Source organism: Microbacterium sp. DWRC1-3 (assembly GCF_049896645.1).
Lineage (GTDB): Bacteria > Actinomycetota > Actinomycetes > Actinomycetales > Microbacteriaceae > Microbacterium > Microbacterium maritypicum.
The window spans coordinates 1251110-1308040 of record NZ_JAFCUS010000001.1; the positions used below are offsets into that span (position 1 = coordinate 1251110).

The 56931-nt window shown below is 69.7% G+C and carries 49 protein-coding genes (1 of these 49 running past the window's edge); 27 read left to right on the forward strand and 22 right to left on the reverse strand.

Going from position 1 to position 56931, the window contains the following annotated elements:
• Together ACP699_RS05955 and ACP699_RS05960 are read right to left on the reverse strand one after the other, a co-directional pair.
• Positions 1 to 762 carry the 5' portion of a winged helix DNA-binding domain-containing protein gene (locus ACP699_RS05955; RefSeq protein WP_055873540.1) on the reverse strand. Its footprint begins 285 nt before the window's first position, so only the first 762 of its 1047 coding nucleotides appear in the window; it begins with the start codon at positions 760 to 762; its stop codon lies off the left edge, out of view.
• A 44-nt stretch (positions 763 to 806) separates the two neighbouring features.
• Positions 807 to 2255 (reverse strand): glyceraldehyde-3-phosphate dehydrogenase, encoded by a 1449-nt coding sequence (locus ACP699_RS05960; protein WP_055873543.1) that lies wholly within the window; start codon positions 2253 to 2255, stop codon positions 807 to 809.
• Positions 2256 to 2449: 194 nt separating this feature from the next.
• On the opposite strand from ACP699_RS05960, the gene ACP699_RS05965 reads away from it, so the two are divergent.
• The 3 genes from ACP699_RS05965 (at position 2450) to ACP699_RS05975 (ending at position 4557) form a co-directional block, all read left to right on the forward strand.
• Positions 2450 to 2818 (forward strand): DMT family transporter, encoded by a 369-nt coding sequence (locus ACP699_RS05965; protein WP_055864747.1) that lies wholly within the window; start codon positions 2450 to 2452, stop codon positions 2816 to 2818.
• On the forward strand, positions 2815 to 3138 hold the full coding sequence (locus ACP699_RS05970; RefSeq protein ID WP_017828782.1) for a DMT family transporter: 324 nt from the start codon (positions 2815 to 2817) through the stop codon (positions 3136 to 3138). Before ACP699_RS05965 ends, ACP699_RS05970 begins: the two co-directional genes overlap by 4 nt.
• A gap of 72 nt (positions 3139 to 3210) precedes the next feature.
• The gene (locus ACP699_RS05975) at positions 3211 to 4557 is read left to right on the forward strand and encodes an amidohydrolase (RefSeq protein ID WP_426169973.1); all 1347 of its coding nucleotides are present in this window, start codon (positions 3211 to 3213) and stop codon (positions 4555 to 4557) included.
• A gap of 186 nt (positions 4558 to 4743) precedes the next feature.
• On the opposite strand, the gene ACP699_RS05980 is transcribed toward ACP699_RS05975, so the two are convergent.
• The 8 genes from ACP699_RS05980 to ACP699_RS06015 all read right to left on the reverse strand — a co-directional run bounded on the left by ACP699_RS05980 (position 4744) and on the right by ACP699_RS06015 (position 13910).
• Entirely contained in the window at positions 4744 to 5733 is a 990-nt protein-coding gene (locus ACP699_RS05980) for a methyltransferase family protein (RefSeq protein WP_426169976.1), read from the reverse strand.
• A gap of 71 nt (positions 5734 to 5804) precedes the next feature.
• The gene (locus ACP699_RS05985; RefSeq protein ID WP_426169979.1) at positions 5805 to 6503 is read right to left on the reverse strand and encodes an alpha/beta fold hydrolase; all 699 of its coding nucleotides are present in this window, start codon (positions 6501 to 6503) and stop codon (positions 5805 to 5807) included.
• Positions 6504 to 6537: 34 nt separating this feature from the next.
• Entirely contained in the window at positions 6538 to 7125 is a 588-nt protein-coding gene (locus ACP699_RS05990) for a TetR/AcrR family transcriptional regulator (RefSeq protein WP_017828786.1), read from the reverse strand.
• A 47-nt stretch (positions 7126 to 7172) separates the two neighbouring features.
• Positions 7173 to 8006, reverse strand: coding sequence for an ATP-binding cassette domain-containing protein (locus ACP699_RS05995; protein ID WP_055873555.1), 834 nt, complete (start codon positions 8004 to 8006; stop codon positions 7173 to 7175).
• Entirely contained in the window at positions 8003 to 9787 is a 1785-nt protein-coding gene (locus tag ACP699_RS06000; RefSeq protein WP_426169984.1) for a dipeptide/oligopeptide/nickel ABC transporter permease/ATP-binding protein, read from the reverse strand. The genes ACP699_RS05995 and ACP699_RS06000 overlap by 4 nt, the downstream gene beginning before the upstream one ends.
• Positions 9784 to 10725 carry an ABC transporter permease gene (locus ACP699_RS06005; RefSeq protein WP_426169987.1) on the reverse strand — a complete coding sequence of 314 codons (942 nt, stop codon included), beginning with the start codon at positions 10723 to 10725 and terminating at the stop codon, positions 9784 to 9786. The genes ACP699_RS06000 and ACP699_RS06005 overlap by 4 nt, the downstream gene beginning before the upstream one ends.
• Before the next feature lie 76 nt (positions 10726 to 10801).
• Complete coding sequence (locus ACP699_RS06010) at positions 10802 to 12331, reverse strand: ABC transporter substrate-binding protein (RefSeq protein WP_426169990.1); 1530 nt, start codon at positions 12329 to 12331, stop codon at positions 10802 to 10804.
• Positions 12332 to 12569: 238 nt separating this feature from the next.
• On the reverse strand, positions 12570 to 13910 hold the full coding sequence (locus ACP699_RS06015) for a DUF222 domain-containing protein (RefSeq protein ID WP_426169993.1): 1341 nt from the start codon (positions 13908 to 13910) through the stop codon (positions 12570 to 12572).
• A gap of 142 nt (positions 13911 to 14052) precedes the next feature.
• On the opposite strand from ACP699_RS06015, the gene ACP699_RS06020 reads away from it, so the two are divergent.
• Positions 14053 to 14433, forward strand: coding sequence for a DUF4259 domain-containing protein (locus ACP699_RS06020; protein WP_055873567.1), 381 nt, complete (start codon positions 14053 to 14055; stop codon positions 14431 to 14433).
• Between the two features lie 6 nt (positions 14434 to 14439).
• Here the strand turns inward: ACP699_RS06020 and ACP699_RS06025 are convergent, their stop codons facing one another.
• Positions 14440 to 15402 (reverse strand): aldo/keto reductase, encoded by a 963-nt coding sequence (locus ACP699_RS06025; RefSeq protein WP_426169997.1) that lies wholly within the window; start codon positions 15400 to 15402, stop codon positions 14440 to 14442.
• A 98-nt stretch (positions 15403 to 15500) separates the two neighbouring features.
• Here ACP699_RS06025 and ACP699_RS06030 point away from each other — a divergent pair, with 98 nt between their 5' ends.
• From ACP699_RS06030 to ACP699_RS06055, 6 genes are read left to right on the forward strand one after another with little or no spacing between them, the layout of a single operon-like run.
• Positions 15501 to 16235 (forward strand): SDR family NAD(P)-dependent oxidoreductase, encoded by a 735-nt coding sequence (locus tag ACP699_RS06030; protein WP_055873573.1) that lies wholly within the window; start codon positions 15501 to 15503, stop codon positions 16233 to 16235.
• 21 nt (positions 16236 to 16256) lie between these two features.
• Positions 16257 to 17369: a zinc-binding dehydrogenase gene (locus ACP699_RS06035; RefSeq protein WP_055873576.1), complete on the forward strand. Its 1113-nt coding sequence runs from the start codon at positions 16257 to 16259 to the stop codon at positions 17367 to 17369.
• Positions 17370 to 17377: 8 nt separating this feature from the next.
• Positions 17378 to 18337, forward strand: coding sequence for an aldo/keto reductase (locus ACP699_RS06040; RefSeq protein WP_055873579.1), 960 nt, complete (start codon positions 17378 to 17380; stop codon positions 18335 to 18337).
• Between the two features lie 32 nt (positions 18338 to 18369).
• Entirely contained in the window at positions 18370 to 19368 is a 999-nt protein-coding gene (locus ACP699_RS06045; RefSeq protein WP_055873582.1) for an alpha/beta hydrolase, read from the forward strand.
• Complete coding sequence (locus ACP699_RS06050) at positions 19365 to 20348, forward strand: alpha/beta hydrolase (protein WP_426170004.1); 984 nt, start codon at positions 19365 to 19367, stop codon at positions 20346 to 20348. Before ACP699_RS06045 ends, ACP699_RS06050 begins: the two co-directional genes overlap by 4 nt.
• Positions 20345 to 21562 (forward strand): multidrug effflux MFS transporter, encoded by a 1218-nt coding sequence (locus tag ACP699_RS06055; protein WP_235563107.1) that lies wholly within the window; start codon positions 20345 to 20347, stop codon positions 21560 to 21562. Before ACP699_RS06050 ends, ACP699_RS06055 begins: the two co-directional genes overlap by 4 nt.
• A gap of 11 nt (positions 21563 to 21573) precedes the next feature.
• Here the strand turns inward: ACP699_RS06055 and ACP699_RS06060 are convergent, their stop codons facing one another.
• Positions 21574 to 22116: a hypothetical protein gene (locus tag ACP699_RS06060; RefSeq protein WP_055873591.1), complete on the reverse strand. Its 543-nt coding sequence runs from the start codon at positions 22114 to 22116 to the stop codon at positions 21574 to 21576.
• A 66-nt stretch (positions 22117 to 22182) separates the two neighbouring features.
• On the opposite strand from ACP699_RS06060, the gene ACP699_RS06065 reads away from it, so the two are divergent.
• Together ACP699_RS06065 and ACP699_RS06070 are read left to right on the forward strand one after the other, a co-directional pair.
• Positions 22183 to 22767, forward strand: coding sequence for a TetR/AcrR family transcriptional regulator (locus ACP699_RS06065; protein WP_055873594.1), 585 nt, complete (start codon positions 22183 to 22185; stop codon positions 22765 to 22767).
• 103 nt (positions 22768 to 22870) lie between these two features.
• On the forward strand, positions 22871 to 24859 hold the full coding sequence (locus ACP699_RS06070) for a primary-amine oxidase (RefSeq protein WP_055873597.1): 1989 nt from the start codon (positions 22871 to 22873) through the stop codon (positions 24857 to 24859).
• 81 nt (positions 24860 to 24940) lie between these two features.
• On the opposite strand, the gene ACP699_RS06075 is transcribed toward ACP699_RS06070, so the two are convergent.
• The 3 genes from ACP699_RS06075 to ACP699_RS06085 are packed head-to-tail and all read right to left on the reverse strand — an operon-like array spanning position 24941 to position 27465.
• Complete coding sequence (locus ACP699_RS06075; protein WP_055873600.1) at positions 24941 to 25606, reverse strand: SDR family oxidoreductase; 666 nt, start codon at positions 25604 to 25606, stop codon at positions 24941 to 24943.
• Positions 25607 to 25646: 40 nt separating this feature from the next.
• Positions 25647 to 26582, reverse strand: coding sequence for an N-acetylmuramic acid 6-phosphate etherase (gene murQ / locus ACP699_RS06080; protein ID WP_055873602.1), 936 nt, complete (start codon positions 26580 to 26582; stop codon positions 25647 to 25649).
• On the reverse strand, positions 26572 to 27465 hold the full coding sequence (locus ACP699_RS06085) for a BadF/BadG/BcrA/BcrD ATPase family protein (protein ID WP_426170012.1): 894 nt from the start codon (positions 27463 to 27465) through the stop codon (positions 26572 to 26574). The genes murQ and ACP699_RS06085 overlap by 11 nt, the downstream gene beginning before the upstream one ends.
• Before the next feature lie 98 nt (positions 27466 to 27563).
• Between ACP699_RS06085 and ACP699_RS06090 the strand changes: the two genes are divergently transcribed.
• A complete protein-coding gene (locus tag ACP699_RS06090) occupies positions 27564 to 28421 on the forward strand; it encodes a MurR/RpiR family transcriptional regulator (protein ID WP_055873608.1) in 858 nt (285 codons plus the stop codon).
• A 114-nt stretch (positions 28422 to 28535) separates the two neighbouring features.
• On the opposite strand, the gene ACP699_RS06095 is transcribed toward ACP699_RS06090, so the two are convergent.
• From ACP699_RS06095 to ACP699_RS06110, 4 genes are all read right to left on the reverse strand, one after another.
• Entirely contained in the window at positions 28536 to 29651 is a 1116-nt protein-coding gene (locus tag ACP699_RS06095; RefSeq protein WP_055864815.1) for a sugar-binding protein, read from the reverse strand.
• A 59-nt stretch (positions 29652 to 29710) separates the two neighbouring features.
• The gene (gene mmsB / locus ACP699_RS06100; RefSeq protein ID WP_055873611.1) at positions 29711 to 31081 is read right to left on the reverse strand and encodes a multiple monosaccharide ABC transporter permease; all 1371 of its coding nucleotides are present in this window, start codon (positions 31079 to 31081) and stop codon (positions 29711 to 29713) included.
• The gene (mmsA, locus tag ACP699_RS06105) at positions 31078 to 32673 is read right to left on the reverse strand and encodes a multiple monosaccharide ABC transporter ATP-binding protein (RefSeq protein ID WP_426170017.1); all 1596 of its coding nucleotides are present in this window, start codon (positions 32671 to 32673) and stop codon (positions 31078 to 31080) included. The genes mmsB and mmsA overlap by 4 nt, the downstream gene beginning before the upstream one ends.
• A 130-nt stretch (positions 32674 to 32803) precedes the next feature.
• Positions 32804 to 33817 (reverse strand): LacI family DNA-binding transcriptional regulator, encoded by a 1014-nt coding sequence (locus ACP699_RS06110; protein ID WP_017828810.1) that lies wholly within the window; start codon positions 33815 to 33817, stop codon positions 32804 to 32806.
• A 180-nt stretch (positions 33818 to 33997) separates the two neighbouring features.
• Here ACP699_RS06110 and ACP699_RS06115 point away from each other — a divergent pair, with 180 nt between their 5' ends.
• From ACP699_RS06115 to ACP699_RS06180, 14 genes are all read left to right on the forward strand, one after another.
• Positions 33998 to 35482, forward strand: coding sequence for an amidohydrolase family protein (locus ACP699_RS06115; protein ID WP_302792999.1), 1485 nt, complete (start codon positions 33998 to 34000; stop codon positions 35480 to 35482).
• Positions 35479 to 36810: a serine hydrolase domain-containing protein gene (locus tag ACP699_RS06120; protein ID WP_302793000.1), complete on the forward strand. Its 1332-nt coding sequence runs from the start codon at positions 35479 to 35481 to the stop codon at positions 36808 to 36810. Before ACP699_RS06115 ends, ACP699_RS06120 begins: the two co-directional genes overlap by 4 nt.
• 141 nt (positions 36811 to 36951) lie before the next feature.
• Complete coding sequence (locus ACP699_RS06125) at positions 36952 to 38340, forward strand: serine hydrolase domain-containing protein (RefSeq protein WP_288969394.1); 1389 nt, start codon at positions 36952 to 36954, stop codon at positions 38338 to 38340.
• Positions 38337 to 39260, forward strand: a complete 924-nt coding sequence (locus ACP699_RS06130) for a serine hydrolase (protein ID WP_302793001.1) — start codon at positions 38337 to 38339, stop codon at positions 39258 to 39260. Before ACP699_RS06125 ends, ACP699_RS06130 begins: the two co-directional genes overlap by 4 nt.
• A gap of 75 nt (positions 39261 to 39335) precedes the next feature.
• Positions 39336 to 40931, forward strand: a complete 1596-nt coding sequence (locus ACP699_RS06135; RefSeq protein WP_055864833.1) for an ABC transporter substrate-binding protein — start codon at positions 39336 to 39338, stop codon at positions 40929 to 40931.
• Between the two features lie 21 nt (positions 40932 to 40952).
• Positions 40953 to 41951: an ABC transporter permease gene (locus tag ACP699_RS06140; RefSeq protein WP_055864836.1), complete on the forward strand. Its 999-nt coding sequence runs from the start codon at positions 40953 to 40955 to the stop codon at positions 41949 to 41951.
• On the forward strand, positions 41948 to 43879 hold the full coding sequence (locus ACP699_RS06145) for a dipeptide/oligopeptide/nickel ABC transporter permease/ATP-binding protein (protein ID WP_426170026.1): 1932 nt from the start codon (positions 41948 to 41950) through the stop codon (positions 43877 to 43879). Before ACP699_RS06140 ends, ACP699_RS06145 begins: the two co-directional genes overlap by 4 nt.
• The gene (locus ACP699_RS06150) at positions 43876 to 44919 is read left to right on the forward strand and encodes an ABC transporter ATP-binding protein (RefSeq protein WP_082524247.1); all 1044 of its coding nucleotides are present in this window, start codon (positions 43876 to 43878) and stop codon (positions 44917 to 44919) included. Before ACP699_RS06145 ends, ACP699_RS06150 begins: the two co-directional genes overlap by 4 nt.
• 19 nt (positions 44920 to 44938) lie before the next feature.
• Positions 44939 to 48271 (forward strand): serine hydrolase, encoded by a 3333-nt coding sequence (locus ACP699_RS06155; RefSeq protein ID WP_055873640.1) that lies wholly within the window; start codon positions 44939 to 44941, stop codon positions 48269 to 48271.
• Positions 48271 to 49425, forward strand: a complete 1155-nt coding sequence (locus ACP699_RS06160) for a M20 family metallopeptidase (RefSeq protein WP_055873642.1) — start codon at positions 48271 to 48273, stop codon at positions 49423 to 49425. The genes ACP699_RS06155 and ACP699_RS06160 overlap by 1 nt, the downstream gene beginning before the upstream one ends.
• Entirely contained in the window at positions 49422 to 50297 is an 876-nt protein-coding gene (locus tag ACP699_RS06165) for a GNAT family N-acetyltransferase (protein WP_426170031.1), read from the forward strand. Before ACP699_RS06160 ends, ACP699_RS06165 begins: the two co-directional genes overlap by 4 nt.
• Complete coding sequence (menC, locus tag ACP699_RS06170) at positions 50294 to 51400, forward strand: o-succinylbenzoate synthase (protein ID WP_055873646.1); 1107 nt, start codon at positions 50294 to 50296, stop codon at positions 51398 to 51400. Before ACP699_RS06165 ends, menC begins: the two co-directional genes overlap by 4 nt.
• A 124-nt stretch (positions 51401 to 51524) precedes the next feature.
• On the forward strand, positions 51525 to 53198 hold the full coding sequence (locus ACP699_RS06175) for a helix-turn-helix domain-containing protein (protein ID WP_055873649.1): 1674 nt from the start codon (positions 51525 to 51527) through the stop codon (positions 53196 to 53198).
• 259 nt (positions 53199 to 53457) lie between these two features.
• A complete protein-coding gene (locus tag ACP699_RS06180; protein WP_055875950.1) occupies positions 53458 to 53919 on the forward strand; it encodes an Lrp/AsnC family transcriptional regulator in 462 nt (153 codons plus the stop codon).
• Between the two features lie 28 nt (positions 53920 to 53947).
• On the opposite strand, the gene ACP699_RS06185 is transcribed toward ACP699_RS06180, so the two are convergent.
• The 3 genes from ACP699_RS06185 to rsmA are packed head-to-tail and all read right to left on the reverse strand — an operon-like array spanning position 53948 to position 56846.
• The gene (locus tag ACP699_RS06185) at positions 53948 to 54880 is read right to left on the reverse strand and encodes a 4-(cytidine 5'-diphospho)-2-C-methyl-D-erythritol kinase (protein ID WP_082531362.1); all 933 of its coding nucleotides are present in this window, start codon (positions 54878 to 54880) and stop codon (positions 53948 to 53950) included.
• Positions 54881 to 54887: 7 nt separating this feature from the next.
• Entirely contained in the window at positions 54888 to 55955 is a 1068-nt protein-coding gene (gene mgrA, locus ACP699_RS06190; protein WP_127482696.1) for an L-glyceraldehyde 3-phosphate reductase, read from the reverse strand.
• Between the two features lie 9 nt (positions 55956 to 55964).
• Entirely contained in the window at positions 55965 to 56846 is an 882-nt protein-coding gene (gene rsmA / locus ACP699_RS06195; protein WP_055873656.1) for a 16S rRNA (adenine(1518)-N(6)/adenine(1519)-N(6))-dimethyltransferase RsmA, read from the reverse strand.
• Positions 56847 to 56931 lie beyond the last annotated feature (85 nt).

Below are 56931 nucleotides of genomic sequence, written 5' to 3' on the forward strand. Positions count from 1 at the left end.
TCGAGGGCGCCGGCGGGGCGCGAAGAGTCCGTCGCCGAGGTCCTCCACCCTCTCGGCCGCCCGCGCGGCCGCCTCGCGCGCCTGGCCGAGGGTGAGCCCCGACCACCAGGCGAAGTCGGCGATCGCGGCGGGGCCGTGTCCGTCGATGTAGCGGACGAACAACTCGGCGAGCGGATCGTCGGGGACGGCGTGCTCGCGGATGTGTTCCTCCACGAGCACGAAACGCTGCTCGCGGGTGACACCTTCCCGCGGGACGACGGGTCCCTGGCAGATCAGGCCGTCGATCGTGAGGGTGAACAGCAGATGGATGCCGCGCTGGCCCGCGGGATCGATGCCGATGCCCTCGAGGATCTCGAACACCTCGGCACGGGTGCACCCGCCGTCGCGCAGCGCCGGGGTCAGTGCCCTGACGGCCGCGACGACCATGTCGTCGTCGATGCCGAGGTCGCGGTGTCGGGAGGCCGCCTGCTGACGCTGCCGCCCGGCGGTGACCTGGAGCATCCAGCCGAGGTCGCGCGCGGGAACCGTGTGCAGTGTGCCGCGCATGGTCCAGCCGCGCACGATGTCACCGCGGTCGAAGGCGCGGTCGACGTCGCGCAGCCGCACCGGGTTCGCGGTGCGGACGGCGAGCGCCCATCGTCCGGCCGTGAAGTCCTGACTCTGCACGGCGAGCATGTGATGCGCGGCATCCGTCACGGTGCGTGCCGGCGCCGTGAGCCGGTGCGATCGGAGGCGCTCGGCGAGCAGGGTCGCGGTCTTCATGACCTCATCATGCCGGGCGCCACCGACCCGGCGCACGGATCGCGTCAGCCCTGCAGGGTGACCTCTGGACGTTCGGGGAGCACGATCGGGTGCGAGCCCGCCATGACCTCGAGCACGCGGATGACCTGGCAGGAGTACCCGAACTCGTTGTCGTACCAGACGTAGAGGATGAGGGTGTCCTCGTCGGCGATCGTGGCGAGGCCGTCGACGATGCCCGCCCGGTGGGAGCCGACGAAGTCGGTGGAGACCACGTCGGGGCTCTCGACGTAGTCGATCTGCTGACGAAGCTTCGAGTGCAGCGACACGCGGCGCAGGTAGTCGTTGACCTGGTCCTTCGTGGCGGGGCGCGCGATCGTCAGGTGCAGCACGGCGAGCGAGACGTCGGGGGTGGGAACGCGGATCGAGCTGCCGGTGAGCTTGCCCTCCAGCTGCGGGAGCGCCTTGGCGACCGCCTTCGCGGCCCCCGTCTCAGTGATGACCATGTTGAGCACCGCCGAGCGTCCGCGACGGTCGCCCTTGTGGAAGTTGTCGATCAGGTTCTGGTCGTTCGTGAACGAGTGCACGGTCTCGACGTGCCCCTTGACGACGCCGTACGCCTCGTCGATCGCCGCCAGCACGGGCGTGATGGCGTTGGTCGTGCAGGATGCGGCCGAGAGGATGCGGTCGGTGTCGGCGATCGTATCGTCGTTGATCCCGTGGACGATGTTCTTGAGGGGGCTCTTCCCCGGCGCGGTGAGCAGCACACGGGCGACGCCCTTGGAACGCAGGTGCTGCGAGAGGCCGGCTTCGTCGCGCCAGCGCCCGGTGTTGTCGACGACGATCGCGTCGTGGATGCCGTGGGCGGTGTAGTCGATGGTCGCGGGGTCGTCGGAGTAGATCACCTGGATGCGGGTGCCGTTCGCGATGATCTGCTCGGCTTCCTCGTCGACGGTGACCGACCCGGCGAACCGACCGTGCACGGAGTCGCGCAGCAGCAGGGATGCGCGCTTGACGAGGTCGTTCTCGGCGCCGCGGCGGACGACGATGGCGCGCAGACGCAGTCCGCTGCCTCCGCCGGTGTGGGCGATGAGGATGCGGGCGAGGAGGCGACCGATGCGTCCGAAGCCGTAGAGGACGACGTCGGTGGGTTCGGCGGCGACGGCTCCCATGGCGGGCGCGAGCACCTCGGCGAGGTAGGTCTCCAGCGGCTGCCCGCTCTCGGCGTGCCCGGCGACGAGCCGGGCGACGTCGAGGGAGGAGGCGCCGGGAGCAAGTGCATGGATCGCTTCCAGCACGGCGAGGCTGTCTTCGATCGGGAGCCGCTCATGCCCGAGCTGCGCGACGCGCTCGTGCACTTCGACGAGGCCGGTCGCCGACAGGCCGAGCAGCCGGTGCCCGTGGAGAGAGGTGACCACGTCGTGTTCGCGTCGGAGCGCCCCGATGAGCGGGATCATCCGCTCCGCCAGCTCTTCGCTCTCAGTCCAGTCGTCGCGGTGTGCCGCGGAATCGTTCATCTGCGTCCTTGCATGTGTGAGCGCGCGCCGAGATCGCCGGCGCGCGGGTTGCCGGGTGAATCGGGGGATGCATCCAGCGTACAAGTCGCGGGAACGCGTGCCGAATCGGGACGTCGACGGTGCCCGGTCGCCGGCGGGAATCCCGCGCGCCGCGCGTGCGTTCTCTTCGTCGGATGCTCGATGAAAGGCCGCCGATGACAGATCACCCTCGCCGCTCGGCGTGGCCGCCCCTGCTGCTCGCGATCGCGCTCGAGGTCACCGCGACCCTCTCGCTGCGCGCGGCCGAGGGCTTCACCCACCCGCTCTGGCTGATCGTCGTGGTCATCGGCTACTCCGGCTCGCTGTGGCTGCTGTCCGTCGTGCTCGATCGCGGCATGGCCGTGGGTGTGGCGTACGGTATCTGGTCGGCGATCGGAGTCGTGCTCACCGCCGTGTTCGGCACCGTGCTGTTCGGCGAGCTGCTGGGCCCGGTGCAGATCATCGGCGTCGGCGTGATCGTGATCGGCGTGCTGCTCGTCGAGCTCGGCTCGCACACGCGTGAGGCGAAGGAGGTCACCCCATGACCTGGCTGCTCCTCGCCCTCGCGATCGCCAGCGAGGTCACCGCGACGCTGAGCCTGCGCGCCTCCGAAGGCCTGCGCCGGCGCCGCTGGATCCCCGTGATCGTCGTGGGCTATCTCGCCGCGTTCACGCTGCTGGGCACGATCCTCGCGCTGGGGATGCCCGTGGGCGTCGCCTACGGCATCTGGGCAGCGGCCGGTGTCGCGCTGACCGCGGTGCTGGGGCGGGTGATCTTCAAGGACCACTTCTCGGCCATGATGGCCGTCGGGGTCGCGCTGATCGCCGTCGGGGTGGGGATGATCGAGTTCGGCGGCGGACACTGATCACCAGCCCTCGTCGGCGTCTGCTCGAGCTGCTCCTCTTCGTCGTCATTTTACGTCTACACTGGTGGAATAATGACACAGTCACTCCACGGCGACGAGGCCGATCTGATCATCCGCGGCGGCCGCATCCACACCCTCGACCCCTCGGATGCGATCGTCGGAGCTCTCGCCGTCCGTGACGGGGTGATCATCGCCCGAGGCGACGATGCGGAATCCCTCGATGCCCGCGCCGTGGTCGAGCTGGATGGACGCACGGTGATCCCCGGCATCAACGACGCCCACCTGCACGCCGCATGGTTGGGCGCACGGTGGCCCCACCTCTTCTTCTCCGACACTCCCCCCGAGGAGCAGCCATCCGGGCGGCTCGTGTCGAGCGCAGGAGAGCGCCGCACAGCGCTGCGGCGGGCGTGGGCGCTGCTGGCCGAACTGGGCATCACCAGCTACACGGAACCCGGGATCGGCCCCGGCGAGGATGACGGCGAGACGGGATGCTTCGGCTCCGACATGCTCGACACCTATCTCGAGCTGCACCGCGAACGCGCGCAGACCTCCCGCGTGACCCTGCTGCGGCTGTTCGGCACGATCGACGGGGAGAGCACCCTCGCCGACTTCGAGAGAGGCATCCGCACCCCTCCCCCCGCCTCGGATGCCCGGTGGCTCGCGGTCCCCGGAGTGAAGATCTTCGCCGACGGCATCCCACCCCTGGCGACCGCCTGGGTCGATGAGCCCTATGCCGACGGCACGACGGGCGGCCTGCTCACCCGTGGCGAACCCGACGCCCGCACCGCCTTCCGACGCATGCTCGAACTCGCCTCGGCTCGCGGAATGCAGATCGCCGTGCATGCGACGGGAGACCGCTCGATCGCCGAGTTCCTGTCCGTGCTGGAGCGACGGCACGGCGATCACCCCACGCCGGCGGGGCCGCACTACGTCGTGCACGGCGACCTCGCAACGACCGCGCAGATCGCCCGGATGGGGCGGATCGGTGCGGGGTTCGCCGTGCAGCCGCTGATCGCGGCGCACACGCACTCCTGGGCAGCGGTGCAGCTCGGAGAGGCCCGGCTCGCCACCGCCTGGCCGCTCGCCGAGATGCTGACCTCCGACGCCCTGACCACGGTCACCAGCGACTCCCCCATCGCCAGCCCGGATTGGCGACTCGGGCTCGATGCCTCCCTCGCCCTCCTCACCGCTGCAGGGATCGCCGACGACGCGCAGAGCAGGAACCGGCTGCTGCGGTCCATGACCGTCGAGGCCGCCCGACAGGACGGCGCCTCCGCGTGGAAGGGGTCGCTGGAGGTCGGCAGGGTCGCCGATCTCACGGTGCTCGATGAGGACCCGCTGACCCCCGGCCGCGACTTCGCGACGATCGGGGTCGCCCGCACGATCGTCGACGGGCGCACGGTCTTCACCCGCGACTGACCGGCCCACCCGCGACCAACCGCCCCGCGGCCAACCGCCCCGCGGCCGACCGGCCTGCCCACACCTCGCCGAGGGGTCGCACACGAAAACGGCGGGCGGCATGCTCTCACATGCCGCCCGCCTCTGATCCCCCTCGGACCAGTCGTGTGCCCCGGCACCGGATCGCGTCCGATGCCGGGGCGAGTCTCACACCGCGGTCGCCACGAGCACCCGCGGGCTGCCGGGCAGGGCCACCTTGTCGCGCACCGACCACCCGGCGTCGGCGAGCCATCCGCGCACCTCCGCCTCGGGGTACACGACGGTGCCGTCGATCACCAGGTACTCCCCCGCGTGCAGCGCGTCGAGGCCGCGCTGCTCCGCATCCTCGTCCAGGAAGAAGTCGAGCACGGTCAGGGTCGCCCCCTCGACGGCAGCCGCGCGCAGGTTGCGGAAGATCTGCGCGTTCTCCTGCGCGGAGAAGCGGTGGATGACGTGGTTGGCGAACACCACGTCGTACTCGCCTTCCGGTGCGGTGGTCGCGGTGCCACCGACCTCGACCGCGGCACGATCGTGCATCCCGGCGGCCGCCACCGCCTCGACGATGCCGTCTTCGAAGCCGGGGGCGTAGAGGAAGGTCGTCCGCAACGCGGGGTTCTTCGCCATGACCGACAGCGCGAACTCGGCGGAGAGCCCACCGAAGTCGAGTGCCCTGGTCGCGCCTTCGAGGTCGACGAGACGACCGAACTCCTGCGCGTGCAGGCGGTTGTACGTCATGACGCCCGCCATGAAGGTCGCCCAGCGGGCGTCGTCCATCTGCAGATCGCCCGGCTCGGTGGTGTCGACCGTGTGCGCGAACTGCAGCCAGTGCGGGTAGCTGATCTCGTCGAGGAAGGTGAGGAACGGCGCGAGGTCGATCGCTGCCTCCTCGCCGACGAGGTACGCGGCGGCGGCGTCGGCGAGCTCATAGCGCCCCGCGGCGCGGATCAGCAGACCCTTCGCGGCCATGGCGTCGGCCAGCAGCGCCGCGATGCGCTCGCTGACCCCGCACCGCTCGGCGATCTCGCCCGCCGTGTCGGCCCCGTCGGCCACCGCGGCGAACAGCCCGATCCGGCTGGCCTGGAAGAGCTGCTTGGAGGCCATGTAGCCGGTGGCGATGTCGAGGATCCGCGCCGCATCGGCGGTGGGAATGTCAGTCATGAACGAGCCTTTCAATTTGTCTACAAATGTTGGAAATAAAAGTCATGAAAGAGCCGGCCGCGAGAGGGGGCTCACGCCGCGAGGAACTCCTGCGCAGCCCTGCGGAACTCCGCTGTGTGCAGGGCCGAGAGATGATCGCCCGGCACGCGCCGCGCTCGCGCATCGGGGAGCATCGCGGCGAGATCATCGATCCCCGCCGCCATCTCGTCGTCCGCCCCGCCGAGCAGCAGGACGGGCACGGCGGGCGCGCTGTGGCCGGGGACGAAGGGCTCCGCCGCCAGGCCCTCGATCAGCGAGAGCAGGTCGGCAGGACGATTTCCGGGCATCGACACCATCTGGACGATCATGCCCGTGAGCGGGTCCCGGGGCGAGCGGGCGCCCGCGAGAGCCGCTCGAGCCGCCGGAAGATCGACGAACGCGAAGGGCTCCCCCGCGCTGAGTCCACCGAGCACCAGCCGTCGGACCGCGACACCGGGGTGGTGGGCCAGGTCCCACGCGAGCCGTGCCCCGAGCGAGTAGCCGACCAGGTCGACCTCTTCCGCACCGATGGACGATGCGATGGTGTCGAGCACGACCGATGTCGTCGCGGAGCCGAGCGCGACACTGTCGCCGTGCGCCGGCAGATCGATCACCATACGCGGGCGCTCTCCGAGCACACCCTCCCACTCCCGATCCGGCCAGTCCACGGAACCCCGCGAGGCGAGGCCGTGCAGGAACGCGACAGGACGCCCCTGGCCGGGGCGGTGGGTGACGGACAGGGACACGGTCATGAGACGCCTTTCTCTCGAATGCGGCGCCTCGCGATCAGCGCAGTCGCGCCAGGAACTGCTGGATGTAGTCCTGATAGTCGGCGATGCGCTCGCCCTCGGGATACATGAGGTTGATCACGGTCGCCCCCACGGCGACCGAGATGAACTCGTTCGCGAGTGCCGCGTAGTCCTGATCGCGGATGGCGCCCGCATCGCGCGCCGCCTCCATCCGCTCGACGAGCATCGCGTGCCACCGCCCGAGGTGCGTGCGGTACAGCTCCGTGAGCTGATCGTTCGACATCGCGTACTCCCACAGCGCGAGGAGCACCCGCCCGCTCGCGATCTCGCCGACGCTGCTGGGCAGCGTGCCCTCGAGCACCTGCTGCAGCATCCGCTCGGGCGTCGCACCCTCGGAGATCGACTGCTGGAGCCAGGTGTCGTGCTCGAGCAGCACCGTCTCGAACGTGGCGGCGACGATGCTCTCCTTCCCGGGGAAGTAGTGCTTCAGCGCTCCGTTCGCGAATCCGGCCTCGGCCGCGATGCTGCGCATCGTCGCCGCCTCGAACCCGCCCTTCAGGATGATGCTCTTGGCCACGTCGACGATGTCCCGTCGACGCTGGTCGTGGTCGATGATCTTCGGCATGACGTCCTTCCGGCCGATTCTGCTGCGTGGAGTGTTCCGGCCTGGAGCTACCGTACCGCCGCATCGCGCACCTCCCGCAGAGCGAGCCACTGGGCACGGCGCTCGCGTTGCGCAGCCGGATCGGCGACGGGCGATGCCAGACGGAGCCGCTCGGAGTACGGATGCTGCGGAGCGCGGGTGACCTGCTCCCCGGCACCGACTTCGACGAGTTCGCCGCGATACATCACGGCCACCCGATGGCAGACTCTGCGCACGACGCCGAGGTCGTGCGAGACGAACAGGTAGGCCACGCCGGTGTCGCGCTGCAGCTCGATGAACAGATCGAGGATCGTCGCCTGGGTCGTGAGGTCGAGCGCGCTCACGGGCTCGTCGCACACGACCAGGCGCGGGCCGCGCACCAGCGCACGGGCGATGGCCACTCGCTGCCTCTGCCCACCGGAGAACTCGCTCGGATAGCGATCCATGGCCGCCGACGGGAGGCGCACGCGATCGAGCATCTCCCGCACCTTCGTCTCGGCGGCCCTGGCGCCGATCCCCGTCGTGAGAAGGGGCTCGGCGAGGATGTCTCCGATCGTCATCGCCGGATTCAGCGAGCCGTAGGGGTCCTGGAACACGACCTGCACGTCGTCGGCGAGCGCTCGGCGCGCGCGATGGCTCAGACGGCTGATCTCCTGCCCGTCGAAGCGGATGCTGCCGGCGGTGACCGGAGCCAGCCCGAGGATGGCCTTGCCGAGCGTGGACTTGCCCGATCCCGACTCCCCGACCAGGCCGAGGCACTCCCCCGGTGCGATGTCGAGAGAGACGCCGCGCAGGGCGCGGAACGCCCGCCGTCCGCGGCCGTACTCCACGACGAGGTCGTTCACTTCGAGGAGGGGGCTCATGCGGGGACTCCCGTCGTGGTGCGGTCGAGTTCGTCTCGGCCGACGGCGTCGTCGAGCGAGGCGGCGATGAGCTCCCTCGTGTACGGCTCGGCCGGGGAGGCGAACAGGGCGTCGACGGGACCGGACTCCACGATGTCGCCGCTGCGCATCACGATCACGCGGTCGCAGATGTCGGCCACGACGCCGAAGTTGTGCGTGACGATGAGAAGGGCCATGCCGTACTCCGCCTGCAGCTCGCGCAGCAGCTCGAGCACCTCGGCCTGCACCGTGACATCGAGCGCCGTGGTGGGTTCGTCGGCCACGAGGAGTGAGGGCTTGCCGGCGATGGCACCGGCGATCAGCACGCGCTGCGCCATCCCCCCGGACACCTGGTGCGGGTAGCTGCGCATCACCCGGTCCGGGTCGGTGAGGCCGACGCGCACGAGCATCGCGCGTGCGCGCTCCTTCGCGGCCGACCTGCTCAGCCCCTGTGTGCGGCGCAGCGGTTCGATGAGCTGATGACCGATCGTGTACGACGGATCGAGGTTGCTCATCGGCTCCTGCGGCACGTAGCCGATCGTCCGCCCGAGCAGGGCCCGGCGCTGCTTCGGGGTCGACGATGTGACATCGACCCCGCCCACCCAGATGGCGTCGGCGGTGGCGCGCCCCGTCGCGGGGAGGAGATCGAGCACGGAGAACACGGTCTGCGACTTGCCGGATCCCGATTCGCCGACGATGCCGACCACCTCGCCCGGCGCGACGTCGAGGGTCACGCCGTGCACGACCTCCGTCTCCTCGGTCGGCGTGGCGTGCACGACGCGGAGGTTCTCGACCCGCAGCGCGGACCCCTCCGCCGAGTGGTGAGCGCTGCCGGTCGGAGCACTGACGGGCATCGCTGCGACCTCATCGCGCTTTCGCCGGGCGACCCGGGGCGTCCGCACCTGCACGAGCTCTGCGAGGGTCGACCCCATGATCGCGAGCACGGCGATCGTGAGTCCGAGCGCGGCCGACGGCCACAGCAGCATGAGCGGGTACGTGAGCATGAGTCGGAAGCCCTCGAGCATCATGGCGCCCCAGCTCGGGACGTTCGAGTCGCCGATGCCGAGGAACTGGAGCCCTGCCTGCATGCCCATCGCGATCCCGGCGGTCAGGGCCGTCTGGATGATGACGGGCGGGTACACGGCCGTGATCACGTGGCGGAAGATGATCCGCCCGTCTGACAGACCGGAGACGCGCGCCGCGTCGATGTAGGGCTCGCCGCGCACGGCGAGCGTCTGCGAGCGGGCGATGCGGAAGTAGCCCGGCACCATGAAGACACCCACCGTGGCCATCAGCAGTTCGAAGTTGTTGCGGGAGCCGGCGGCGACGACGAGCAGGATGATCATGCCGGGGATCGACTGGAGCGCATCGCTGATCCAGGTGGCGGCCCTGTCGAACGCTCCCCCGAAGTAGCCGGCGGCGACGCCGGCCGGCACGCCGATCACGAGTGCGGTCACGATCGTGATGAGCGCGCCCCAGAGCGTGGTGCGGGTGCCGTAGATGAGGCGGCTGAGGATGTCCCGACCGGTGGAGTCGCCACCCAGCAGATGCTCCGGCCCCGGCGCGGCCTTGGCGGCGGACAGATCGACGAAGTTCGGATCCATCGGCGCGAGCAGCGGCGCGAAGATGCCGACGAGCACGATGAGGACGAAGATCGCGAGCGGGATGTAGCCGCCGGGGTGGCGGAGGAAGCGCCGGAACAGGCTCGATCGGCGCTTCTGTGCTGCCCGATCGAAGGCGACGCGGATGTCTGTCGTGGTCATGCGACGCGCACCTTCGGGTTGATCCAGCCGAGCACGAGGTCGAGCAGGAGGTTGATGAGGACGACGAAGACGACGGAGATGACCGTGATGCCGAGGAGCATCGGGATGTCGCCGTTCTGCGAGGACTGGTTGGTGAGCTGGCCGAGACCGGGGAGGCTGAAGATCTGCTCGACCACGATCGCGCCGGAGAGGAGTCCGACGAACATCAGCGCGATCACCGTGAGCGTCGCGGGTGAGGCGTTGCGGAGGATGTGCAGGTTCACGCGGGCGGTCGAGAGTCCCCGGCTGCGCAGCGTGCGCACCCAGTCCTGCCTGCTCTGCGCGATGACGGCGTTGCGCAGCTGCTCCGCGACGGCGACGATGCCGCCCAGCGCCAGCGAGATCGCCGGGAGGGTGATGGAGCGCAGCCACCCATCGACGGACTGCGTCGGGGGCACGTAGCCCACTGCGGGGAACCACTTCAGCTGCACCGCGAGCCACATCACCAGCACGAGGCTGACCCAGAAGCCGGGGAGCGCGAACAGCACGACGGAGATGCCCTTGATGACGCGGTCGAACCAGGTGCCGGGGCGCAGACCCGTGATCATGCCGAAGGCGATGCCGACCACCGCGGTAATGAGCGTCGCGAAGGTCACGACCGAGAGGGTCACCGGGACCTTGATCGCGAGCTGCGCGCTGACCGGCTGGAAGTTGCGCCAGGAGACGCCGAAGTCGAGCAGCGCGGCATGCGACAGCCAGTCCCAGAACTGCACCAGGAGCGGACGGTCGAGGCCGATCTTCTCGGCCAGCGCCGCCTGTTGCGCAGGACTCGCCGTCGTACCGAGGAGCGATGCGGTCGGGTCGCTGATGGCGAGGTGCGCCAGGAAGAAGGTGCCGATCGAGACCGCGACGAGCAGGAGGATGCCGGACAGCACCCGCTTCGCCGTGAACACAAGCATGGAAACCTCTCGGGGGTGGAGGGGTCGGAGGGGGAGGATGCCGGGGCGGCCGACGTCGCGGCCGCCCCGACGGGCGTCAGCCCTGGGTGATGTAGCGCAGGGTGGGGAACATCATCCCGACGATGGGCTGCAGCTGGATGCCGGAGGCCGTGTAGTAGATGTTGTTCGCCTGGTACCAGACAGACCACCACGCCTGGTCGACGAGCGCCTTGTTGAGCTCCTCGACGGCGTCGGTCTGCGCCTCGCCGCGTTCCGTCTGCACCTTCTCGACGAGCGGGGCGATGACCTCGTTCTGGGCGTAGTCGGGTGCGGGGTTGAACCACTGCACGCTGGTCACCTGGCGCGCGACCGTCGCCACGTCGTTGCCGTCCATCGCGAGGAACGAGATGAACATCGGGTAGTTCGGCGCGTTGAGCTGGTAGTCCGGCATCTGCATGTTGTCCCAGGTGACCTTCACGCCGAGCTCGGTGAGCGCCTGCTCGGCCGAGGGCTTCCACATCTCGAAGATCGGCGACATCGGCATGGAGATCTCGAAGCCGTCGGCGTAGCCCGCGTCGGCCAGCAGCTTCTTGGCCTTGTCCATGTTGTGGGCGTAGGTCTCGTTGAGGGCGGGATCGTTGATCGTGCCGCCGTCCGGGAAGACCTGGTTGGTGGCGACGCCGGCACCGCTGCCGACGGCGGCGAGGATCGCGGCACCGTCGAACGCGTAGTTCAGCGCCTGCCGGACCTCGAGCTTGCCGAGGGGCTCGCTCTTGGCTCCGGTGTGATCGGTGATGACGAGTCCCGCCCAGCCGGAGACGCGCTCCGCGGTGTTCCAGCCCTGCTGCTTCGCCTGCTCGAGGTTGGCGACGTCGCCGTACTGCACATTGATCTGGCCGCTGAGCATGGCGTTGTGCCGCGCTGTCGCATCGGTGATCGGGAAGATCGCGAGGTCGGTGAACGGGTAGGCCTCGGCGTCCCAGTGGTCGGTGGTCTTGGTGAAGTGGTACTCCGCGCCGGCGATGCTGGTGTCGCCGTCGAGGACGTAGGGTCCGGAGCCGATGGGCTCGCTGCCGAGGGTTCCCGCCTCGATCGCTGCCGGAGAGACCACGTAGCTGCGGCCCAGCCCCATGAAGTAGAGGATCGTGTCGTCGCGCTGGGTGAGGAGGATGCGAACCGTGTCGTCGTCGACCTTCTCGAAGGCGGAGACGTTCAGATAGGCCTCTCCGGAGCGCGCGCCCTGCTTGAGGTAGTCGAGGCTCGTGATCACGGCGTCGACGTCGACCGGGGTGCCGTCGCTGAACACGGCGTCGGTACGGATGTCGAGGTCGATGCTGAGGTCGTCGTCGGCGACGGTCCATTCGGTCGCGAGGGAAGGGACCGGCTTGCCGTCCGCGTCCAGAGCGATCAGGGCATCGTAGACGGCGGAGAGGTAGGGGCCGTCGAAGCCGATGTCGGCGAGCGAGGGATCCCACGACGTGACGTCGAGGAAGTTGCCGATGTTGAGGGCGTCGGGGCCGTCGGCAGCACTGCCGTCGGACGGGGAGGGTGTTGCGCCTGCGCTGCAGCTGGTGAGCGCGAGGGTCGCGGCCACGGCTGCGGCGAGCGCGAGGGGCATTCGTTTCATGGTTCCTTCTCTCGGGTGCAAGGGTGGTGAAGAAGGCTCGGAGTGCCGCTGACCGGAGACCGGATCCGGCGTCACCTCGATGTGTCGCGCTGGTTAGTCTACATGCGTGGAAAAAGAGCGCAAGAGCCTTTCGCTTCCCTGGCGGCCCCGCTCATGCCCCGGCGCGCACCGGGCTTGTCCGAGCGTGCAGGCATGGTGGAGCGCCGGTCGCCGGCGAGACGCGCAGGCGGCAGCGCGTTCAGGCAGCGATGTCGAAGCGCGCCCTGCCACCCAGGCGCGGAGCCCGCGCAGGGTCGACCGTGGCCGGTGGGAGGAACCACACCCTGCCTCGGCTCCCACCGCCATCGATACGGATATCCCACCCGTTGTCATGGATCCGATGGTGGCAGGTCTCGCACAGCAGCACGCCGTTCGAGAGATCCGTCGGACCGTGATCTCGACTCCACCATCGGATGTGATGCGCTTTCGTCATCTCGGGCGGCAGCGCACACATGGCGCATCCACCATCCCGCTCGACCAACGCCAACCGTTGCGAGCGCGTGAACAGGCGCTTCTCCCGACCCCAATCGAGCACTTCGCTCGCCGCACCGAGCACGCAGGGGATCACTCCCCCGCCTGCGGCCATCCGCCGCGCCGCGCCGATACTGACCGGCTGTTCGATTCCGTCGATCTCAGCGGAACCGGCGCCGGCTTCCAGGTCGTCGAGGCTCATCCGCACCACGACGGTCGCACCCGCCAACGGCACCCGGGCGTCGCACTCGAGAACGTGGCCCGCGAACACGGAGAGAGCGTCGGCCTGGATCATCGGCACGGTGCGACGATCGGCGTCCGGCGCGTCCGGCGCGGCCGCGTTCTTTCGCGCGGCGAACGCGGCGGTCACGTAGCCGCGGATGGCCGTCACGACAGGAGCGGCGGTCTCGGCGTCGAGGACGGCGTTCAGATGCACCATCCCGTCGCGCTCATGAATGGTCAAAGCTCGGCGGGAACGCTGCTCCTCCAGGCGCGGCTCCACCCCATCCGGGTCCAGCCACGCCTCGGCCCTCACGACCAGCTTGCGCACGTCGTCGAGAGCGAGCCCGACCGCCTTCTCCACCAGCAGAGACTCCGCCTCGGCGACCCGCACCGGGCCCGCCGAGACGCGACACCGATCCAGCAGGGCGATGATCGCGGCAGCCACCTGAGCACTCAGCGCGCCGGACCCGAGCGCCTCACGCACTCTCGGATACTTCGCCGGCAGAGGCGCCCCGAGGAGATCCTCGCGCGGCGCGACCGCCTCTCCGACCTTCACCAGCCGGGTCGCATCGCCACGCGAGACGCCGACGGTCGCCGCGATCAACGTCGCCGGATTCCGGTAGCCCTGCTGCTTCGCGAGACCCTCCGCACCCAACTCGGGACGAGACTCGCGCGAGATGCATGCCGCGACCTCGATGTGCACCGCATCCAGCCGCCGCTGCAGCAGCCCGATGGATGCGCTCACGGCGATCAGCTGCTCTCGCGACAGCTCACCGGATCCATCGGCGTCGGCCCATGCCGCATCGAGGCGGGACATCGCCTCGTGCAACTCGACCAGCTTCGACATGATTCGATTTTACCGAATCACCTCTCGACATTCGAACTTATCTTCGAACAAATGCCGGCATTCTGCCGCTGACCCTCCGCCCGACACCACGCTCACATGGTTCACTGGGTCCGACCGCAACAGCCGACAGGAAGAGGAAGACATGGGCACGTGGGGACCGGGAAACTTCGACGACGACACGGTCGCCGACGCACTGAGCGAGATCACCGACGAGCTCATCGCGAAGATCACCGAGGTGTTCGCCGATGAGGAGGACGACACCGAGCTGCAGCCGGACGAATGGGGCGGAGCCATGGCTCCCGCGTGGTTGGAGATCCTCACCGACATCGGGTCCGCGGGGCGAGTGGGTGCCACGTTCCCGTCGAGCAGCACGCTCGAGGGCTGGCGAGACCGGTACATCCGGGTCTGGGACGACTACATCGACGAGCTCGAACCGGACGAGGACTACCGCACCGACCGACGCCAGGTCATCGTCTCGACGTTCGAGCGTGCCGTAGCCCTCGCTCACGAGCGCGAGGCGTAGCCGACCTCACCACACACCGTCGGCGCGCACGTCACGGTCGACCCAGCACCCGGCGAGCGCCGCACGCACCTCGGGGCCATGCGCGAGCGCCAGCGCGAGTGCCGCATGGTTCTGCTCCAGCTGCGCGAGCCGGGAGGCACCGAACAGCACGTTCGCGGTCGCGGGGTTCGAGAGGCAGAAGGCGATGCCCAGTGCTGCCGGGGTGACCCCGAATCCGGCGGCCACCCGCGCGACCTCGGGGTAGATCGCGGCGATCTGCTCACGGATCCCTCCGACATCCGCGCCGATCTTCCGCTCGGGCAGCCGGCCGGTGGCGAGGATCCCTCCCTCGAAGACGTCGGACGCCTGCAGGGTGAGCACGCCCGCATCGAACAACGCCCCGTACGCCTCCCCCTCGGCCATCGACCGACGCGCGATGCCGTATTTCAGCTGTGCGAACGCCGGTGCGACAGCCCCCTGCGTCTCCGCCTCTTCGAGAGCCTCCCTGGTGTGGGCGATCTGCCAGTTGTTGATGCCCCAGCTGTCGACGAGGCCTTCCGAGATCAGCGCGTTCACCTCGACGACGAGGCGCGGCATGTCGGGCGCCTCCCCGTAGTCGCCGACCACCACCGTGTCGAAGCGTTCGAGGCCGGCCCGCCCGAGCGACTCGACGAGCTGTCGGCGAAATCCCTGGTTCGGCCAGTCCCACAGCCACAGCTTGCCGCACAGGGTGATGTCGTCGCGATCGACGCCGCTCGCCCGCAGCGCCTCGCCGAACAGGATGTCGGTCCTCGAGTTCTCGGCATGCGGACCCATGTTGTAGTACGCGATGTCGAAGAGTCCGGCGTCGAGCTCCGTGGCTCTCCGGATCAGCGCGACCGCCTCATCCTTCGACATCCGGTCCCAGGTGTTCCACGACCCCAATGCCAGCGGAGGCACCGGCACCCCTCCACCCTGCAGTGCCGTGCGGGGATATGTCGATTCGGGCATGAAGGCTCCTTCGTCTTCTCTGACACAGGGTTGTTTTTTCTATGTTTGTAGAATATAACGGAGTCACCCCGTCGCAGCACCCGTCAGTGAGGACGAACATGACCGCATCCCCCCGCCGCATCCTCGTCACCGGTGGAGCCTCAGGCCTCGGCAGAGGCATCGCCGCCGCGTTCGCACGGGCCGGGGATGAGGTGTTCATCGGCGACGTGAACGCGGAAGCCGTGCAGAGCGTCGCGAACGAGCTCGGCGCCACGGCCGTGCACCTCGACATCTCCGACGAAGCCTCCGTGCAGTCGGCGGCCGATCGACTCTCCGCCGCGGGCGGACTCGACGTGCTGGTGAACAACGCCGGCGTCGTCGCGGGCGGCGGCACCCTGCAGGAGGTGCCCGTCGAGGCCGTCGATGCCGCCCTGCGCGTCAACGTCCGCGGCACCTTCCTCATGCTCCGCACGTTCGGCGCCCTGCTCGCGGCGACCGGCGGCGGCTCGATCGTCAACATCTCCTCGATCGGCGCCCGCCAGCCCACCCCGGGTCTGGGCCACTACGAAGCCACCAAGGCGGCGGTCGATGCCCTCACCCGCACGGCCGCCATCGAACTCGCCGGATCGGGGATCCGCGTCAACGCCGTCGCCCCCGGTCCCGTGCTCACTCCCCTGACCGCCGACTTCGCGTCGAACCCCGATGCCCGTGCGGCCTGGGAGTCGCGCATCCCGCTCGGCTCGATCGCCGAGGTCGACCAGGTCACCCCGCTCGTGCTGTTCCTCGCGAGCGACGCCGCAAGCCACATCACCGGGGTCTGCGTCGCCGTCGACGGCGGACAGCTCCTGGTCTGACCGTTCCCCGGAGACGACACCATGACCCGCACCGCAGAACTGCCCACCACGACCCGCGCCGCCGTCCTCACCGCCCACGGCGAGCCCCTGACCCTGCAGGAGCTGCCGCTCCCCGCCGAGATCGAACCCGGTGCCGCCCTGGTGCGCATCACCTGCACGACCCTGTGCGGCACCGATATCGAGATCTGGGAGGGGAAGATGACCTTCCCCGGCATGCTCCCCATGGTGCTCGGCCACGAGATGGTCGGCGAGATCGTCGCCACCGGCCCCGACACCCGTGACGCCCTCGGCCGCACCCTCTCCCCCGGCGACCGCATCGGCTGGTCGGAATCGACCTGTGGCGAATGCCACGGCTGCGTCGTGCTGCGCGAACCGGTGGCGTGCGCCCACCGCGGTTACGGCTTCCTCCAGCGCGCGGACGTGCACCCCTTCGCCACCGCGGGTCTCTCCGCCTACGCCTACGTCACTCCGGGCGCCGCGAAACTGCTGCTCCCCTCCGCTGTCAAGGACACGTGGGCGTCGATGGCGGGATGCGCCGCCAAGACCGTGCTCCGCGCGTTCGAGCGTGCCGGACGCATCCGCCCGGGATCGAGCGTCGTGATCCAGGGCTCCGGGGCCCTGGGCATCTTCGCCACCGCCGTCGCGAAGATCGCCGGCGCCGGCCAGGTGATCACCGTCGGAGCACCGTCCGCGCGCCTGGAGCTGGCCGGGCGCTTCGGCGCAGACGTCGTCGTCGACTTCCGCGACGGTCCCGTGGTCGACCAGGTCCTGGAGCTGACGAACGGACGCGGCGCCGACCACGTCTTCGACTTCGCCGGGGCCCCAGGGGTGGGACCGGACGCCGTCGGGATGGCCGCCCAGCGCGGCACGATCGCGATCGTCGGTTCGACCGGACCGGCAGGAGACGGATTCGCCCTCAGCACGATCATGGGCAAGGAGCTCACTGTCGTGGGATCCCTCAACGGCGACATCTCCGACTACGCCAGGGCCGTCGACTTCTTCGCGGCGTTCGCCGACCGCTTCCCGTGGGATGACCTCTTCAGCGCCCCCGTCGGCCTCGCGGAGGCCTCGGCGAAGATCGCCCGCATGCACCATCTCGATGAGGTCAAGGCCGTCATCGACCCGAGTCTGTGAGGACGACCATGACCACTCCCCTTCCGCGCCGTGAGATCGGGCGCAGCGGCCTGCACTCCTCGCTGTTCTCGCTCGGCTCCTGGCACACCTATGACCGGATGGACTTCGCCGACGCGGTGGCCATGCTCCGCGAGGCCGTGGATCGCGGCGTGAACCTCTTCGATGTCGGGGTCTACTCCGCACCGGGTGCCCCACCGGTGTTCACCGACGTGATCTTCTCGGCCATGGTGCGCGCGGCGGGCCTCGACCGTGAGGAGTGGCTGCTGTCGTCGAAGCTCTGGCTCGAGACGTTCGACGCGGAGGGCTTTCGCCCCCAGCTCGACAACGCCCTGATGCGCGTGGGCGTCGAGCACGCCGACCTCGTGATCCTGGGAGACCTGCGCCGTGACGACCTGGATCTGCGCGACCTCGTGCTCGATCTCGCACGCCTGACCGATGCCGGGATCATCCGTGCCTGGGGAGTGAACAACTGGTCGGCATCGAGCATCCAGGCACTGATCGACATCGCGACGGACGAAGACGTGCCCGGCCCGCAGATCGCGCAGCTGAAGTACAGCGTCTCGCGACGTGCCATCCCGGACGGAGCGCCCTTCGCCGGCCTGTGGGAGCAGGGATTGACGTTGCAGGCCTCGGACTGCCTCGAAGGCGGCATCCTGGCGGGCAAGGTGAACGGCGACCGCCAGATCGGTCGCGACCCCGGCGACATCCGCGGGCGTATCCTCGCCGATGTCCCGGCGTTCGCGGCACTCGCGGATTCGCTCGACGCGTCTCCGGCGCAGCTCGGCATCGCCTTCACCCTCACGCACCCGGCGCTCACGACGACGCTGTTCGGGGCGTCGAGCGTCGCCCAGCTGCGCGCGAACCTCGCGGCCGTCGACCTGGTCGATCGTGTCGGCGTCGCAGAACTGCGTCGACTGGTCGCACCGTTCTGGGCGGACCGCGGCATCGTCGACCCCGAAGGCCCCTGAACCGCCCCGCCACCGCTCGCACAAGGAGTTCCATGACCGCCACCGCCGCCGGACGTCCCACCGTCACCCCCGTGCCCTTCGATCCCGAGGTGCAGGCCGTGCTGGATGAGATCGCGAAGGATCCTCAGCCGCCCCTGACCCGCGACGCGCTGCCGCGCGAGGGCGCCGACCGGATGTTCCCCGACAACGACACCGTCATCGCCGGCCGTGACATCGAGTGGGAGGACCGCGTGATCCCCGGCCCTGCCGGGGCTCCCGACATCGAGATCACGATCTTCCGGCCGACCGGAACCCGCGCCGAGGTGCTTCCCGGCTTCATCAACATCCACGGCGGCGGGATGATCGTCGGTCACCGCTCATGGGAGACCGGGCGCGTGGTCGACATCGTCGCGCAGCACCGCGTGGTGGCCGTGAACGTCGAGTACCGTCTCGCCCCTGAAGACCCCTACCCCGCCGGAGTGGAGGACTGCTACGCCGCCTTCGTCTGGGTGCATGCGCACGCGAACGATCTCGGCATCGATCCTGCGGGCATCGTCGTCGGGGGCGGGAGTGCTGGGGGCGGACTCACCGCCGCCGTCGCGCTGATGGCACGCGACCGACGGGGCCCGGCGATGGCGGGACAGCTGCTGCTGTGCCCGATGATCGACAACACCAACACCACGGTGTCGAGCCGGCAGTACGACGGCATCGGCACGTGGCAGCGGGAGCTGAACCTGCTCGCGTGGTCGTGCGTGCTCGGCGACGATCTCGCCTTCAGCCCCGAGGCACCCGCGCATGCCGCCCCCTCCCGCGCGGCCGACCTCTCGGGCCTGCCGCCCGCCTTCATCGAGGTCGGAGAGGCCGAGGCCTTCCGCGACGAGGACACCGAGTACGCCCTGCGCATCTGGGCCACCGGCGGACAGGCCGAGCTGCACGTGTGGGGCGGCGGCGCGCACGGCTTCGACATGTACATGCCCGATGCCGAGATCTCCCGCGCCGCCCTCGCCGCGCGCGCCTCCTGGCTGCGACGGATCTGGCGGGCCGCCCGATGACCGCCCACCCACCGGTCCCCTACGATCCCGAGCTCGTCGCCGGTCTCGCGGCCTTCGTCGACATGGTCGAGATCATCCCGCTGCGCGCCGACACCATCCACGCGAATCGCGATCACTTCGCGACCATCATCCCGCCCATGTCGGGGCAGGCCGACGGGCGCGCGATCACGTGGGAGGACCGGACCGTATCCGGCCCCTCCGGAGCCCCGGACATTGAGATCACGATCGTGCGGCCCACCACGCCGGCGAACGGTCCGGCCCCCGCCGTGCTGTCGATCCACGGCGGCGGGATGGTGCTGGGCACCCGGTTCTTCGGCACCTCCGAGCTCATCGACCTGGCCGAGCGATACGGGGTGATCGGCGTCGCGGTCGAGTACCGCCTCGCCCCCGAGCACCCGGGGCCGGCACAGGCCGAGGACTGCTATGCGGCGCTGGAGTGGATGGCGGCGCACGCGGAGGACCTGGGCATCGACCCCGACCGCATCATCGCGTCCGGCATGAGCGCGGGCGGTGGTCTCTCCGCCGCCGTCGCGCTGCTCGCCCGAGACCGAGGGGGTCCGCGCCTGGCCGGACAGCTGCTGGGATGCCCCATGCTCGACGACCGCAACGACACCGTCTCGAGTCGTCAGTACGACGGGTTCGGAGCCTGGGATCGCCACAACAACCACACCGCGTGGGAGGCGATCGCCGGCGAGGACCGCGGCACCGATCGGGTATCGCCCTACACCGCCCCCGCGCGCGCCGTCGATCTGTCCGGCCTCGCTCCCGCGTTCATCGAGGTCGGGGCGGCCGAGACCTTCCGAGACGAAGCGGTCGACTACGCCACGCGCATCTGGGCCACCGGCGGACAGGCCGAGCTGCATGTGTGGGCGGGCGGCTACCACGGCTTCTCCGGCTTCTCCCCCGACGCCGAGGTCTCGCAGGCGGCCGACGCCGCGCGCGCGAGCTGGCTGCGGCGCACGCTGCACCTGGAAGGATGAGCACTCCCGTTCCCGGGGAGCCCTCGCGGCCGCGGATGGGCACGGTGCACGCGATGCTCGTGCTCGGCATGCTCGAGGCGTTCGGCCCTCTGTCGATGGACCTGTATCTGCCGCAGCTGCCGCAGCTCGCCGCCTCGCTCGGCACCACGGAGGCACTCGCTCAGGCCACGATGTCGGCGTGCATGATCGGGCTCGGGCTCGGTCAGCTCGTCGCCGGACCCCTCAGCGACCGATGGGGCAGACGGCTCCCCCTGATGGTCGGCGTCGCCGTCTTCGCCGTCCTCTCCCTGGCGTGCGCGCTCGCCCCGAACATCGAGCTGCTGCTGCTCGCGCGCTTTCTGCAGGGACTCGCGGGATCTGCGGGCATCGTGATCTGCCTCGCGATCGCCCGGGACCAGTTCGAGGGCGTGGAGCTCTCACGGATGCTGTCGCTGCTGTTCCTGGTCTCGGGAACGGCGCCGATCATCGCGCCCGTCGTCGGAGGTCAGCTCGCGCGGATCATGGATTGGCGCGGGATCTTCGGCGTGCTCAGCGCCGTGGGCGTCGTGCTGCTGCTGGTCGTCGTCTTCGCCCTGCCGGAGACGCTGCCCGTCGCGACCCGGCACGGCGGCGGCCTGCGCACCCTCCGCATCCACACCGGAGCGGTCCTGCGCGATCGGCTCTTCGTCGCGGTGCTGTGCGCGGCGGCCGGGGGTGGAATCGCCTTCTTCACCTACTTGTCCATGTCGTCGTTCGTGCTGCAGGACGAGTTCGGCCTGAGTCCGCAGTCGTTCAGCCTCGCCTTCGCGGCGGGAGCTCTCGCGAGCATCGTCGGCAGTCAGCTCAGCCGTCTCGTCGTGAGCAGGTGGGGACCGCTGCGGGTGTACCTCGGGGGCATCTCGGCCACGCTGATCGCCGCGACGGCTTTCCTGGTGCTCGCGCTCGCCGACGTGGGCGTCGCGGGAGTCGTCGCCGCGCTGATCGGATTCATGCTGTGCTCAGGGCTCGGCGGGCCCAACGGGCAGACCCTCGCCCTCGCCCACCACGGCGCACGAGCGGGCACGGCTTCGGCTCTGCTCGGGATGTCGACGTTCCTGTTCGGTCCGGTGCTCGCGCCGGTCGCCGCAGGGATCGGTGGTACGAACGCCGTCACGATGGCGGTGACGATGACCGCAGCGGCGGCGGTCGCCGCGGTCGCCGCCTGGCTGTTCGTGCGCCCAGCCGCCGCGGGGTGACGGCCCCTCCGTCAGAATCCCAGGCACATCACCGCGACACCGGCGGTCATCGCCCACGACTCGATGCGGAGCAGGCGCGCCGTGCGACCGTGGTGCACCGGAGCGACGAACCACTCCGCGACGATGGTCCACAGTGCCACCGCGCCGACGCCCGCGAAGAGCAGCACCGAGAGCATGCCGGAGAGCCCGTGGCCGCCGTGTCCTGTCACCGTCGCTGAACCCACCGCGGCGACGGGTCCGGCGGCTCCGTGGAACGCGCACATCGCCATCACCAGAGAGACCAGAGCGCGGTGACAGCACGGGGCCGCCGATGCGGTGCCGCGAACGCCCATGGTCCCGACCATGCCGGATCCCAGCAGAACCACCCCCAGCGCCAGCTCGAGCACGGGGTGGCGCCCGGCGGTCGCGGCGAGTGCCAACATCGCCGCCGCCATGACGAGCACGCTCTGCCGCCCCTGCCACGGCACGGCGCGCCAGGCAGCCACGCCGGCGACGGCCGAGACGATCGCGGCCGCGGCCATCAGCCACGGCACCGCAACGATGAGGTGATCCACGCCGGAAGTATATTGAGCGCTCGCTCAATATAGCTATACCTGTGCGCGATGCGACAAGATGGGTGCGTGCCTCGCATCGTCGACCATGATGAGCGCCGCCGGCAGATCGCCGAGGCGCTGCTGGCCGTCGCCGCCCGCGACGGACACGAGAGCGTGTCTTCGCGTGCCGTGGCGAAGGAACTCGGCGTCGCCACGGGCTCGCTCTGGCACTACTTCGACGGCTTCGACGAGGTCATGCGTGCGGCTGCGGCCGAGGTGACCCGCCGCACCGAGGCGCGCATCGCCGAGGCGACGGCCGACCGCCGCGGGCTCGACCGACTGCACGCGCTCATGCGCGAAGTGCTCCCGGTCGACGAGCGCACCCGCACCGAAGCCCATGTCGTGGTCGGATTCTGGGGGCGCCTGGCCGCGCTCGCGCCGACACCAGACGCCGGCTCCCCCACGCTCGCCACCTGGCAGGACACGACGCGACTCGCCCTGCGGGAGGCGGTCGAAGACGGTGAGCTGCGCACGGACACCCCCACCGAGGCGATCGTGACGCTGCTGCGCTCCATCACCTACGGACAGCAGATCGTCGAGGTCACGGAGCCGCAGACGCCGGCCGCCCACCTCGCGGTGCTCGAGGTGGCGCTCGCTCCCTGGCGGGCCTGACGGAGTTCCCCGCCCGCGAATCTCCCGTTGCGGGCGTCGGACGGTCCGTCGTATCATCATGCCAACCCGTTTATTGAGCAATCGCTCGAAAATAGTGAGGTCGATGATGTCCCACCACGCTCCGCAGCCCGTGTCGATCGAGAAGATCGCCGCCCCGCACCCCCATGATCCCCTCACGGGTGCAGAGATCGCGGCCGCCCGCGCCGTGCTCGACGCCGCGGGCCTGATGACCGAGACCACCCGGGTGCCGATGCTCCTGCCCGACGAACCCCGCAAGGAGGAGCTCGCGACTTGGACGCCCGGCTCCCCCATCGATCGCCGCGTCGACGTCACCCTGCTCGACATCGCCACCGGCGTCGCCACCGAAGCCATCGTCTCGATCACCCGGGGCGAGGTGCTGCACACGCAGCGGGTCCCGAACGACGCCCCGCCCTACGGGCAGCCGCAGTACCTGTTCGAGGAGTACGAGCGCGCCGAGGCCATCGCCAAGGCGTCACCGCAGTGGCAGGCCGCGATGAAGCGCCGCGGCCTCGAAGAGCACATGGCGCTCGCTTTCTGCGGGCCGCTCGCTCCCGGATACACGGGCCGTGCCGACGAGGTCGGACGACGCGTGATCCGCTCCCTGACCTTCCTCAAGTACGACGAGCAGGACTCTCCCTGGGCGCACCCGGTCGAGGGACTCATCGTGCACATCGACCTCACCGCGAACAGCGTGATCCGCGTCGAGGACCACGGCGATGTGCCCGTTCCCGCCGGCCACGGCAACTACTACCCCGAGGTGCAGGGCGAGGCGCGCACCACCCTGAAGCCGATCGAGATCACCCAGCCCGAGGGGCCGAGCTTCGCCGTCACGGGTTCGCTCGTGGAGTGGGAGGGCTGGTCGATGCGCGTGGACTTCAACGCGCGCGAAGGCCTCGTGCTGCACGATGTCACCTTCCAGGGGCGATCGGTGCTGAGCAGGGCGAGCGTGCCCGAGATGGTCGTCCCCTACGGCGACACCGCGCCCGGCCGCTTCTGGATCAGCTACTTCGACGCGGGTGAGTACCTGCTCGGGAAGAACGCGAACCACCTCGAGCTCGGCTGCGACTGCCTGGGCGTGATCCGCTACCTCGACGGTTACGTCGCCGACGACCACGGACACCCCGTGCGCATCCCGAACGCGATCTGCATGCACGAGGAGGACTACGGCATCCTCTGGAAGCACACCGATCTGGCCGGGCGCTCCGACGTGCGGCGTTCCCGCCGGTTCGTGGTCTCGTACTTCTCCACGATCGGCAACTACGACTACGGGTTCTACTGGAACTTCGGCCTGGACGGGTCGATCGAGGTCGTAGCCAAGGCCACGGGGATCGTCTTCGCCAGCGCCGGCGAGCCCGGGGTGCGCCAGCGCCATGCGACGGAGCTGGCCCCCGGCGTGTTCGCCCCCGTGCACCAGCACCTCTTCTGCGCACGGCTCGACGTCGCGATCGACGGCGAGGACAACCGGCTCGTCGAGATCGACGCCCAACGCGTGCCGATGGGCCCCGAGAACCCCTTCGGCAACGCCTTCACCTGGTCGGAGACGACTCTGCACACCGAGAACGAGGCGCAGCGCGAGGCCGATTCCTCGGTCGCGCGGGTGTGGGAGGTGCAGAGCGCGTCCCACACGAACCACGTCGGCCGACCCACCGCGTACCACCTGGTGCCGCAGCCCACGGCACTGCTCATGGCCGACCCGCAGTCCTCCGTCGCCGCGCGTGCCGCCTTCGCGACGAAGCACCTCTGGGCGACGCGCTTCGAGGCGGGGCAGATCTGGCCGGCCGGTCGGTATCCGAACGCGCACCAGGGCGGAGCCGGGCTGCCCGAGTACGCCGCCGCCGACCGCGACATCGACGGCCAGGACATCGTGCTGTGGCACACCTTCGGTCTGACGCACTTCCCGCGGCCGGAGGACTGGCCCATCATGCCCGTCGACTACGCCGGATTCTGGTTCAAGCCAGCCGGATTCCTCGACCAGAACCCGGCCATGGATGTACCGGAGGCGTCGCAGGCGCACCGCGGCGCGACGGCGAGCGCATGCTGCGGCGGAGACACCTGCACCTGCGCGCACTGAGTCGGATGCCCGCCCGGGGCAGGCGCACAGAGACCCCGGTCTCGCCGCCTCTGCGCGTCGAGTCCGCGCCTGCCCCGCGGCTCAGTACCTCGCCGAGAACGCGCCGTCCGACTGCAGCAGCTGCCCCGAGATCCAGCGCCCTTCCTCCGACACGAGGAACTCCACCACGGCCGCGATATCGCCGGGGCGCCCGAGACGCCCGAGCGGTGTCATCTCCGCCAGCCCGCGGCGCGTCTCGTCGTCCATCCAGCCGGTGTCGATGGGCCCGGGGTTGAGCACGTTCGCCGAGATGCCGCGCGGGCCGAGCTCGCGGGCCGCCGAGATCACGAGCCGGTCGAGAGCGCCCTTGGAGGCCCCGTAGGGGAGGTTGCCGGTCACGTGGTCGCTGGTGAGCGCCACGATCGCACCTCCGCCGTCGCCCACCTGCCGCGCGAAGGCCGCGATCAGCAGCAGACTCGCCCTCGCGTTCACGGCGACGTGCCGATCGAAGCTCTCGGCCGTCGTGTCGAGGATGCCGGATTCCACATCGTGCGCATGACTCAGGATGAGTGCCGAGACCGGGCCGTGGGCTGCGTTCACCTCAGCCATCAGGGTCTCTGGCCCCTCGGGCGTGGCGAGGTCGGCGATGTGATCGGCGTCGTGCAGGTCGCTGGTGACGACGTTCCAACCGGCGGCGCGCAGACGAGGAGCGATGCCGGCGGCGATGCTGTCGGCACGCGCGGCGCCGGTGATCAGAGCAAGGGGCATCCGCACACCGTATCGGACTCCCCGGGCGCTCGCATCGCCCTCAGGCGAGCGCGGCGATCGCGTCGCGGAGGATGCCGTCGGCCTCGTGGAGGGCTGCGGCCGCGTCCTGCGGCGTCGCGTCGGCGGCGAGCATCAGCAGCGCGAGCTTGACCGAACCGTCCGCCGCCTGCAGCGCCGCCGCAGCCTGGTCGATGTCGACGCCGGCGAGCTGCGACACCGTGCGGATCGAGCGGGCATGCAGCTTCTCGTTCGTGGCCAGCAGATCGACCATGACGCCGCGGTAGGTCTTGCCGAGGTTGATCATCGACAGCGTCGTCAGCATGTTGACGACGAGCTTCTGCGCCGTCCCCGACTTGAGGCGCGTGGAGCCGGAGATGAACTCGGGGCCGGTGACGACCTCGATCGCGACCTCCGCGGCCGCACCGATGTCGGAACCGGCGTTCGAGGCGATAGCCGCGGTGAACGCACCGACACTGCGGGCGTAGGTCAGCCCTCCCACGACGTAGGGCGTGCGGCCGGAGGCGGAGATGCCCACCACCGTGTCGTTCTCCGAGAGACCGAGCTCGCGCAGCGAGGCTTCCGCGGCCGCGTCATCGTCTTCGGCATTCTCCACGGCGGAGCGGATCGCCGTCTCGCCCCCCGCGATCAGCCCGACCACCATCGACGGGTCGGTGCCGAAGGTCGGCGGGCACTCGCTCGCATCCAGAACGCCGATGCGCCCGGCCGTGCCCGCGCCGATGTAGATGAGGCGTCCGCCGCGGCGGAACCGTTCCGTGATGCCGTCGACCACGATGGCGATCTCCTCCGCCCGCTCGGCGACGGCCTCCGGCACCCGCCGATCCTCCGCGTTCATGCGTCGCACGAGCTCGGCGGTGCCCAGCAGGTCGAGGTCGCCGCGATCGGTCGTCGAGGCCTCGGTGTCGAGGCGCTCGAGCACGGAGAGGAGGGTGGCCAGGCGGGAATCGTCATTCGGCACGGTGGACGAACCTTTCGTGGGGGAGGTCGGTGCGGCGCGCGAGCAGCAGCGCGCCGTCGAGTGCATCGCCGCTCGCGGGCACGATCGTGCGTCCGGCGGTCTGCAGGGAAGAGGTCAATGACGCGCGGAACCACGCGTGGTCGGTGAGGCCGCCGTGGATCACCACGTCGGCGGTGCGGGTGGATGCGGCGACAGCCGTCGCGGTGAGGAGTCGGATCCCCTCGGCCACGATCTCGCCGGCGACCGCATCGCCGTCGGCAGCGGCATCCAGCACGAGAGGTGCGAGCGTCGCGAGGCGTCGAGGGAGGGGTTCGCGCTGGGCGAGCCAGGCCTGGATGTCGGATGGCGCACCCACCGGCTGCGCGATCGCCGCGGTGAGGGCGGTGCGGGTGCCCAGGGCGTCGTCCGCACGCAGCACGGCACGCAAGGCCTCGCGCCCGAGCCACGAGCCGCTGCCGAAGTCGCCGAGTTCCGGACCCCAGCCGTCGACGAGTCGCGCGCCATCGGCGTCGACGCCGAGGGCCGCCGCTCCGGTTCCCGCGATGAGGAGCACTCCCCCGGCACCGGCGAGTGCACCGGCGTGAGCGGTGACCACATCGGAGGCGACGGCCACCGCGGCACCGCTCGCTGCGGCGAGCCGGGACGACAGTTCCTGCGCCGCATGCGGTGCCAGCCAGGCGCCCGCGGCGCCCACCCCGATCAGGTCGAGGCGGTCACTCCCCAGAAGCGGGAGAATCGCCTCGAGTGCACTCTCCACCCCGCCCGCTGCGGCGAGCCCGGGAGCTCCGACGCCGGCGCGCGCGACCCGCTCGCCGTCGCGGGCGATCACGACGCGGCACCGGGACTTGCCGAGATCGACGGATGCGGTCGTCTTCGCGCTCATCGACTCTCCCGGGGATCGGTGGAAAACAGGTGGTGAAAAGAGACTACATGCGAAGTAGACTCTGCAAAAAGAATTTACACCGAGCAGACGGAGAACCGATGAGCATCCAGTCGACGATCGAAGCCGCCGCTTCCACGCTGACGCCGTCGCTGGCCCGTATCGCGCTGGTCGTCCGCGAGAACCCCTCCGTCGTGATCGACAACACGATCAACGAGCTGGCCGCGGAATGCGACACCTCGGTCGCTTCGGTCGTGCGCTTCTGCCGGGCGATCGGCTTCAGCGGCTACGCCCCGCTGCGCATGGCCCTGGCCGCCGAGCTCGGCAAGGAGGCCGCCCAGTTCTCCGCACGCGGCGCCTATGGGTCGGAGATCTCCGACGCAGACACCCTGCAGGAGGCGGTGTCGAAGGTGGCGGCGCTCGAACTGCTGGCGATCGAGGAGACCGTCGCCCGACTCGACTTCACCGTGCTCGAAGCGGCAGTGGACGCGATCGACGGGGCCGAGCGCATCATCCTCTACGGGCTCGGCGCCAGCCGGTTCGTCGCGGAGGATCTCGCCCACAAGCTCCTCCGCGTCGGACGGAACGCGCATATTCCCGCCGATCCGCACGAGGCCGTCGCCGTCTCCGTGCTGCCGACCGCATCGACCGTCGCGATCGGCTTCTCCCACTCCGGTTCGACGCTCGAAACCGTGCGGTTCCTGGAGACGGCGCGTACCAGCGGCGCCACCACGATCGCCGTCACGTCGGCGAAGGACTCCCCCCTCACCCGCGCGGCCGATCACCCGCTCTTCACGGAGGTGCGCGAGTCGACCTTCCGCGCAGGCGCCATGGTGAGCCGCATCGCGCAGCTCACGCTCGTCGACTGCCTGTTCCTCGGTGTCGCCAAACGCCGGTACGCCGAGACCGTCGATGCCCTGCAGCGCACGGGTCAGGCGACGCGCGCACTCCGCGGCTGACGAACACGGCGACGGACACGGCCCGCACACGAGAGAGCCACCCTGACCCGAAGGTCAGAGTGGCTCTCGGTCACAGCGAGGTGCTGTGGGGTGTTCCTCGAAGGAGCATCCGGATTACTGGTACGACTTCACGATCTCGAGGAGGCTCGGGACGTTGGCGTATGCCTCGGCCGCGTTCTCCTTGGTGACGATGATCGGGTCGAGCAGGTAGGCCGGGACGACCTTCACGCCGTTGTCGTACTGCTCGGTGTCGTTGACGTCGACCTCCTCGCCCTTCTGGAGCTGGCCGACCATCTTGATCGACTGCTCGACGAGGAGCGTGGTGTCCTTGTTGATCGTGGAGTACTGGATGCCCTCCATGATCGACTTGACGGACTCGACCTCGGAGTCCTGACCCGTGACGACCGGGACCGGCTTGCCTGCTCCCTGCACCGAGGTGATGATGGCGCGGGCGAGCGTGTCGTTCGGCGAGAGGACGCCGTCGAGCGTCTCGGAACCGTAGGTCGACGTGAGGATCGAGTCCATGCGGCGCTGAGCGTTCTCGGCCTTCCAGCCCTCGGTCGCCGTCTGGGAGATCTCGGTCTGACCGGAGACGACCTTGAGCGTGCCGTCATCGATCTTCGGCTGGAGCACGTCCATCGCGCCGTTGAAGAACACGGGAGCGTTGGCGTCGTCCGGCGAACCCGAGAACAGCTCGATGTTGTACGGCGCCTCGTGGCCCGCGCGCTCGGCGAGACCGTCGAGCAGCGCCTGGCCCTGCAGCTGGCCGACCTTGAAGTTGTCGAAGGCGACGTAGTAGTCCACGGCCTCGGTGTTCTCGATCAGACGGTCGTACGCGATGACGGTGACGCCGGCGTCGCGGGCTGCCTCGACCTGCGTCGACAGCTGCTTGCCGTCCTTCGCACCGATGATGATGACCTTGGCGCCACCGGTGACCATCGCCTGGATCTGGTTCTGCTGCTCGGCGACCGTGTTGCTGGCCGGTGCGTACTGCACGTCGGGCTTGAATCCGGCCTTCTTCAGGCCGTCGGTGAACAGCTGACCGGCGAGAACCCAGTTCTCGGAGGTCTTGTCAGGAAGGGCGACACCGATAGTGGCATCAGCGGCGAAGCCCTTGGCCTCGTCCCCCGACCCGGAGCCGGTGTCACCGCCGCGCTCCGAGGAGCAGCCGGTGAGGGCGAAGGCGCCCGCGACGACAAGCGCTGTCGCCGACAGAAGAATCTTCTTCATGTGATCTCTTTCTCTGGTGTGTGAAGGTCAAGGCGCGTGTGCGGTGCGCGACTCGACCCTTACTTTCCGCGCGTCTCGTCGACGGCGGGGGCTTCGTACTTCTGGCTGGTGGGGTAGTTCGCCTTCGGGTCGAAGGTCTCGAGGGCGGGGTCTTCCTTGCGACCGAACCGGCGCGTCAGGAAGCCGATGATCGAGGGGCGGCCCTGCTGCTTGTTCCAGACGTCGACACCGACCGCGAACAGGAGCACCAGGCCCTTGATCATCGACACCACGTCGGCACCGGCGCCGAGCAGCGCGAGTCCGTTGTTGAGGAACGCCATCACGAGACCACCGATGATCGACCCGATCACGGTTCCGATGCCGCCCGAGACGGCGGCACCACCGATGAAGACCGAGGCGATGGCGTCGAGCTCCCAGCCGTTGCCGTCCTGCGGACCGGAGGCCGTGGCACGGGCCACGTAGATCATCCCGGCGAGCGAGGCGAGAACCGACATGTTCATCATGACGAAGAAGTCGACCCAGCGGTCCTTCACGCCCGACAGACGCGCTGCCTGGCGGTTGCCGCCGACGGCGTAGATGTGGCGGCCGAAAACGGTGTTGTTCGTGATGAACGAGTAGAGGATGACGAGGGCGAGCAGGATGACGCCCGAGATCGGGAAGCTGGTGCCTTCACGCCCTGTCGCGAACAGCCACCCGGCGATGAGGATCACGGCCGAGATCAGCACGACCTTGGTGATGCTCACCCAGCGGGGCGCCATGTCCGAACCCATCTTGGCCTGCGCGCGGCGGGTGCGGATCTCCGCGATGACGATCCAGAGCACACCGATCAGGGCGAGGACCATGGTGAGCACGTTGAACTGCACGGGGATGAAAGACAGCTCGGGCAGGTAGCCGGCGCCGATGACCTTGAACCCCTGCGGGACGGGGATCGACTGCGAGTCGCCGACCCACTGGTTCGCGCCACGGAAGAACAGCATGCCCGCCAGCGTCACGATGAATGCGGGCACCCCGACATACGCGACCCAGAATCCTTGCCAGGCGCCCACCAGCACGCCCACGCCGAGGCCGAGGAGGATGGCCAGCGGCCATGGCAGGTTCCAGTCCGCCATCGCCTTGGCGACGATGATGCCGGTGAACGCCGCGACCGACCCGACCGACAGGTCGATGTGGCCCATGATGATGACCATCACCATGCCGATCGCGAGGATCAGGATGTAGGAGTACTGGTTGACGACGTTGATCAGGTTGCCCGACGAGAGCGTGAGTCCCTGACCCTTGAAGATCCAGGTCAGCACCTGGAAGACGACCAGGATCACGACGAGGCTGCCGAGGATGCCGAACTGACGGAGGGTCGACTGGCCGCCTCCGAACATCTTCGTGATGTCCTTGAAATGGAAGCCGCGCTTCGTTGCGGTGGTGTCGGTGGTCATGCGGATGCTTTCTGGGTCGCGGAGGTCATGCTGCGCATGAGGTCCTCAGGTGTCGCCTGATCGGCCGGGATGCAGTCGGTGACCCGACCTTCGAAGACGGTGTAGATGCGGTCGGAGATGCCGAGGAGTTCGGGAAGCTCGCTGGAGATGACGATGACGCCCTTGCCCTGGGCTGCGAGCTGGTTGATGATCGCGTAGATCTCGTACTTGGCACCGACGTCGATGCCGCGTGTGGGCTCGTCGAGGATCAGCAGGTCGGGGTCGGTGAACATCCACTTCGCCAGCACGACCTTCTGCTGGTTGCCGCCGGAGAGCTTGCCGACGCCCTCCTCCACGGAGGGCGTCTTGATGCGGAGCGCCTTGCGGTACTCCTCCGCGACGGCGAACTCGGCGCGGGCGTCGACGACACCGCGCTTGGCGATCTTGGAGAGCTTGGCGGCGACGACCGAACGCTTGATCGTGTCGAGCAGGTTGAGCCCGAGCACCTTGCGGTCCTCGCTCACGTACGCGAGCCCGTGCTTGATCGCCGACGCCACATCGTGCAGGGCGACCTCCTGGCCGTCCTTGATCAGGGTGCCGGAGAGGAAGGTGCCATAGGAGCGGCCGAAGATGCTCATCGCGAACTCGGTGCGCCCTGCGCCCATGAGACCGGCGATGCCGACCACCTCGCCGCGGCGGACGTTGATGTTCGAGCCCTTCACGACCATGCGCTCGGGGACGGTCGGATGCTGCACCCACCAGTCCTTGACCTCGAAGAACACCTCGCCGATCTCGGGGGTGCGGTCCGGGTAGCGGCTCTCGAGCGAGCGGCCGACCATGCCGCGGATGATGCGGTCCTCGTTGATCTCCCCACGCGAGATGTCGAGCGTCTCGACCGTGCGGCCGTCGCGGATGATCGTGATCTCGTCGGCGATCTGCTCGATCTCGTTGAGCTTGTGGCTGATCATGATCGACGCGATGCCCCTGGCCTTGAGGCCCAGGATCAGGTCGAGCAGGTGCTGCGAGTCGTTCTCGTTGAGTGCGGCGGTCGGCTCGTCGAGGATCAGGAGCTTGACGTCCTTGTTGAGCGCCTTCGCGATCTCGATCAGCTGCTGCTTGCCGACACCGAGGGTCTTGATCTGCACGTCGGGGTCTTCGCTCAGCCCGACGCGGGCGAGCAGTTCGATCGCCCGTTCCTTCTGGGCCTTCCAGTCGATGCGGCCACCGCGCTGGATCTCGTTGCCGAGGAAGATGTTCTCGGTGACCGAGAGCTCGGGGATCAGGGCGAGCTCCTGGTGGATGATCGCGATGCCGGCATGCTCGCTGGCGGCGATGTCCTTGAAGCGCTGCTCCTCGCCGTAGAGCAGGATCTCCCCGTCGTAGGTTCCGTAGGGGTACACCCCGGACAGGACCTTCATCAGGGTCGACTTCCCGGCGCCGTTCTCGCCGCAGATCGCGTGGATCTCGCCGGCGCGGACGGTGATCGAGACGTCGGCGAGTGCCTTGACCCCCGGGAACTCCTTGGTGATGCTGCGCATCTCCAGGATGGGGCCTGACACGGTAGGCAACGTTGCTGTGGTGCTCACGGATCTTTCCTCGCGACGTGCGGTCACCTTCGATGTGACCGTTCACATTGGATTACATAGTCCACTCACGACGAACCGCTGTCAAGTCCGCGCGCCGATTTCGTGTCGCTACCGTGATGCATGCGGCCCGATCGGCTGGGAGCGGTCCCGCGACAGGTCAGCGTGCTGCGGCGGATTCGCGCGCACGCAGGATCGTCTGCAGCGGGCCGAACTCCGGCACCTGCTCTCCCCTGATCTGCGCGAGGAGGATGCGCACGGCTCGGCGCCCGAGCTCGGGGAAGTCCTGGTGCACCGTGCTCAGCGTCGGAGCCACGTGCGCGGCGACCGGGATGTCGTCGAACCCGATCACGCTCACGTCGTGCGGCACCCGCACCCCGGAATCGCGGAAGCCGTGCATCAGCCCGATCGCCATCAGATCGTTCGCGGCGAACACCGCCGTGAAGTCCCGACGGCGCGAGAGCTCCTTGCCCGCGAAGTAGCCGAAGTCGGCTGTCCAGTCGCCGCGGATCGGCGGGAACGTCGGCAGGTCGGCCTCGCGCAGTCCGTCGAGATACCCGCGCATGCGCGACTCCGCCTCGATCCAGTCCTGCGGGCCGGCCAGATGCAGGATGTCGCTGTGACCGAGCGATATCAGGTGGGCCGTCGCGGCCTTGGCGCCCGCCACCTGGTCGGCGGACAGGCTCACCCCGTCCGAGCCCGATGCCGTCTGCAGGGTCACGAACGGCATGTCCACCGACATGCCGCGAAGGACATGGAACACCCGCACCTGCGGTGCGAGCACCACGATGCCGTCGACCTGCTCGCGCGACAGCTGGCGCACCGCGTTGCCGATCGCCTCGGGCGTCGTGTCGGCGAGGTTCAGGGTCGAGACCGAGTACCCCTCCTCGCGCGCCGCATCCTCGATGCCGGCGATGGACGAGGTCGGACCGAACTCCCCGATCGTGGCGGACAGGATGCCCAGCATGTTCGACTTGCTGGTGACCAGAGCGCGGGCGGCCAGGTTCGGCCGGTAGTCGAGCACCGAGATCGCATCGAGGACCTTGGCCTTCGTCTCCGGACGGATGCTCGGATGATCGTTGAGCACTCGGGACACCGTCTGATGCGAGACACCGGCGAGCCTGGCGACGTCGCGGATGCTCGGCAACCGCGCACGCTCGGAGGCGGTGGACATCACTTGCCTCCTCGCGTGTGCACGGTCACATCGTCACTACATTATGTCTGGCGGCGCGCGCGTGTGCACCACTCGAACGCCGTTGCCGCGCGTGACGGGTTGTGCGCGAGTACCGGAAGCACCACCCGGTTTCGTCGAGCGGCACCGGAACGGCTTCCTCCAGCATGGCATCGTGGCGGCGTGGACACACTGCTGCGCGGCGGGCGCGTCATCGACCCGAAGACGGAAACCGACCGGATCACCGATCTGCTGATCACCCAGGGACGGGTGGCCGCAGTCGGCGACGGGCTCACGGCACCGACCGATGCCGAGGTGGTGGACGTGACGGGCCTCATCGTCGGACCTGGCTTCGTCGACCTGCACAGCCACGTGCACTCGATCGCGGGGCACCGGCTGCAGGCGATGGACGGCGTCACCACCGCCCTCGATCTCGAGGCCGGACTCATGCCGATCGCCGAGGCCCTCGCCCGCGCCGCCGCGGACGGACGCCCGCTGAACTACGGCTTCTCGGCTTCCTGGTCGCAGGCGCGGGCGTACGCGCACCTCGACCGGGTGCCCGTCGCCGACTTCACCGCGTCGATGGATCTGCTCGGCACACCCGACTGGCAGCGGTCCTCCTCCCCCGCCGAACGCCGCCGATGGCTGAGCCTGCTGGAGGATGAGCTGGGTGCCGGCGCACTGGGGATCGGCGTGCTGATGGGTTACGCGCCGCGGTCCGACCCCGACGAGTACCTCGCCCTCTCCCGGCTGGCCGCCGCTGCCCACGCCCCGACCTTCACGCACGTGCGCGAACTGATCGAGGCCGATCCGCGCACACCGATCGACGGCTCGGAGGAGCTCATCCGCGCCGCCGCGGAGACCGGGGCGGCGATGCACCACTGCCACGTGAACAGCACCTCGCTGCGCCACATCGACCGGGTGCTGGGCCTGCTGGATCGCAGCCGCGCCGCAGGTTCCCGTGTGACGGTCGAGGCGTACCCCTACGGTGCCGGCAGCACGGCGATCGGCGCGTTCTTCCTCGCCCCGGAGAAACTCGCGGGGCTCGGCATCACTCCGAGTTCTCTGGTGCTCGTCGACACCGGCGAGCGCATCGCCGACGAAGCCCGGCTGCGCGAGGTGCGGACGACCGACCCCGGCGCCACCTGCATCGTGACGTTCCTCGACGAGGCCGATCCCTTCGACCGCGCGCACCTGCACAGGGCGCTGGCCTATCCCGACTCGATCGTGGCGAGTGATGCGATGCCCATCTCCTGGGCGGCGAGCGGCGGGGGGACGGTGTACGAACAGCACGAGTGGCCGCTTCCCGCGGGCGGGCACACGCATCCCCGCACCGCGGGCACGTTTGCGAAGTCACTGCGGCTCATGGTTCTCGACAGCGGCACGTGGAGCTGGGTCGAAGCCTTCCGGCGCTGTTCGTTCCTCCCCGCTCGCGTGCTCGACGAGGTCTCGTCCGGCATGCGGGGCAAGGGCCATCTGACGATCGGGGCGGATGCCGACGTCGTGGTGATCGACCCGACGACGCTGACGGACAGAGCCACCTATGCCGATCCGACCCGCCCGTCGCGAGGTGTGCGCGAGCTCTTCGTGCACGGCACTCGTGTCGTGCACGCGGGAGAGATCGTGACCGATGCCCTGCCGGGGCGCGCCGTACGAGGGGATGCATGATGGACGACGAGCTGCAGGAGTTCCTGGACGCCACGGCCGCCGAGCTCGGCGTGCCCGGCGCAGTGGTCGGCGTGATCGACCGCGACCGGGAAGTCATCGCCGCCACCGGTGTCGCCGCTGTCGACACCGGTGCCGCCGTGACCGCGCGCACGCTCTTCCAGATCGGCTCGACGACGAAGACGTTCACCGGAACCGTCGCGATGCACCTGGTCGAGAGCGGCGTGCTCGACCTCGACGGCCATGTGGTCGATGTGCTCCCCGACTTCCGGCTCCGAGACGAGGACGCCCTCGCAGAGCTGCGCATCCGCCACCTCCTCACGCACTCTGGCGGCTTCCTGGGCGACGCGGACGATCATCCGGGGTGGGACGACGACGCCCTCGCCCGCAGCGTCGCCGGCTTCTCCGAGCTCCCGCAGTTCTTCTCCCCCGGCACGATCGCCTCCTACAGCAACTCCGGCATCCGCCTGCTGGGTCGTGTGATCGAGGAGGCGACGGGCGAGACGTTCGAGCAGGCGGTGCAGCGCATCGTCCTCGACCCGCTGGGCATGTCCGAGACGTTCTTCTTCCCGTGGGACGTGATCGCACGCCCCCATGCCGTCGGACACGTGCCCGGTGAGGACGCAGCGATGACCGCGTTCCCCCAGTGGCCGCTGACCCGCGACGTCGCGCCCGAGGGCGGCATCGTGTCGTCCGTGCGCGACCAGCTCACCTACGCCCGTTTCCAGATGCGCGGCGAGGCGGAGGGCGCAGCACCCGTGGGCGAGGCGACCAGACTCCTGATGCAGCAGCCCCACCTCGCCGCGGGGCCGCCCATCGACGCCATCGGTCTGCCCTGGTTGCTCACCCGGCACGGATCGGCACGGGTCGTGAAGCACGGCGGGAACATCTCCGACATGCAGCTGAGCGAGTTCGTCCTCGCCCCGGATGAGGATCTGGCCATCACCGTGCTGACGAACAGCGGCAGCGGCAAGGCACTCGGATCCGCGGTCGTCGACTGGTGCTTCGCGCGGCTGCGCGGCATCGAGAAGTCCGTGGAGGCTGCGCAGCTGCAGCCGGTCGAGAAGCTCGAAGGACTGCTCGGCACGTACGACGCCGGGCAGTGGCGCTACGACGTGACCCGTGACGGCGACGCCCTCGAGTTCGCGATGGTGCTGCGTGAGGACATCGCGGCCCTCGGCATCCCTCCTCGTCCGCCGCTGCGGCTGCGCGTGCGTGCCGACGGCGCCCTGATCACCGACACGGACCAGCCCGTCGGCCGTCTTCTCGACCCGGCGGAGGGCGGCCCCCAGCTCCTGCACGTGGGCATGCGCGCGGTGCGCCGCCGCTGAGCCGCCGATCCTTCGTCGGAGCGCACCAAGGTCCGCGCAAGTCTCGTCGCCGCGCACCAACGAGGCGAGGGAGCGCGCGAATAGTCTCGGCCCATCGCCGTCGCCCGCAGACGACGGCCCACTCGACGAAGAGGAGCGCACGTGTCCGACCTGAACGAAATCGGCAGCTGGGTGCGGGAGAACCTTCCCACGATGCTGGCCGACGCGCACATCCCTGCAGCATCCGTCGCGATCCTGGCCGGTGGCGAGATCTTCACCACCGCCGCCGGGATCCTCAATCGCAACACCGGCGTCGAAGCCGACGAGGACTCGGTCTTCCAGATCGGCTCGATCACGAAGACGTGGACCGCGACGCTCGTCATGCAGCTCGTCGACGAGGGTCTGCTCGACCTCGACGTCCCGGTGCGCGACACCGTGCCCGCGTTCGCGATCGGCGACGACGCGGCGGCGAGCGCGATCACCACCCGCCAGCTCCTGAGCCATGTGAGCGGATTCGAGGGCGACCTGTTCAACGACACCGGGGTCGGCGACGACGCCGTGGAGAAGTACCTCGCCACGATCGCCGACGCCCCGCAGCTCTTCGCCCCCGGTGAGCGCTTCTCCTACAACAACGCGGCTTTCGTCGTGCTCGGCCGCATCATCGAGGTGCTGCGCGGAACGTCGTACGACCAGGCGCTGCGTGCCCACCTCGCCGCCCCGCTGGGACTCACGCACGTTGCCACCACGGCCGCCGAGGCGATCATGTTCCGTGCAGCTCTGGGACACATCCCCGCAGGCGGCAGCGATGAGCCGGTACCTGCACCGGTGTGGAGCCTCGTGCGCTCGAACGCCCCGGCCGGATCGATGCTCGCCATGACGGCACGCGACCTGGTGACCTATGCGCGCATGCACCTCGACGGCGGGGTCGCAGCCGACGGCACCAGAGTGCTCTCCGAGAAGAGCGTGCGGGCCATGCAGGAGCGCCAGGTCGACCTTCCCGAACTCGGACTGATGGGCGATGCCTGGGGTCTGGGCTGGGAGATCTTCGACTGGGACGGCGGCCCCGTCATCGGTCACGACGGCGGAACGATCGGGCAGAACGCGTTCCTGCGGATGGTGCCGGGCGCGGGTGTCGCGGTCGCTGTGCTCACGAACGGCGGACGCACGGTCGACGCGTATCACGCGATCACGTCGAACGTGCTCGACGCTCTCGCCGGAGTCACGGTTCCGGCCCTCCCCTCTGTTCCGGAATCGCCGGTCGCGATCGACCTCGAACGGGTGATCGGCACGTACTCGTCGTCGGTCTCCGACTCGACCGTGCGTGTCGATGAAGACGGCCGCATCTGGCTCGAACGCACCATGAAGGGCATCTTCGCCGAGCTGGGCCCTGCTCCCGAACCCGTCGAGCTCGTCGGCTGGGCCGGGGACACGCTCCTCCCCCGCGAACCGCAGAACGGCATGCACATGCCGCACGCGTTCGTCGGCGACGACGGCAGCGGTCGCGCCCTGTACCTGCACACCGGACGTGCCGACCGCCGGATCGACGCATGACGAACGCGACCGCCTCGATGACGGACACGCAGACCGTGCCCGACGTCGCCGAGATCTTCGCGGATGCGGGGGCCACGGGCTTCCTGCATGCGCGGGAGCTCGGCGGGACCGTCGGCCCCGAGGTGACCTTCGGCGCCGACGAGCCGGTGGTGCTCGCCTCGGTGTTCAAGATCCTGGTGCTCACCGCCTTCGTCCGCGCGGTCGCCGCGGGCGAGCTCGATCCGACCGAGCGCACCACGGTGACGGCGCGCTATCGCATCGGCGGCGTGGGCACGGCCGGGTTCGCCGACGACGTCGAGGCCAGCTGGCGCGACCTGGCGCTGAACATGATGTCGATGAGCGACAACGCAGCCACCGACATCATCTACCACCGCCTCGGCGGCGAGGCCGTCAACCGGGTCATCACCGATCTGGGACTGCGCAGCACTCGTCTCATCGGATGCTGCGAAGACCTGTTCGCCTCGGTGGTGTCAGACCTCGGCGGCGCCGCCGACAGCGACCTCGACGAGCTGTTCACCGGTGCGACCGCAGAGCAGATCCTCGCACTCGACATCGTGCAGCCGCTGCGCACCTCGCACTCCACGCCGCGCGACGTCACCACCCTGCTGAACGCGCTGTGGACCGACACCGCGGCACCGGCCGAGGCCTGCCGTCAGGCGCGCGACATCATGGCCCTGCAGATCTGGCCGCATCGGCTGACCGCGGCGTTCCCCGGTGACGTGCGCATCGCGGCGAAGACCGGCACCCTCCCCACCTGGCGCAACGAGGCCGGTGTCGTCACGTATCCCGACGGCCGCCAGTACGCCGTGGCGGTGTTCACGCAGGCCGCCTCGCTCGTCGACCGGCAGCCTCTCGTCGATGCGTCGATCGGACGCGCCGCGTTCGCCGCCGTCGAGCAGCTGCGCGCTCGGACCGTCTGACCCGCACTCCCCGCACCACTGCACTCTCCCTGCACGACACACCTGCACCATCCCGAACACTGCTGGAGGCTTCTGATGCGTTCTCGTACCCCGCTGATCGCGCTGCTGGGCGCTGCGGCGCTCGCCCTGACATCCTGCGCCGGCGGCGCCCCGCCGAGCGGAGGTGACGGAGCCGACGGCGTCCTCGCCGACGGCAAGACCTTCACCTCCGTGATCTCTACCGACCCGGGCAGTCTCGACCCGTTCGTCACCGTGATGTCGGTCGCCCGCTCCATCGACCGCTTCCTCTACGCGCGGCTCGTGGAGGTACTGGAGGACGGCAGCATCGCCTCCGGCCTCGCCGACTCGTGGGAGGCCGACACGACCACCGCCACCTTCACGCTGCGCGACGGCCTCACCTGCGAGGACGGCACGCCGCTGACGGCCACCGACGTGGCGGCCAACATCACCCACATCGGCGACCCGGCCAACGGCTCACCCCTGATCGGTCTGCAGGTGCAGCCGGGAACCAGTGCCGTCGGCGACGACGCCGCCGGCACCGTCACCGTCACCAGCGGGCGGCCCGACTCGTTCCTGCTCGAGAACGTCGGCAGCATCTCGATCGTCTGCGGCACCGTGATCGACGACCCCGACGCGCTCGCGAAGGGCGAGGGCGCCACGGGCATGTTCTCCATGAGCGAGCTCGTGCCCAACAGCCAGTACACGCTGACCCGCCGCGACGACTTCACGTGGGGACCGGACGACTGGGACCCGAAGCAGAAGGGTCTCCCCGACTCCGTGGTCTTCCGCGTGGTCCCGAACGAGACGACCGCGACCAACCTGCTGCTCTCCGGTGAGGTCAACGCGGCCCTCGTGATCGGTCCCGACAACAAGCGGCTGAAGGATGCGGGCCTGTTCCACACCGAGATCCCGACCCCGGTGGGGCAGTTCATCTTCAATCAGGCGGAGGGACGCCCCACCGCCGACCAGGACGTGCGCGAAGCGCTGATCGCAGCGCTCGACCTCGACCAGATGCGCCAGGTGCTCGGCAGCGGAGCCGGCACCGTGCCGACGGGCCTGGTGACCGTGTCTCCGAACCCGTGCCGCGCGGATGTGCTGGCGGACTTCCTTCCCGAGTTCGACGCCGAGGCCGCGGCCGCCGCGCTCGACGATGCGGGCTGGAAGGCCGGCAGCGACGGAGTGCGCACCAAGGACGGCGAGAAGCTGACCCTGCGCATGATCTACTCTTCGCAGCTCGGCGACGCCGGAAACGCCTCGGCAGAGCTCGCCCAGGCGGCCTGGAAGGACCTGGGGGTCGACATCACCGTCGCCGCCGTGGACTCCCCGACCCTGAGCGAGACCCTGTTCTCCACCGGCGACTGGGACATCTCGGCCGCACCGCTCACGGTCTCGCTGCCGAGCATGCTCGTTCCGTTCTACTCCGGACCGAACCCGCCGGACGGCACCAACTTCGCCTCCATCGACAACCCCGAGTACACGGCGGCCGTCACCGCGGCATCCGCCAAGGCCGGCAGCGAGGGATGCGACGACTGGGGCGCCGCCGAGCAGGCCCTGTACGCGACGACCAGCGTCATGCCGTACGCGAACATCAACCGGTCGACCTTCGCGACCAAGGCCACGTTCACCGAGGGCGACGGCATCGACCCCACGTCGATCCGCATGTACGAGTAGACCGAAGACCGGAGACAGCCGATGGCCAGCACCACCGCCACGCAGGCGATACTGATCAGATCCGCACGGTCGGACAACCCCTGGGTGTCCTTCCTGGTCCGGCGCGGAGGGCAGTTCCTGCTCTCGGTGTGGGTGCTGGTCACGGCTGCCTTCCTCATGATCCACCTGGTACCGGGCGACCCGGTGCGCGCGGCCCTCGGGCTGAACGCCCCGGCGGAGCTCGTCGAGGCCCGGCGCGCAGCCCTCGGCCTCGACCAGCCGCTCATCGTGCAGTACTTCCGCTACATCGGCGGCCTGTTCACCGGCGACATGGGCAGCTCGATGATCACCAGTCAGCCGGTCTCCCAGATCATCGCCACGCGGCTCCCCGCCACACTGCAGCTCGCCCTGCTCGCGGTGCTGCTGGTGCTGCTGGTCTCGGTCCCCCTCGGGGTGACGATGGCCGTCGCCACCCGCGGCGGTCGACGACGTGGCCTCGAGCTGGCGTTCGCCACCGGATCCGTGATCCTCGCCGCGATCCCCGAGTTCCTCCTCGCCGTGGGCCTCGTCTACGTGTTCGCGGTGTCACTGGGATGGTTCCCGGTGGCAGGCAACACCGCCCCGTTCTCGCTCGTCCTGCCCGTGGTGGCGCTCGCGGTCGGACCGATCGCGGTGTTCTCGCGCATCATCAGGGTCGAGGTCCTCTCGGTGCTCGGCCAGGACTTCATCCGCACCGCACGCGCCAAGCGTCTCGCGCCGCACCGCATCTATTCGCGCCACGCGCTGCCGAACGCCATGACCGCGACCCTGACCCTCACGGGCCTGCTGCTGACGGGCATGGTCGCCGGCACGGTGCTTGTCGAGAACGTCTTCGCGTGGCCGGGCCTCGGCACCATGATCGTGCAGTCGATCCTCACCAAGGACTACTCGGTCGTGCAGGGCATCGTGCTCGTCTACGGCGTCGGCGTACTCGTCGTGAACCTCGTGATCGACGTGATCCTCGCGCTCCTCGATCCTCGATCCACCATCAGGGAGGCATGATGTCGGCACGCACGGCATGGTCAGGCATCGTCCGCTCACCGCTCGGGATCACCTCTCTCGGCCTGATGCTGCTCGTCACCCTCGGCGCGATCTTCGCCCCGATGATCTGGGGCGCTCAGGCGGAACAGGTGAACCCTGCCGCCATCACCCAGGGCCCGAGCGTCGAGCATCTGCTGGGCACCGACACCCTCGGACGCGACGTGCTCGCACGCGTCCTGGTCGCCACCCGGCTCTCCGTGGTGCTCGCCGTGGTCGCCGTGGTCATCGGCGTGGTCGCGGGAACCCTGCTCGGCACGGCGCCGTCGGTGCTCCCGCGGTGGGCCGGACGACCGATCGTCGGGTTCGTGAACATCGCGGTCGCGTTCCCCGGGCTCCTGCTCGCGCTGTTCTTCGCGGTGATCTTCGGCGTCGGCTCCACCGGTGCCGTGCTCGCGATCGGCTTCGCGATGGCCCCGCAGTTCGCCCGGCTCACGCAGACCCTGTCGGCGGCGATCGCCGGTCGCGACTTCATCTCGGCCGCGCAGGTGGCCGGTGTCTCGCGCCTGCGCATCCTGATCCGGCACATCCTGCCCAACATCGGCGAACCGCTCATCGTGAACGCGACCGTGGCGGCAGGTTCCGCACTGCTCGCCTTCGCCGGCCTGTCGTTCCTGGGTCTGGGCGTGCAGGTGCCCGAGTACGACTGGGGGCGCCTGCTCGGCGAGGGACTGAACCGGATCTACCTCAACCCGGCGGCCGCCCTCGGACCCGCGGTGGCCGTGGTGATCGCCGGACTGGCGTTCAACCTCCTCGGCGAGACCGCCGCCGCCGCCCTCGGCGGGCGATCGGCCCGTCGCCGCCGCCGCCTGCCCGCCATCGCGCTCTCCGGCGCCACCCAGCCCGCGCAGGTCGACGGTGAAGAAGTGGTGCTCCTCGTCGACGACCTGCGCGTCTCCTTCCCGACGCCAGGCGGATGGGTCACCCCGGTGCGCGGCGTCTCGTTCACGGTCTCGCGCGGCGAGGCGATCGGCGTCGTCGGCGAGTCCGGATCGGGCAAGAGCCTCACCGCGCTCGCCGCCGCCCGGCTCATCGAGCGGCCAGGCCACGTCGCAGCCGCACGGCTCGACTTCTGCGGCACCCCGCTGCTGACCACGTCAGACCGTGCGGTGCGAAGCCTGCTGGGCACCTCGCTCGCGATGGTGTTCCAAGACCCGATGACCTCGTTCAACCCGACCAGGCGCATCGGATCGCAGCTCGCCGAAGCCGCCTCAGAGCACCAGGGCATCACGCGGAAGCAGGCCATGGACCGGGCGATCGAACGGCTGCAGTCGGTACGGGTGCCCGCGGCCGCGCGACGAGCCCGCCAGTACCCGCACGAGTTCTCCGGCGGCATGCGTCAGCGCGCCATGATCGCCATGGGGCTCATGAACCACCCCCGGCTGATCATCGCGGACGAACCGACCACGGCACTGGACGTGACCGTGCAACGGCAGGTGCTCCAGCTGCTCGCGGGTGTGCGCCGCGACACCGATGCGGCGATCCTGCTCATCAGCCACGACATCGCCGTCGTCGCGCAGACCTGCGACCGGGTGCTCGTGATGTACGCGGGCCGGATCGTCGAGGATCTGCCGGCGGCGACCCTGCACACCGACGCCCGGCATCCGTACACCCGCGCCCTGCTCGACGTCGTGCCCGAGCTCGACGCCGACCGCGACGAACCGCTCAAGATGATCCCCGGCCGTCCTCCGGCACCGGGGGCCTTCCCCGTCGGCTGCGCCTTCGCCGCACGCTGCCCGCTCGCGACCGACCTCTGTCGCGAGAGCGACCCCGAACTCGTGGCCGACACCGATGGGCACAGGGTCGCCTGCTGGCATCCGGTCAGCGGTGAGACAGCGGTACCCGTGGCGATCGCCACGGCGGCGGAAGAGGAAGAGACGGTCCTGCGATGAGCGAGCTGCGTTTCGATCGGGTCAGCGTGCGCTACGGCACGCATCGGGCAGGTCTCACCGCCGTCGACGACGTCTCCCTCGTCGTCCCCTCCGGATCCGTGGTGGGGCTCGTGGGCGAGTCGGGTTCGGGCAAATCGACGCTGGCCCGCGCCGCGATCGGGCTCGCACCGATCAGCGAGGGTGCGATCACGCTCGACGGCGTGGACGTGCGCAGCTTCCGCCGTCGCCGCCCCCTCCAGATGGTGTTCCAGGATCCGTTCTCCTCGCTCGACCCGCGCATGACGATCGGCGAGTCCATCGCCGAGGCCCTCCCCCGCGACATCCGCGGTTCCGCGGCCCGGCGGGCCGAGGTCGCGCGTCTGCTCGACCTGGTGAGCCTCGACGCCGACCGCGCGCAGTCGCTCCCGGCCGCGCTCTCGGGCGGCCAGCGTCAGCGCATCGCCCTGGCCCGCGCGCTCGCTGCCCGGCCCGAGGTCGTGATCGCCGACGAGATCACCTCGGCGCTCGACGTGTCGGTCCAGGGCTCGGTGCTCAACCTCGTGCGGGAGCTGCGCGGCGAACTCGACCTCACCATGCTGTTCATCTCGCACAATCTGTCGGTCGTTCGCTACCTGAGCGACCACATCGCGGTGATGTATCTCGGGCGCATCGTGGAGTTCGGGCCCACCGAGCAGGTGCTCGCCGACCCGCAGCACCCCTACACGCGGGATCTGCTCCAGGCGGCGCCCACCCGGAACGGGAACCTGCTGGCGGTCGACCCGCTCGCGCCCGTCGACGTCGAGCCCGCCGACCCCCATTCGCCGCCCAGCGGATGCCGCTTCCATCCGCGGTGCCCGATCGGTCCTGCGGCGCGACCGGACCGGCAGATCTGCATGATCGCGGAACCTCCGCTGCCCGCGGGCGCGGCCGGCGCCGCCTGTCACTTCGCGGGCACGCACGCCGACGCGGCACTCGGAACTGTGCCCACCTCCCAAAGCATCCCCCTGGTTTCGGCCCCGCCCACAACACGGTCCCCGCTCCCAGCGGACACAGTGAACTGACCATCCGATTGGAGCTCTCATGAACCGCGTCACCGTCGACGATCTGCTCTCCGTCCGCACGCCGGAGCAGCCCGCCCTCTCTCCGGACGGCACACGCGTGGCCTTCGTGCTGCGCACGACCGACCGTGACGGCGACCGCGACACGCGAGCGCTGTGGCAGGTGCCGGCCACCGGCGGGACCCCCGTCGCACTGACCCGCGCGAGCGCGGACTCGACTCCGGTGTGGAGCCCGGACGGTTCGCAGCTGGCGTTCCTGCGTGCGCAGGACGGACCGGCGCAGATCTGGCTCCTTCCGTCCGCAGGGGGTGAGGCACACGAGGTCACGACGCTTCCCCTCGGCGCCGGCGCACCCACCTGGAGTCCCGATGGAGAGCGCATCGCCTTCACCGCGCCGGTCGACAGCGCGGCGCTCCCTGGCGAAGGGGCCGAGACGATCCTCGCGCGCCGGTCGGCACCGACCGCAGCCGACCGGCTCGGCTACAAGGCAGACGGCGCCGGCAACCTCGGCACCCTGGTGCAGCAGCTGCATGTGCTCGACGTCGCCTCGGGGAAGATCACGGTGCTCACTCACGGGCGCTCGCACGCATCCGAGCCGTTCTGGTCGCCCGACGGCACGCGGATCGCCTACTCCACGAGCGTCGACGACGACGCGGATCTGACGATGCGGATCCCCGTGTTCGTGCGCTCCTCGACCGATCCGAACAGCGAGGCCGTGCAGGTCAGCGCCGCCGATGTGCAGGCGACGGCCGTGGGCTGGACCCCGGATGGTCGCCATGTGCTCGCGGTCGGACGCACCGACACCGAGGTCGGCAATGCGGACCTGCTGCTCTTCCCGATCGACGGCGGCGATGCACGGAACGTCACGGCGAGCCTCGACCGCAACGTGATGCCGGGTGGTCCCGGCTACCCCGGCGGTATGCCGAAGTTCACGGACGACGGCGACATCGTGCTCTGCCTGCGCGACAACGGCTACTCGCACGTGTACCGCGTGGCACAGGACGGCACGGGCGCCGTGTCGCTCGTGGACGGCACCGCGAACGTGTCGGGGCTGTCGATCGCCGGATCCTCGGCCGCGATCGTGCTCGCGACGCCGGAGTCGTTCGGCGACGTCGCCCTCGTGGACCTCGGCGGCGGACCGACGCACATCCTCACCGCATACGGCACGCCCGACGTCGAACTCGTCCCGGCCGAGGAACGCCGCTTCACGATCTCCGACGGCACCGTGGTCACTGGATGGCTGCGCCGCGATCCCGACGCCACGGGGCCTCTCCCGCTGCTGCTCGACGTGCACGGCGGGCCGCACAACGCCTGGAACGGTGCTGCTGACCTCATCCACCCGTACCACCAGGTGCTCGCGCGCCGCGGCTGGGCGATCCTCACCCTCAACCCCCGCGGCAGCGACGGCTACGGTGACGCGTTCTTCGCCGCGGTCTCCGGCGAGTGGGGCGTCAGTGACGCGAACGACTTCCTCGAGCCGATCGACCTGCTCGTGGCAGAGGGCATCGCGGACCCGGCCCGCCTCGCCGTCACCGGGTACAGCTACGGCGGCTTCATGACCTGCTACCTCACTTCGCGCGACGACCGCTTCGCCGCGGCCGTGGCCGGAGGTGTGGTCACCGACCTGTTCTCGATGGGCGGAACCTCCGATTTCGGCCACCATCTCTCCGCGAAGGAGAACGGCGGTCTGCCCTGGCGCGACGAGGAGCGCATCTCGGCACAGTCGCCGTACACGCAGGTCGACCGGGTCACCACTCCCACTCTCATCCTGCATGGCGCGGCGGACGACCGCTGCCCGGTGGGCCAGGCCGAGCAGTGGTTCACGGCGCTGCGCGAGCGGAACGTTCCCACGCGGCTCGTGCTGTACCCCGGCGGCTCGCACCTGTTCGTGCTCTCCGGCCCTCCCTCGCACCGGGCGGACTACTCCCGACGGGTGATCGACTGGGTGGAGCAGTATGCGCCGCCGGCGGGAAAGCCGGTGCGCGCACGTCTCGACGCCCGTCACTGGCAGCAGCGGCTGAGTGCCCTCGCCGAGGCGCACAAGGTTCCCGGTGCGACGCTCGGCATCCTCCGCCTCGGCGAGGATCCGGTGTATGCCCATCACGGCATACTCAACGTGCGCACCGGGATCGAGACCACCGACGACTCGGTCTTCCAGATCGGCTCGATGGGCAAGGTGTGGACGGCATCCGTGGTGATGCGCCTGGTCGACGAGGGTCGGCTCGATCTCGACGCCCCGATCGTCGATTACGTGCCGGAGTTCGCCTCGTCCGATGCCGAAGTCACCCGCACCGTCACGATGCGCCACCTGCTCAGTCACACCAGCGGGATCGACGGCGACGTGTTCACCGACACCGGTCGCGGTGACGACACCCTCGAGAAGTACGTCGCGCTGCTCGACGGGGTCGCGCAGAACCATCCGCTCGGTGCGACCATGTCGTACTGCAACTCGGGATTCGTGCTCGCCGGCCGCGTGATCGAGAAGATCACCGGCACCAGCTGGGATCAGGCCATGCGAGACCTGCTGTTCACCCCGCTCGGGCTCACGCACTCGTGCACGCTGCCGGAGGAGGCGATCATGTTCCGCGCGGCGAGCGGCCACACCGAGGTCGGCGACGAGGGACCGACGCTCGCCCCGGCGTGGATGCTCCCCCGCTCGATGGGGCCGGCGGGTCTCATCAACTCCACCACCGCCGACGTGCTCGCGTTCGCCCGCATGCACCTCACCGGGGGCCTGGCCGCCGACGGCACGCGGGTGCTCTCGGAGGCCAGCGTGGAGCGGATGCAGCAGCACGAGGTCGATGTGCCCGATCCGTACTCGATCGGCGACAGCTGGGGCATCGGCTGGATCCGCTTCGACTGGGGCGGCCGCAAGCTCGTCGGCCACGACGGCAACACCATCGGACAGTCGTCCTTCCTGCGCATCCTGCTCGACGAGGGCGTTGCGGTCACCCTGCTCGCCAACGGCGGGAACACCCGCGACCTGTACGACGCGCTCTTCGGGGAGATCTTCGCCGAGGTCGCCGACGTGCACCTGCCTGCGGGACTCGTCCCGCCCGAGGAGCCCTTCACCGCCGACTTCTCGGAATTCGAGGGCATCTACGACCGGGCCGGTGTGCGCACCGAGATCTTCCGCGACGACGAGGGACTGCGCATGCGCACGACCTTGAACGGTCCCCTCGCGGCGCTGCTCCCCGACCCCGTGCAGGAGCACCCGCTGGTGCCCGTCCGCCCCGGCGAGTTCGTGATGCGCACGGAGGGTGAGCAGGCCTGGCACGCCGTGGTCTTCTACTCCCTGCCCAGCGGCGAGCGCTATCTGCACCACGGCGTGCGCGCAGCGCCGAAGGTGTCGTGATGAGCGTGCAGGCGGGCCCGGACCTCGACCTGGTCCTGGCCGAAATCGAGACACTCGTCTCCTGCGAGTCGCCGTCGGACGACCTCGATGCCGTCGCCCGCAGCGCAGGTGTCCTCGCGGCCCTCGGCGAAAGGCTTCTGGGCACAGCGCCGGAGCGCATCGTGATCGACGGGCGCACCCACCTGCGCTGGCGGTTCGGCGATCCGGTCGTGCTCGTCCTCGGCCACCACGACACGGTCTGGCCCCTCGGCTCGCTACAGCGGCTTCCTTTCCGGGTCGACGATGGCGTGCTGCGCGGCCCGGGATGCTTCGACATGAAGACCGGGGTCGTGATGGCCTTGCACGCCGTGGCGGCGCTGCCCGACCGCACCGGCGTCAGCATCCTGATCACGGGAGACGAGGAGCTGGGCTCTCCCAGCTCGCGCACGCTGATCGAGCAGGAGGCGCTCGGCTGCACCGCGGCGTTCGTGCTCGAAGCGGCAGCCGACGACGGCGCCGTGAAGATCGCCCGCAAGGGCGTCTCGCTGTACCGAGTGCATATCGCGGGGCGGGCGGCGCACGCCGGACTGGAACCGGAACGCGGTGTGAACGCCGCGGTCGAGGCCGCGCACCTGCTGCTCGCGATCTCCCGGCTCGGCGACGCGAACGCCGGAACCAGCGTGACCCCCACGCTCCTGCGCGCCGGCAGCACCACGAACACGGTGCCGGCCGAGGCGGAGTTCGCGGTCGATGTGCGGGTGCGCACGGTCGCCGAGCAGGACAGGGTGGATGCGGCGCTCCGCGCCATCCCCGCGACGCTTCCGGGTGCGTCCATCCGCGTGGAGGGTGGTGCGAACCGTCCTCCACTGGAGCCGGGATCATCGGCGCACCTGTTCGCACAGGCCGTCGCGATCGGCGAGAGCTCCGGCCTGACGCCGTTCCAGGGTGTCGCGGTCGGCGGGGCCTCCGACGGCAACTTCACCGCGGCTCTCGGCGTACCGACACTCGACGGCCTGGGCGCTGTGGGCGGCGGCGCGCACGCCGACGACGAGCATGTGGCGGTCGCGATGATCCCCGAGCGCACGTTGCTGCTGCGGGAGCTGATCGCCGCCGCACTGGCTGACCGAGAGAGATCCGCTACAGGGCACGGGACGCCGGCAGGAGGAAGGGTATGAGCATGACGGATGCCGCGGCCTTCCGCGCCTCGCCGGAGGAAGCCTCCGACGCCGCGATCGCCGCCGCCACGAGAGCCGGGGTGGAGATCCGCCTGCTCTCGGAAGTGAGCGACTTCGCCAGGGTCGCCGCGCTGTTCCAGAGCATCTGGACGAAGCAGGGCGAGACCTCCCCCGTCAACGTCGAGACTCTGCGGGCCCTGTCGAAGGCCGGCAGCTATGTGGGCGGCGCGTTCGAGCACGACGAGCTCGTCGGCGCATGCTTCGGATTCTTCGCCGCGCCCGATCAGCGCGCCCTGCACAGCCACATCGCCGGTGTCTCGTCGCGGATGCGGGGGCGCAGCGTCGGCTTCGCCCTCAAGGTGCATCAGCGCGCGTGGGCGCTGGAGGAGGGACTCGACGAGATCTCCTGGACCTTCGACCCGCTCATCAGCCGCAACGCGCACTTCAACCTCGTGAAGCTCGCCGCGACGCCGACGTCGTACCACCGCAACTTCTACGGGCACATGGCCGACGCTCTCAACGGTGCCGACGACACCGACCGGATGCTGGTGACCTGGTACGTGCGCGACCCCCGGGTCGTGGCGGCCTGTCACGGGGAGCCATTCGACGCTGCGCGCGACATCGCGGCCGCCGAGCCGCTGCTCGGTGTGGGCGAGGATCTCGGACCGCTCCGCCATCGCACCGACGCGCGACTGGTGCGCGTGGCACTGCCGCGCGACATCGAGACGTTGCGCCTCACGGAGCCGGCGCTTGCGACCGCGTGGCGTCTGGCGCTGCGCGAGACTCTCGGATCATCGCTGGAGGGTGGAGGGCGCGTGCTCTCGTTCGACCGCTCCGGCGCGTACACCATCGACAGAGGAGAACAGGGATGAAGCTCACCGGATTCGAGCTGCGTGTGATCGAGATGCCGCTGGTGTCGCCGTTTCGGACGTCGTTCGGCGTGCAGACCGTGCGCGAGGCGCTGGTGGTCCGCGCCGTCACCGACGAGGCGGAGGGCTGGGGCGAGGGTGTCGCGATGAACGACCCGCTGTACTCCTCGGAGTACGTCGAGGCGAGCGTCGATGTGATCACTCGATTCCTGCTGCCGGCGCTCGCCCAGGTGAAGGATCTGGATGCCGGGGGCGTCGCTCCTGCTCTCGCGAAGTTCAAGGGGCATCGCATGTCGAAGGCCGCCGTCGAGCTGGCGATCCTCGATGCCGAGCTGCGGGCCACCGGAGTGCCCCTCTCCCGCGAGCTCGGCGCCGTCCGCGACCGGGTCGACTGCGGCGTCTCGGTGGGGATCATGGACTCGATCCCCGAGCTGCTGGGCGCGGTGGGCGGCTACCTCGACGAGGGCTACGTGCGCATCAAGCTCAAGATCGAGCCGGGATGGGACATCGAGCCCGTGCGCGCCGTGCGCGAGCGCTTCGGCGACGACGTGCTGCTGCAGGTCGACGCGAACACCGCCTACCACCGCGGCGATGCGCGGCATCTCGCCAAGCTCGACCCGTTCGACCTGCTCCTGATCGAGCAGCCGCTCGACGAGGAGGATCTGCTCGGCCACGCACAGCTGGCCAGGGCGATCGCGACCCCGGTGTGCCTGGACGAGTCGATCGTGTCGGCCAGGGCGGCGGCGGACGCGATCGCGCTCGGCGCGTGCTCCATCGTGAACATCAAGCCGGGTCGCGTCGGCGGGTACCTCGAAGCGCGTCGCATCCACGACGTGTGCGTCGCCAACGACATCCCGGTGTGGTGCGGCGGGATGCTGGAGACCGGGATCGGGCGCGCGGCGAACGTCGCCCTCGCCGCCCTGCCGGGCTTCACGCTCCCGGGCGACACCTCGGGTTCCGGCCGCTACTACTCGCGTGACATCACCGATCCCTTCGTCGTGGAAGATGGCACGCTCACGGTTCCCACGGGGCCGGGGATCGGGGTCACCCCCGATCCCGATGCGCTGGACGCCGTGACGGTGCGCACCGAGTGGATCACCATCTGAACGCGGGCTGACGTCCCGAGTGGGGCACGATGATCCTGTCGAGATCGACGAAGAGTCGATACGATTTCGTCGTGCCCCACAGCTCCGCGACCGGCGGTCGCCCCCTAGCCTGGGCCCTGTGCTCATGTCCGTGACGACCAGGCCCCGCGCCAGCCTCGGCCGGGTCATCGAAGACCTCGGCACCACACTGCTCGAAGTGGTGAGCGGCGCGGCCGACGACGACGCCGAGATCGAGACCGTCGTGATCCACGACGTTCTCGACGACGCGATGCCGATGCGCGGTGCGCTCGTGCTGGGCGTCGGGCTGAGCGATGCGGATGAGATCGCCGCGTTGCTGCGGACCCTCGCCGCCCAGCACGCCTCCGCCCTCGTGCTGCGCGCTCCGGTGCGGGCGGAGCAGCCGGTGCGCGAAGCGTCCGAGGCCAGCGGCATCCCGGTCCTCGCCCTCACCCGCGGTGCGTCGTGGGCACAGCTGACCGCGATGCTGCGCTCGCTGATCGCCGAGGGCGACGTCGGCGACCAGGCGGCCACGACGCTAGGCGGGATGCCCTCCGGCGACCTGTTCGCGCTCGCGAATGCGATCGCGACCCTGCTGAATGCGCCGGTCACGATCGAGGACCGCAACTCCCGGGTGGTCGCGTTCTCCGGCCGCCAGCACGAAGCCGATCCGGCCCGCATCGAGACGGTGCTCGGTCGGCAGGTGCCCGAACGGTTCGCCCGGCAGCTCGAGGAGCGCGGCGTCTTCCAGGAGCTGTACCGCAGCGAGGATCCGATCGACGTCGGTCCTGTGCTCAACACCGAGGGCCTCCCCTCGTTCCCCCGCGTGGCGCTCGCGGTACGCGCCGGCGATGAGATCCTCGGCTCGATCTGGGCCGCGGTGCAGGAGCCCCTCTCCCCCGATCGCGTGCAGGCGCTCAAGGACTCCGCGGGCCTGGTGGCGCTACATCTGCTGCGGCTGCGCGCCGGAGCGGACGTCGAGCGTCGGCTGCGCGCCGACCTGCTCGCCACGATCCTCGAAGGAGGCCCGGGGGCGGCGGATGCGACGGCGCGACTTCGTCTGAGCGACCACCGGTGTGTGGTGCTCGCGCTGTCGGCCACAGAAGAGGTCGATGACGAGCCGTCCGCCGGAGCCCGCGGAGTTGCCGAGCGGCAGCGGATCGCCGATGCGTTCGCCGTGCATCTGGGCGCCGTGTATCTCCGTTCGGCGGTGGCCGTGATCGGAAACGTCGTGTACGCCGTCGTCGGCATCCGACCGGAGCAGGGCGACGCCGATCACGGCGGTGCACAGACCAGCGATGCCGACAGCCGTGCCGCGCGGGTCGCGGCAGACTTCCTCGGCCGGCTCGGCGCGACGAGCGAGATCCGCATCGGGGTCGGCACCGTGGCGCAGGAGGCAGCGAGCATCCCGTCGTCGCGCGCGAACGCCGACCGCGCGCTCCGTGTGGTCCGTCAGGCGCCCTCGCGCGAACCCGTGGCACGCTTCACGGCCGTGCAGATGGAGGCCCTGCTGGTCGAGCTCGGCGACCTCGTCCGCGCCCGGGGCGACCAGCCGACCGGTCCGGTCGCGCAGCTGCTGGCGCAGGACCGGGAGAAGGGCACGCATCTGGTCGAGACGCTGCGGGCCTGGCTCGACGCCTTCGGAGATGTGGCGGTCGCCGCCGCACGGGTCTACACGCACCCCAACACGTTCCGCTACCGGTTGCGCCGCCTGTCGGAGATCAGCGGACTCGATCTGACCGATCCGGAAGCCCGGTTCTCGGCCATGGTTCAGCTGCGACTGCTGGTGCCCCGCGACTGACGCACGACGTGCGATGACAGCGCCTGCCCCGCCCCTCATCGGGACGGGGCCGACTGAGGCTCGTGGCCCGTCGCCGTCTGCACTCGGCGACTGCGGGCTCGTGGCCTCCGCGTCGAGTGCGCTCGATGTCCGCTCGTGGCCGACATCCTGCGTTTCTGACACTGATTCCAACACACGGCGATCACGAAGACCATAGAGTGGATTCTGATTGATCGGTTCGATCAATCATGACCCGATGACGAAGGCGACGGTGATCGAAATGGCCAACCTCGACGAGACCGACCGGAGGATCCTCACGGTGCTCGACACGGACCCGCGGCGGCCGGTCGCCCTGATCGCCCAGGATCTGGGTCTCGCCCGCGGCACGGTGCATGCCCGTCTCGACCGCCTCGAATCGGACGGATACCTGCGCGCGCACAGCTCGCGCATCCTCCCCCAGTCCCTGGGCCGCGGCGTCGCGGCGTCGATCCTGGTCGAGCTGGATCAGCATCAGATCACCGCCGCCATCGATGCCCTCAGCCGCGTGCCCGAGGTGCTGGAGTGCTTCGCTCCCGCCGGCGACACCGACCTGCTGCTGCGGGTCGTCGCCAAGGACCCGGACGACCTCTACCGCGTGGCAGAAGTCGTGCGCCTATGCCCCGGCATCCTCCGCACCTCGACGAGTCTCTTCCTCCGCGAGGTGATCCCCTACCGTGTGAGCGCCCTGCTCAACGCGGGGTGAGGCCGCATCCCGCCGAAACGGCGTCCGCTCAGCCGATGATGCGCGCGCCGGGCACCGGACCGTGCACGTGGAGCGGATCGAGACCGGTCTCCCGCAGGGAGGACTGCACGTCCTGTGCCGTCTCGGGGTCGGGGCAGAGCAGCGCGACCGTGGGTCCTGATCCCGACACGATGCCCTGGAGCGCTCCGGCGGCGACGCCCTGCCGGATCGTCTCGGCGAGGTCGGGCCGTTCGTAGAGGGCCGCGGCCTGCAGGTCGTTGAACAGCGTCTCGGCGAGCTGGACCGGGTCGCCCGACCGGAGAGCCTGCAGCACCGGGATCGGCACGTCCAGCGACAGCGGCGGGTCGTCGGCGAGGGCCCCCTCCTCCTCGCGCAGCAGGTCGAGACGTTCGTAGACCACGGGCGTCGAGAGGCCCTGCTCGCTGGGCACCAGGATCCAGTCGAAGCGACCCCGTGCGAGCGCCGGATTGAGCTGATCGCCGCGGCCGGTGCCCACCGCCGTGCCGCCGTGCAGCGCGAACGGCACATCGGCGCCGAGGCGGGCGGCCAGATCGTGCAGACGGGTCTGCGACAGGCCCGTGCCCCACAGTGCGTCGCAGGCGACCAGCGCGGCCGCGGCATCGGCTGATCCGCCGCCCATGCCGCCGGCCACGGGCACGCTCTTGCGGATCTCGAGCGCGACGCCGCCCCGGTGATCGACCGCCACCGCGAGCAGCTTGGCCGCACGCATCGCCAGGTTGCGATCGTCGAGGGGGACCGAGTCGATGTCTTCCACACCAGAGACCGTGACCGAGAAGTCGTCGGCAGGGCGTGCGATCACGTCTTCGTAGAGCGAGACCGCTTGGAAGACCGTCGCCAGCGCGTGGTAGCCGTCGTCATGCCGGCCGCCGACCCCGAGGAAGACGTTGATCTTGCCCGGGGCGCGCACGTGCACGGAATCGGCGAACGCGGCATGGCTCATGATCGGCTCACAGCTCCGAGGACTTCGCCCACAGGTTGACGTCGATGGCACCGGCGAGCTCGTCGATGCGGGCCAGCTCCTCGGTGGTGAAGGCAGGGCCGTTCACGGCCGCGATGTTCTCGTCGAGCTGCTCCGGACGCGAGGCTCCGATCAGCGCGGAGGCCACGACGGGCGTGCGCAGCGTCCACTGCAGCGCGAGCTGCGCGAGCGACTGGCCGCGACCCTGTGCGACCTCGTTGAGCGAGCGCAGCGTCTGGACGGCCTCCTCTGTGAGCCGGCCCTCGGGCAGCGAGCCGCGCTTCTGCGCACGCTCGGCCGTGCCGTCTCCGAGGTACTTGTCGGTGAGCAGCCCCTGCGCCAGCGGCGTGAAGGCGATCGCCCCGAGGCCCGACTGCTCGAGCGTGTCGGTCAGTCCGTCTTCGACCCAGCGGTTGAGGATCGAGTACGCCGGCTGGTGGATGACGAGCGGTGTGCCGAGGTCCTTCGCGACCGCGACGGCTTCTGCCGTGCGCTCGGCGCTGTACGACGAGATGCCGACGTAGAGCGCCTTGCCCTGGCGGACGAGGGTATCGAGGGCGCCGACCGTCTCAGCGATCGGGGTGACCGGGTCGACTCGGTGCGAGTAGAAGATGTCGACGTAGTCGAGCCCCATGCGGGTCAGCGACTGCTCGGCGCTCGCGAGGATGTACTTGCGGCTCGCGAAGTCTCCGTACGGCCCCGGCCACATGTCCCATCCGGCCTTCGACGAGATGATCAGCTCGTCGCGGTACGGGCGGAAGTCCTCGGCGAAGATGCGGCCGAAGTTCTTCTCGGCCGAGCCGTAGGGCGGACCGTAGTTGTTCGCCAGATCGAAGTGGGTGATGCCGCGGTCGAACGCGTGGCGCAGCAGTGCGCGCTGATTGTCGAGCGGGATGTTGTCGCCGAAGTTCCACCACAGCCCGAGCGAGATCGGCGGCAGGTACAGGCCGGAGGTGCCGACCTGCCGGTAGGCGAACTGCTGATAGCGACTCTCGTCGGCCGCGTACGGACGGTGCAGCTCGGGGACATCGGGGCGGAAGCGGGGGGACTCGTTCACGGTGCCAGGTTACTGGGTGGGAGCGACGTCGTCAGTGAGAACCTCGGACGCGGCCGCGTGCTGTGCGATGCGCTGGTAGTCCTCGACGGTGAGGTCCTCGCCACGAGCCGTCGGCGCGACGCCGGCGGCGATCAGCACCTCGGAGGCCGCCGCGGAACTGCCGAAGATGCCGGACAGCGCCTGACGGAGCATCTTGCGACGCTGGTTGAAGGCGGCGTCGACGATCCGGAACGTGCGACGACGTTCCTCTTCGGTGCCCCGCTCCCCCGCGGAACGGTCGAAGCCGACGAGCAGGCTGTCGACGTTCGGCACCGGCCAGAACACCTGACGGGAGACGTTCCCGGAGAGCTTCCACTCGCCATACCAGGCGGCCTTGACGCTGGGCGAGCCGTAGATCTTCGAACCGGGCTTGGCGGCCAGCCGCTCGGCGACCTCGGCCTGGACCATCACGACACCGCGCTGCAGATAGGCGAAGTTCTCGAGGAAGTGCAGCAGCACCGGCACCGAGACGTTGTAGGGCAGGTTGGCCACCAGCACCGTCGGCTCGCCAGGCAGCTCGGTGATGCGCAGCGCATCGGCATCGACGACCGTGAGGCGGTCGGCTTCGACGCCGTGCTCGGCGGCGGTCTGCGCGAGGCGGGCCGCGAGGCGGTGATCGATCTCGACGGCCGTGACCGATGCGCCGGTCTCCAGGATCGCGAGTGTCAGCGACCCGAGCCCCGGGCCGACCTCGACCACGCGCTCGTCCGGTTGCACGCGGGCCGCCTGCACGATCTTGCGCACGGTGTTCGCGTCGGTCACGAAGTTCTGGCCGAGCTTCTTCGTCGGGGTGACGTCGAGCTCGGCGGCGAGGCGGCGGATCTCGGTGGCGCCGAGCAGGGTGACGGTCATCCTCCCATTCTCCCCCACGGCACCGATGTCTCCCGCCGTCAGTAGTCTTCTCTGGTGCCCTCCCTCGGTGAACTCGTCGCGCCCC

What these genes read in the sequence shown, in the direction of transcription:
- ACP699_RS05960 (WP_055873543.1), bottom strand. Translation starts at nt 2,255, where the DNA reads ATGAACGATTCCGCGGCACACCGCGACGACTGGACTGAGAGCGAAGAG.
- ACP699_RS05965 (WP_055864747.1), top strand. Translation starts at nt 2,450, where the DNA reads ATGACAGATCACCCTCGCCGCTCGGCGTGGCCGCCCCTGCTGCTCGCG.
- ACP699_RS05970 (WP_017828782.1), top strand. Translation starts at nt 2,815, where the DNA reads ATGACCTGGCTGCTCCTCGCCCTCGCGATCGCCAGCGAGGTCACCGCG.
- ACP699_RS05975 (WP_426169973.1), top strand. Translation starts at nt 3,211, where the DNA reads ATGACACAGTCACTCCACGGCGACGAGGCCGATCTGATCATCCGCGGC.
- ACP699_RS05980 (WP_426169976.1), bottom strand. Translation starts at nt 5,733, where the DNA reads ATGACTGACATTCCCACCGCCGATGCGGCGCGGATCCTCGACATCGCC.
- ACP699_RS05985 (WP_426169979.1), bottom strand. Translation starts at nt 6,503, where the DNA reads ATGACCGTGTCCCTGTCCGTCACCCACCGCCCCGGCCAGGGGCGTCCT.
- ACP699_RS05990 (WP_017828786.1), bottom strand. Translation starts at nt 7,125, where the DNA reads ATGCCGAAGATCATCGACCACGACCAGCGTCGACGGGACATCGTCGAC.
- ACP699_RS05995 (WP_055873555.1), bottom strand. Translation starts at nt 8,006, where the DNA reads ATGAGCCCCCTCCTCGAAGTGAACGACCTCGTCGTGGAGTACGGCCGC.
- ACP699_RS06000 (WP_426169984.1), bottom strand. Translation starts at nt 9,787, where the DNA reads ATGACCACGACAGACATCCGCGTCGCCTTCGATCGGGCAGCACAGAAG.
- ACP699_RS06005 (WP_426169987.1), bottom strand. Translation starts at nt 10,725, where the DNA reads ATGCTTGTGTTCACGGCGAAGCGGGTGCTGTCCGGCATCCTCCTGCTC.
- ACP699_RS06010 (WP_426169990.1), bottom strand. Translation starts at nt 12,331, where the DNA reads ATGAAACGAATGCCCCTCGCGCTCGCCGCAGCCGTGGCCGCGACCCTC.
- ACP699_RS06015 (WP_426169993.1), bottom strand. Translation starts at nt 13,910, where the DNA reads ATGTCGAAGCTGGTCGAGTTGCACGAGGCGATGTCCCGCCTCGATGCG.
- ACP699_RS06020 (WP_055873567.1), top strand. Translation starts at nt 14,053, where the DNA reads ATGGGCACGTGGGGACCGGGAAACTTCGACGACGACACGGTCGCCGAC.
- ACP699_RS06025 (WP_426169997.1), bottom strand. Translation starts at nt 15,402, where the DNA reads ATGCCCGAATCGACATATCCCCGCACGGCACTGCAGGGTGGAGGGGTG.
- ACP699_RS06030 (WP_055873573.1), top strand. Translation starts at nt 15,501, where the DNA reads ATGACCGCATCCCCCCGCCGCATCCTCGTCACCGGTGGAGCCTCAGGC.
- ACP699_RS06035 (WP_055873576.1), top strand. Translation starts at nt 16,257, where the DNA reads ATGACCCGCACCGCAGAACTGCCCACCACGACCCGCGCCGCCGTCCTC.
- ACP699_RS06040 (WP_055873579.1), top strand. Translation starts at nt 17,378, where the DNA reads ATGACCACTCCCCTTCCGCGCCGTGAGATCGGGCGCAGCGGCCTGCAC.
- ACP699_RS06045 (WP_055873582.1), top strand. Translation starts at nt 18,370, where the DNA reads ATGACCGCCACCGCCGCCGGACGTCCCACCGTCACCCCCGTGCCCTTC.
- ACP699_RS06050 (WP_426170004.1), top strand. Translation starts at nt 19,365, where the DNA reads ATGACCGCCCACCCACCGGTCCCCTACGATCCCGAGCTCGTCGCCGGT.
- ACP699_RS06055 (WP_235563107.1), top strand. Translation starts at nt 20,345, where the DNA reads ATGAGCACTCCCGTTCCCGGGGAGCCCTCGCGGCCGCGGATGGGCACG.
- ACP699_RS06070 (WP_055873597.1), top strand. Translation starts at nt 22,871, where the DNA reads ATGATGTCCCACCACGCTCCGCAGCCCGTGTCGATCGAGAAGATCGCC.
- ACP699_RS06075 (WP_055873600.1), bottom strand. Translation starts at nt 25,606, where the DNA reads ATGCCCCTTGCTCTGATCACCGGCGCCGCGCGTGCCGACAGCATCGCC.
- ACP699_RS06085 (WP_426170012.1), bottom strand. Translation starts at nt 27,465, where the DNA reads ATGAGCGCGAAGACGACCGCATCCGTCGATCTCGGCAAGTCCCGGTGC.
- ACP699_RS06090 (WP_055873608.1), top strand. Translation starts at nt 27,564, where the DNA reads ATGAGCATCCAGTCGACGATCGAAGCCGCCGCTTCCACGCTGACGCCG.
- ACP699_RS06095 (WP_055864815.1), bottom strand. Translation starts at nt 29,651, where the DNA reads ATGAAGAAGATTCTTCTGTCGGCGACAGCGCTTGTCGTCGCGGGCGCC.
- mmsB (WP_055873611.1), bottom strand. Translation starts at nt 31,081, where the DNA reads ATGACCACCGACACCACCGCAACGAAGCGCGGCTTCCATTTCAAGGAC.
- ACP699_RS06110 (WP_017828810.1), bottom strand. Translation starts at nt 33,817, where the DNA reads ATGTCCACCGCCTCCGAGCGTGCGCGGTTGCCGAGCATCCGCGACGTC.
- ACP699_RS06120 (WP_302793000.1), top strand. Translation starts at nt 35,479, where the DNA reads ATGATGGACGACGAGCTGCAGGAGTTCCTGGACGCCACGGCCGCCGAG.
- ACP699_RS06130 (WP_302793001.1), top strand. Translation starts at nt 38,337, where the DNA reads ATGACGAACGCGACCGCCTCGATGACGGACACGCAGACCGTGCCCGAC.
- ACP699_RS06135 (WP_055864833.1), top strand. Translation starts at nt 39,336, where the DNA reads ATGCGTTCTCGTACCCCGCTGATCGCGCTGCTGGGCGCTGCGGCGCTC.
- ACP699_RS06140 (WP_055864836.1), top strand. Translation starts at nt 40,953, where the DNA reads ATGGCCAGCACCACCGCCACGCAGGCGATACTGATCAGATCCGCACGG.
- ACP699_RS06145 (WP_426170026.1), top strand. Translation starts at nt 41,948, where the DNA reads ATGATGTCGGCACGCACGGCATGGTCAGGCATCGTCCGCTCACCGCTC.
- ACP699_RS06150 (WP_082524247.1), top strand. Translation starts at nt 43,876, where the DNA reads ATGAGCGAGCTGCGTTTCGATCGGGTCAGCGTGCGCTACGGCACGCAT.
- ACP699_RS06155 (WP_055873640.1), top strand. Translation starts at nt 44,939, where the DNA reads ATGAACCGCGTCACCGTCGACGATCTGCTCTCCGTCCGCACGCCGGAG.
- ACP699_RS06160 (WP_055873642.1), top strand. Translation starts at nt 48,271, where the DNA reads ATGAGCGTGCAGGCGGGCCCGGACCTCGACCTGGTCCTGGCCGAAATC.
- ACP699_RS06165 (WP_426170031.1), top strand. Translation starts at nt 49,422, where the DNA reads ATGAGCATGACGGATGCCGCGGCCTTCCGCGCCTCGCCGGAGGAAGCC.
- menC (WP_055873646.1), top strand. Translation starts at nt 50,294, where the DNA reads ATGAAGCTCACCGGATTCGAGCTGCGTGTGATCGAGATGCCGCTGGTG.
- ACP699_RS06175 (WP_055873649.1), top strand. Translation starts at nt 51,525, where the DNA reads ATGTCCGTGACGACCAGGCCCCGCGCCAGCCTCGGCCGGGTCATCGAA.
- ACP699_RS06180 (WP_055875950.1), top strand. Translation starts at nt 53,458, where the DNA reads ATGGCCAACCTCGACGAGACCGACCGGAGGATCCTCACGGTGCTCGAC.
- ACP699_RS06185 (WP_082531362.1), bottom strand. Translation starts at nt 54,880, where the DNA reads ATGAGCCATGCCGCGTTCGCCGATTCCGTGCACGTGCGCGCCCCGGGC.
- rsmA (WP_055873656.1), bottom strand. Translation starts at nt 56,846, where the DNA reads ATGACCGTCACCCTGCTCGGCGCCACCGAGATCCGCCGCCTCGCCGCC.